Annotated in this window: 63 protein-coding genes and 1 tRNA gene (2 of these 64 only partly in view); 30 read left to right on the top strand and 34 right to left on the bottom strand. The window is 68.1% G+C overall.

All coding sequences use genetic code 11. The annotated features are described in order from the left end of the window. The 4 genes from AA0Y20_RS13480 to AA0Y20_RS13465 all read right to left on the bottom strand — a co-directional run. A protein-coding gene (locus AA0Y20_RS13480) for a 3-oxoacyl-ACP synthase III (RefSeq protein WP_412935233.1) crosses the window boundary here: on the bottom strand, nt 1-164 show its 5' portion. Its footprint begins 859 nt before the window's first position; only the first 164 of its 1023 coding nucleotides appear in the window; the start codon lies at nt 162-164; its stop codon lies off the left edge, out of view. Nucleotides 165-288: 124 nt separating this feature from the next. After that, complete coding sequence (locus tag AA0Y20_RS13475; protein WP_412935231.1) at nt 289-717, bottom strand: ImmA/IrrE family metallo-endopeptidase; 429 nt, start codon at nt 715-717, stop codon at nt 289-291. After that, a complete protein-coding gene (locus tag AA0Y20_RS13470; protein WP_412935228.1) occupies nt 707-1075 on the bottom strand; it encodes a helix-turn-helix domain-containing protein in 369 nt (122 codons plus the stop codon). The genes AA0Y20_RS13475 and AA0Y20_RS13470 overlap by 11 nt, the downstream gene beginning before the upstream one ends. A gap of 45 nt (nt 1076-1120) precedes the next feature. Beyond that, a complete protein-coding gene (locus AA0Y20_RS13465) occupies nt 1121-1489 on the bottom strand; it encodes a helix-turn-helix domain-containing protein (protein ID WP_412935225.1) in 369 nt (122 codons plus the stop codon). Between the two features lie 83 nt (nt 1490-1572). On the opposite strand from AA0Y20_RS13465, the gene AA0Y20_RS13460 reads away from it, so the two are divergent. Continuing rightward, nucleotides 1573-1815, top strand: coding sequence for a helix-turn-helix domain-containing protein (locus AA0Y20_RS13460; RefSeq protein WP_412935223.1), 243 nt, complete (start codon nt 1573-1575; stop codon nt 1813-1815). Between the two features lie 5 nt (nt 1816-1820). Here AA0Y20_RS13460 and AA0Y20_RS13455 read toward each other — a convergent pair whose 3' ends face one another. Both AA0Y20_RS13455 and msrB read right to left on the bottom strand, forming a co-directional pair. Beyond that, nucleotides 1821-2357: a nitroreductase family protein gene (locus tag AA0Y20_RS13455; RefSeq protein ID WP_412935221.1), complete on the bottom strand. Its 537-nt coding sequence runs from the start codon at nt 2355-2357 to the stop codon at nt 1821-1823. Beyond that, complete coding sequence (gene msrB, locus AA0Y20_RS13450) at nt 2354-2761, bottom strand: peptide-methionine (R)-S-oxide reductase MsrB (RefSeq protein ID WP_412935218.1); 408 nt, start codon at nt 2759-2761, stop codon at nt 2354-2356. The genes AA0Y20_RS13455 and msrB overlap by 4 nt, the downstream gene beginning before the upstream one ends. Nucleotides 2762-2827: 66 nt before the next feature. Between msrB and AA0Y20_RS13445 the strand changes: the two genes are divergently transcribed. The 5 genes from AA0Y20_RS13445 to groL all read left to right on the top strand — a co-directional run bounded on the left by AA0Y20_RS13445 (nt 2828) and on the right by groL (nt 6808). Next, entirely contained in the window at nt 2828-3823 is a 996-nt protein-coding gene (locus AA0Y20_RS13445) for a DUF2332 family protein (protein ID WP_412935216.1), read from the top strand. Between the two features lie 9 nt (nt 3824-3832). Beyond that, nucleotides 3833-4075, top strand: coding sequence for a DUF3263 domain-containing protein (locus tag AA0Y20_RS13440; protein ID WP_412935213.1), 243 nt, complete (start codon nt 3833-3835; stop codon nt 4073-4075). 29 nt (nt 4076-4104) lie between these two features. Further along, a complete protein-coding gene (locus AA0Y20_RS13435; RefSeq protein ID WP_412935210.1) occupies nt 4105-4689 on the top strand; it encodes a LytR C-terminal domain-containing protein in 585 nt (194 codons plus the stop codon). A gap of 121 nt (nt 4690-4810) precedes the next feature. Continuing rightward, the gene (locus AA0Y20_RS13430) at nt 4811-5014 is read left to right on the top strand and encodes a cold-shock protein (RefSeq protein ID WP_023954799.1); all 204 of its coding nucleotides are present in this window, start codon (nt 4811-4813) and stop codon (nt 5012-5014) included. A gap of 174 nt (nt 5015-5188) precedes the next feature. Further along, nucleotides 5189-6808 (top strand): chaperonin GroEL, encoded by a 1620-nt coding sequence (groL, locus tag AA0Y20_RS13425; RefSeq protein ID WP_412935208.1) that lies wholly within the window; start codon nt 5189-5191, stop codon nt 6806-6808. Nucleotides 6809-6880: 72 nt separating this feature from the next. Here groL and AA0Y20_RS13420 read toward each other — a convergent pair whose 3' ends face one another. The 3 genes from AA0Y20_RS13420 to AA0Y20_RS13410 all read right to left on the bottom strand — a co-directional run bounded on the left by AA0Y20_RS13420 (nt 6881) and on the right by AA0Y20_RS13410 (nt 9802). Further along, nucleotides 6881-7168, bottom strand: coding sequence for a WXG100 family type VII secretion target (locus AA0Y20_RS13420; RefSeq protein ID WP_412935206.1), 288 nt, complete (start codon nt 7166-7168; stop codon nt 6881-6883). A gap of 146 nt (nt 7169-7314) precedes the next feature. Continuing rightward, entirely contained in the window at nt 7315-8967 is a 1653-nt protein-coding gene (locus tag AA0Y20_RS13415; RefSeq protein ID WP_412939650.1) for a sensor histidine kinase, read from the bottom strand. Between the two features lie 142 nt (nt 8968-9109). Further along, nucleotides 9110-9802, bottom strand: a complete 693-nt coding sequence (locus AA0Y20_RS13410; RefSeq protein WP_023954791.1) for a response regulator transcription factor — start codon at nt 9800-9802, stop codon at nt 9110-9112. Between the two features lie 88 nt (nt 9803-9890). Here AA0Y20_RS13410 and AA0Y20_RS13405 point away from each other — a divergent pair, with 88 nt between their 5' ends. Further along, a complete protein-coding gene (locus tag AA0Y20_RS13405; protein ID WP_412935203.1) occupies nt 9891-10895 on the top strand; it encodes a CPBP family intramembrane glutamic endopeptidase in 1005 nt (334 codons plus the stop codon). 24 nt (nt 10896-10919) lie between these two features. On the opposite strand, the gene AA0Y20_RS13400 is transcribed toward AA0Y20_RS13405, so the two are convergent. The 3 genes from AA0Y20_RS13400 to AA0Y20_RS13390 all read right to left on the bottom strand — a co-directional run bounded on the left by AA0Y20_RS13400 (nt 10920) and on the right by AA0Y20_RS13390 (nt 14643). After that, nucleotides 10920-12563, bottom strand: coding sequence for a DNA repair helicase XPB (locus tag AA0Y20_RS13400; RefSeq protein ID WP_412935200.1), 1644 nt, complete (start codon nt 12561-12563; stop codon nt 10920-10922). 75 nt (nt 12564-12638) lie between these two features. After that, entirely contained in the window at nt 12639-14366 is a 1728-nt protein-coding gene (locus AA0Y20_RS13395) for a helicase-associated domain-containing protein (protein WP_412935198.1), read from the bottom strand. Nucleotide 14367: 1 nt separating this feature from the next. Continuing rightward, nucleotides 14368-14643 (bottom strand): multidrug ABC transporter ATPase, encoded by a 276-nt coding sequence (locus AA0Y20_RS13390; RefSeq protein ID WP_412935195.1) that lies wholly within the window; start codon nt 14641-14643, stop codon nt 14368-14370. Nucleotides 14644-14755: 112 nt separating this feature from the next. On the opposite strand from AA0Y20_RS13390, the gene AA0Y20_RS13385 reads away from it, so the two are divergent. Further along, the gene (locus AA0Y20_RS13385; RefSeq protein WP_023954781.1) at nt 14756-15139 is read left to right on the top strand and encodes a cold-shock protein; all 384 of its coding nucleotides are present in this window, start codon (nt 14756-14758) and stop codon (nt 15137-15139) included. After that, the gene (locus AA0Y20_RS13380; protein WP_413331643.1) at nt 15123-15893 is read left to right on the top strand and encodes a DUF3027 domain-containing protein; all 771 of its coding nucleotides are present in this window, start codon (nt 15123-15125) and stop codon (nt 15891-15893) included. The genes AA0Y20_RS13385 and AA0Y20_RS13380 overlap by 17 nt, the downstream gene beginning before the upstream one ends. Before the next feature lie 72 nt (nt 15894-15965). Here the strand turns inward: AA0Y20_RS13380 and serC are convergent, their stop codons facing one another. Continuing rightward, nucleotides 15966-17078 (bottom strand): phosphoserine transaminase, encoded by a 1113-nt coding sequence (serC, locus tag AA0Y20_RS13375; protein ID WP_412935190.1) that lies wholly within the window; start codon nt 17076-17078, stop codon nt 15966-15968. 124 nt (nt 17079-17202) lie between these two features. Between serC and AA0Y20_RS13370 the strand changes: the two genes are divergently transcribed. The 3 genes from AA0Y20_RS13370 (at nt 17203) to AA0Y20_RS13360 (ending at nt 19859) form a co-directional block, all read left to right on the top strand. Beyond that, nucleotides 17203-17901, top strand: a complete 699-nt coding sequence (locus tag AA0Y20_RS13370) for a metal-dependent transcriptional regulator (RefSeq protein ID WP_094259799.1) — start codon at nt 17203-17205, stop codon at nt 17899-17901. 240 nt (nt 17902-18141) lie between these two features. Continuing rightward, nucleotides 18142-19047 carry a M23 family metallopeptidase gene (locus AA0Y20_RS13365; RefSeq protein WP_412935186.1) on the top strand — a complete coding sequence of 302 codons (906 nt, stop codon included), beginning with the start codon at nt 18142-18144 and terminating at the stop codon, nt 19045-19047. Nucleotides 19048-19361: 314 nt separating this feature from the next. Further along, the gene (locus AA0Y20_RS13360) at nt 19362-19859 is read left to right on the top strand and encodes an HNH endonuclease (RefSeq protein ID WP_023954771.1); all 498 of its coding nucleotides are present in this window, start codon (nt 19362-19364) and stop codon (nt 19857-19859) included. A gap of 15 nt (nt 19860-19874) precedes the next feature. Here AA0Y20_RS13360 and AA0Y20_RS13355 read toward each other — a convergent pair whose 3' ends face one another. After that, nucleotides 19875-20519: a TetR/AcrR family transcriptional regulator gene (locus AA0Y20_RS13355; RefSeq protein ID WP_412935184.1), complete on the bottom strand. Its 645-nt coding sequence runs from the start codon at nt 20517-20519 to the stop codon at nt 19875-19877. A 39-nt stretch (nt 20520-20558) separates the two neighbouring features. On the opposite strand from AA0Y20_RS13355, the gene AA0Y20_RS13350 reads away from it, so the two are divergent. Continuing rightward, entirely contained in the window at nt 20559-21515 is a 957-nt protein-coding gene (locus tag AA0Y20_RS13350; RefSeq protein WP_413331639.1) for an ABC transporter ATP-binding protein, read from the top strand. Between the two features lies 1 nt (nt 21516). Next, nucleotides 21517-22272, top strand: coding sequence for a hypothetical protein (locus AA0Y20_RS13345; protein WP_412935178.1), 756 nt, complete (start codon nt 21517-21519; stop codon nt 22270-22272). Here the strand turns inward: AA0Y20_RS13345 and AA0Y20_RS13340 are convergent. Next, on the bottom strand, nt 22253-22849 hold the full coding sequence (locus tag AA0Y20_RS13340) for a CGNR zinc finger domain-containing protein (protein WP_412935175.1): 597 nt from the start codon (nt 22847-22849) through the stop codon (nt 22253-22255). The genes AA0Y20_RS13345 and AA0Y20_RS13340 overlap by 20 nt on opposite strands. Before the next feature lie 92 nt (nt 22850-22941). Here AA0Y20_RS13340 and AA0Y20_RS13335 point away from each other — a divergent pair, with 92 nt between their 5' ends. Next, nucleotides 22942-24168 (top strand): epoxide hydrolase family protein, encoded by a 1227-nt coding sequence (locus AA0Y20_RS13335; protein ID WP_412935172.1) that lies wholly within the window; start codon nt 22942-22944, stop codon nt 24166-24168. Here AA0Y20_RS13335 and AA0Y20_RS13330 read toward each other — a convergent pair. Then, nucleotides 24120-24632 (bottom strand): GNAT family N-acetyltransferase, encoded by a 513-nt coding sequence (locus AA0Y20_RS13330; protein ID WP_412935170.1) that lies wholly within the window; start codon nt 24630-24632, stop codon nt 24120-24122. The genes AA0Y20_RS13335 and AA0Y20_RS13330 overlap by 49 nt on opposite strands. 100 nt (nt 24633-24732) lie before the next feature. Between AA0Y20_RS13330 and AA0Y20_RS13325 the strand changes: the two genes are divergently transcribed. Genes AA0Y20_RS13325 through AA0Y20_RS13315 form a run of 3 tightly spaced genes read left to right on the top strand, consistent with a single transcriptional unit; the run spans nt 24733 to nt 30381 of the window. Then, nucleotides 24733-25434: a hypothetical protein gene (locus AA0Y20_RS13325; protein ID WP_412939649.1), complete on the top strand. Its 702-nt coding sequence runs from the start codon at nt 24733-24735 to the stop codon at nt 25432-25434. Nucleotides 25435-25450: 16 nt separating this feature from the next. Then, nucleotides 25451-26977, top strand: coding sequence for a DNA polymerase Y family protein (locus tag AA0Y20_RS13320; protein WP_412935168.1), 1527 nt, complete (start codon nt 25451-25453; stop codon nt 26975-26977). Beyond that, the gene (locus AA0Y20_RS13315) at nt 26977-30381 is read left to right on the top strand and encodes an error-prone DNA polymerase (protein ID WP_412935165.1); all 3405 of its coding nucleotides are present in this window, start codon (nt 26977-26979) and stop codon (nt 30379-30381) included. Before AA0Y20_RS13320 ends, AA0Y20_RS13315 begins: the two co-directional genes overlap by 1 nt. 16 nt (nt 30382-30397) lie before the next feature. On the opposite strand, the gene AA0Y20_RS13310 is transcribed toward AA0Y20_RS13315, so the two are convergent. Further along, nucleotides 30398-31762 carry an alpha-amylase family glycosyl hydrolase gene (locus tag AA0Y20_RS13310; RefSeq protein WP_412935163.1) on the bottom strand — a complete coding sequence of 455 codons (1365 nt, stop codon included), beginning with the start codon at nt 31760-31762 and terminating at the stop codon, nt 30398-30400. 149 nt (nt 31763-31911) lie between these two features. Here AA0Y20_RS13310 and AA0Y20_RS13305 point away from each other — a divergent pair, with 149 nt between their 5' ends. Next, a complete protein-coding gene (locus AA0Y20_RS13305) occupies nt 31912-32370 on the top strand; it encodes a tetratricopeptide repeat protein (RefSeq protein ID WP_412939647.1) in 459 nt (152 codons plus the stop codon). A 32-nt stretch (nt 32371-32402) separates the two neighbouring features. Here the strand turns inward: AA0Y20_RS13305 and AA0Y20_RS13300 are convergent, their stop codons facing one another. Both AA0Y20_RS13300 and AA0Y20_RS13295 read right to left on the bottom strand, forming a co-directional pair. Next, nucleotides 32403-33146 (bottom strand): SDR family oxidoreductase, encoded by a 744-nt coding sequence (locus tag AA0Y20_RS13300; protein WP_412935160.1) that lies wholly within the window; start codon nt 33144-33146, stop codon nt 32403-32405. A gap of 4 nt (nt 33147-33150) precedes the next feature. Beyond that, nucleotides 33151-34932 (bottom strand): 2-isopropylmalate synthase, encoded by a 1782-nt coding sequence (locus tag AA0Y20_RS13295; protein ID WP_412935158.1) that lies wholly within the window; start codon nt 34930-34932, stop codon nt 33151-33153. Nucleotides 34933-35114: 182 nt separating this feature from the next. Between AA0Y20_RS13295 and AA0Y20_RS13290 the strand changes: the two genes are divergently transcribed. Beyond that, nucleotides 35115-35822 carry a FadR/GntR family transcriptional regulator gene (locus tag AA0Y20_RS13290; RefSeq protein WP_412935155.1) on the top strand — a complete coding sequence of 236 codons (708 nt, stop codon included), beginning with the start codon at nt 35115-35117 and terminating at the stop codon, nt 35820-35822. A gap of 792 nt (nt 35823-36614) precedes the next feature. After that, nucleotides 36615-37094: a DUF2087 domain-containing protein gene (locus AA0Y20_RS13285; RefSeq protein ID WP_412935153.1), complete on the top strand. Its 480-nt coding sequence runs from the start codon at nt 36615-36617 to the stop codon at nt 37092-37094. Nucleotides 37095-37106: 12 nt separating this feature from the next. On the opposite strand, the gene AA0Y20_RS13280 is transcribed toward AA0Y20_RS13285, so the two are convergent. From AA0Y20_RS13280 to AA0Y20_RS13255, 6 genes are all read right to left on the bottom strand, one after another. Continuing rightward, nucleotides 37107-37574, bottom strand: a complete 468-nt coding sequence (locus AA0Y20_RS13280) for a DUF805 domain-containing protein (protein WP_412935152.1) — start codon at nt 37572-37574, stop codon at nt 37107-37109. Between the two features lie 237 nt (nt 37575-37811). Beyond that, nucleotides 37812-38363 (bottom strand): GNAT family N-acetyltransferase, encoded by a 552-nt coding sequence (locus tag AA0Y20_RS13275; RefSeq protein ID WP_412935150.1) that lies wholly within the window; start codon nt 38361-38363, stop codon nt 37812-37814. Beyond that, nucleotides 38360-38728 (bottom strand): SdpI family protein, encoded by a 369-nt coding sequence (locus AA0Y20_RS13270; protein WP_412935148.1) that lies wholly within the window; start codon nt 38726-38728, stop codon nt 38360-38362. Before AA0Y20_RS13270 ends, AA0Y20_RS13275 begins: the two co-directional genes overlap by 4 nt. Before the next feature lie 49 nt (nt 38729-38777). After that, a complete protein-coding gene (locus AA0Y20_RS13265) occupies nt 38778-38966 on the bottom strand; it encodes a hypothetical protein (RefSeq protein ID WP_412935146.1) in 189 nt (62 codons plus the stop codon). Between the two features lie 211 nt (nt 38967-39177). Further along, complete coding sequence (locus AA0Y20_RS13260; RefSeq protein WP_412935143.1) at nt 39178-39459, bottom strand: HesB/IscA family protein; 282 nt, start codon at nt 39457-39459, stop codon at nt 39178-39180. 117 nt (nt 39460-39576) lie between these two features. Then, the gene (locus AA0Y20_RS13255) at nt 39577-40215 is read right to left on the bottom strand and encodes a hypothetical protein (RefSeq protein ID WP_412935142.1); all 639 of its coding nucleotides are present in this window, start codon (nt 40213-40215) and stop codon (nt 39577-39579) included. Between the two features lie 84 nt (nt 40216-40299). On the opposite strand from AA0Y20_RS13255, the gene AA0Y20_RS13250 reads away from it, so the two are divergent. Beyond that, a tRNA-Arg gene (locus tag AA0Y20_RS13250) sits at nt 40300-40371 on the top strand. Between the two features lie 207 nt (nt 40372-40578). On the opposite strand, the gene AA0Y20_RS13245 is transcribed toward AA0Y20_RS13250, so the two are convergent. The 6 genes from AA0Y20_RS13245 to AA0Y20_RS13220 all read right to left on the bottom strand — a co-directional run bounded on the left by AA0Y20_RS13245 (nt 40579) and on the right by AA0Y20_RS13220 (nt 49224). Continuing rightward, the gene (locus tag AA0Y20_RS13245; RefSeq protein ID WP_412935140.1) at nt 40579-41145 is read right to left on the bottom strand and encodes a site-specific integrase; all 567 of its coding nucleotides are present in this window, start codon (nt 41143-41145) and stop codon (nt 40579-40581) included. Between the two features lie 228 nt (nt 41146-41373). After that, a complete protein-coding gene (locus tag AA0Y20_RS13240) occupies nt 41374-41709 on the bottom strand; it encodes a hypothetical protein (protein ID WP_412935139.1) in 336 nt (111 codons plus the stop codon). A gap of 181 nt (nt 41710-41890) precedes the next feature. Further along, the gene (locus AA0Y20_RS13235) at nt 41891-43996 is read right to left on the bottom strand and encodes a DUF262 domain-containing protein (protein ID WP_412935136.1); all 2106 of its coding nucleotides are present in this window, start codon (nt 43994-43996) and stop codon (nt 41891-41893) included. Between the two features lie 138 nt (nt 43997-44134). Next, nucleotides 44135-45169: an Eco57I restriction-modification methylase domain-containing protein gene (locus tag AA0Y20_RS13230; RefSeq protein WP_412935133.1), complete on the bottom strand. Its 1035-nt coding sequence runs from the start codon at nt 45167-45169 to the stop codon at nt 44135-44137. A 1-nt stretch (nt 45170) separates the two neighbouring features. Then, on the bottom strand, nt 45171-48503 hold the full coding sequence (locus AA0Y20_RS13225) for a DEAD/DEAH box helicase (protein WP_412935131.1): 3333 nt from the start codon (nt 48501-48503) through the stop codon (nt 45171-45173). Further along, the gene (locus AA0Y20_RS13220; RefSeq protein WP_413331632.1) at nt 48496-49224 is read right to left on the bottom strand and encodes a DNA methyltransferase; all 729 of its coding nucleotides are present in this window, start codon (nt 49222-49224) and stop codon (nt 48496-48498) included. Before AA0Y20_RS13220 ends, AA0Y20_RS13225 begins: the two co-directional genes overlap by 8 nt. A gap of 312 nt (nt 49225-49536) precedes the next feature. Between AA0Y20_RS13220 and AA0Y20_RS13215 the strand changes: the two genes are divergently transcribed. Further along, a complete protein-coding gene (locus tag AA0Y20_RS13215; RefSeq protein WP_412935127.1) occupies nt 49537-50397 on the top strand; it encodes a relaxase domain-containing protein in 861 nt (286 codons plus the stop codon). Between the two features lie 13 nt (nt 50398-50410). Next, nucleotides 50411-50728, top strand: a complete 318-nt coding sequence (locus AA0Y20_RS13210; RefSeq protein ID WP_412935125.1) for a hypothetical protein — start codon at nt 50411-50413, stop codon at nt 50726-50728. Here the strand turns inward: AA0Y20_RS13210 and AA0Y20_RS13205 are convergent. Beyond that, nucleotides 50714-50974: a histidine kinase gene (locus AA0Y20_RS13205; protein ID WP_412935123.1), complete on the bottom strand. Its 261-nt coding sequence runs from the start codon at nt 50972-50974 to the stop codon at nt 50714-50716. The two genes, AA0Y20_RS13210 and AA0Y20_RS13205, sit on opposite strands and share 15 nt — an antisense overlap. Next, nucleotides 50964-51452 carry a hypothetical protein gene (locus AA0Y20_RS13200; RefSeq protein WP_412935121.1) on the bottom strand — a complete coding sequence of 163 codons (489 nt, stop codon included), beginning with the start codon at nt 51450-51452 and terminating at the stop codon, nt 50964-50966. Before AA0Y20_RS13200 ends, AA0Y20_RS13205 begins: the two co-directional genes overlap by 11 nt. Before the next feature lie 139 nt (nt 51453-51591). Between AA0Y20_RS13200 and AA0Y20_RS13195 the strand changes: the two genes are divergently transcribed. The 3 genes from AA0Y20_RS13195 to AA0Y20_RS13185 are packed head-to-tail and all read left to right on the top strand — an operon-like array spanning nt 51592 to nt 52390. Then, a complete protein-coding gene (locus tag AA0Y20_RS13195) occupies nt 51592-51783 on the top strand; it encodes a hypothetical protein (protein WP_412935119.1) in 192 nt (63 codons plus the stop codon). Continuing rightward, nucleotides 51777-52142, top strand: coding sequence for a LysM peptidoglycan-binding domain-containing protein (locus AA0Y20_RS13190; protein ID WP_412935116.1), 366 nt, complete (start codon nt 51777-51779; stop codon nt 52140-52142). The genes AA0Y20_RS13195 and AA0Y20_RS13190 overlap by 7 nt, the downstream gene beginning before the upstream one ends. Nucleotides 52143-52162: 20 nt before the next feature. Further along, nucleotides 52163-52390: an RNA-binding S4 domain-containing protein gene (locus AA0Y20_RS13185; RefSeq protein WP_412935113.1), complete on the top strand. Its 228-nt coding sequence runs from the start codon at nt 52163-52165 to the stop codon at nt 52388-52390. A gap of 58 nt (nt 52391-52448) precedes the next feature. On the opposite strand, the gene AA0Y20_RS13180 is transcribed toward AA0Y20_RS13185, so the two are convergent. Beyond that, nucleotides 52449-52652, bottom strand: coding sequence for a hypothetical protein (locus AA0Y20_RS13180; protein WP_412935111.1), 204 nt, complete (start codon nt 52650-52652; stop codon nt 52449-52451). Between the two features lie 111 nt (nt 52653-52763). Here AA0Y20_RS13180 and AA0Y20_RS13175 point away from each other — a divergent pair, with 111 nt between their 5' ends. The 3 genes in view from AA0Y20_RS13175 to abc-f are tightly spaced (at most 32 nt apart) and all read left to right on the top strand, a layout consistent with a single transcriptional unit that may run on beyond the window. Then, complete coding sequence (locus AA0Y20_RS13175; RefSeq protein ID WP_412935109.1) at nt 52764-53498, top strand: hypothetical protein; 735 nt, start codon at nt 52764-52766, stop codon at nt 53496-53498. Continuing rightward, nucleotides 53473-53673 carry a hypothetical protein gene (locus AA0Y20_RS13170; RefSeq protein WP_412935107.1) on the top strand — a complete coding sequence of 67 codons (201 nt, stop codon included), beginning with the start codon at nt 53473-53475 and terminating at the stop codon, nt 53671-53673. Before AA0Y20_RS13175 ends, AA0Y20_RS13170 begins: the two co-directional genes overlap by 26 nt. A gap of 32 nt (nt 53674-53705) precedes the next feature. After that, nucleotides 53706-54841, top strand: partial view of a ribosomal protection-like ABC-F family protein gene (gene abc-f / locus AA0Y20_RS13165; protein ID WP_412935105.1) — the 5' portion only. Its footprint extends 508 nt past the window's final position; only the first 1136 of its 1644 coding nucleotides appear in the window; it begins with the start codon at nt 53706-53708; its stop codon lies off the right edge, out of view.

Genomic DNA, 54841 nt, shown 5'->3' with positions numbered 1-54841 from the left:
ACACCCGCGACACGACGCAGCAGCCCGGGCTTGAGCTTGAGCTGCCGCAGGACGTCCGACAATCGGTCCTCGATCGCATCGGAAGAGGTGACGCGTGAGGGGAGGACACTCGCGACCGAGAGGAGGGCGACGTCGTCGTAACGAGTGGTGGCGTTTCCGTGCAATGCAACTCCCGCGGTGTCTCCGGTGGTCAGCGGCTTCTGCCTCCGACCCGCGCTCGAGGCGCATCCGGGCATCCGTCGATTTTACGTCTCGACTCATGCGGTCGGCTGCATGCGGGCCGCTGTGCTACCGCGACGCGCCCGTCGGGATACCCGGCATGCGCAGAGCGCGAGGATGCCGGAGGGAGCGCTGGAAGGCCCGGATCAGGTCGACGGTGACGTCGAGCTCGAGGGCCATCGCGTCGACGTGTCCGTCGTGGATGCTCTCGGCGCGTGCGTAGTCGTCGATCGGCACCAGCATCCGCGCCGCCCATTCGTCGGCCCTCGCCTCCTGCCGTTCGGCGTGATGCGGATCGCGAAGCGGCACATCGCCGTAGACGGCATGAGCGCACTCGTGCGCCAGTACCGACCGGTGGAGACGGCGGGCCATTCCCGGTCGGAGTCGCACGATGCGGAGCCCGTGCTCGTATTCGCCGTCTCGGTCGGGAGGCAGGTCGGCGATCGTCAGGCCGACGCCGAGAAGATCGAGCGTCTCGAGAAGTTCGTCATCCGTCACCGGCATCCCCTCCGCGGTCGTCCTGTGGCACTTTGGCCACCGCCCGCTCAGTATCGCCGGAGGGTCCGACATCGATGCGAGGGATGTCCGACCCGTCGCGGGTTCGCCGGGACGGCTGCTGCCCCGGCACGACGACGACCTGCGCGAGGGGGATGCCGACCGCGCGGCACACGCCGTCGAGCTGGTCGATCGTGAAGACCTTCTTCGCTGCGAGAACGCGCGACAGCTGCGAGGCCGACATGCCCGCTGCTGCGGCGACGTCGGTCTGACGCAGCCCGCGGCGGGCGATCTCGGTGGCGAGCAGATTCGCGACGTGACGGCTCAGCGGGCCGGGTTCCGGTGTTCTTCCTGTGGGCACGTGCCAAGTTTGGCCGAGATGCCGCCGTCGTGCCGCCCGGCTTCGTCATCCGTTACCGTCGTCTGCTCCGCGGTCATCGTGCGGTGCCTTGGCCACGGCCTGTCCGCTGCGGCGGGAAGCCCCGGAGCCGTCGACACGCGCGATGTCGATGGCTCCGGGGCCGCGGCGCCGCCGCCCGTCGGGCATCACGACGACGTCCGCGATGGCGATGCCGACGGCGCGGCACACCGCGTCGAGCTGATCGAGCGTGAAGACCTTCTTCGCAGCGAGGGCTCGCGACAGCTGCGAAGCGGACATGCCCGCCCGCGCGGCGATGTCGATCTGGCGCCATCCGCGGCGTGCGATCTCGCTGGAGAGCAGACGGGCGACATGGCGACTGAGGGGACCGGGTTCCGGCGTCTTTCCTGTGGGCACGTGCCAAGTTTGGCGCAACTATTGCCAAGTGGCAAGAGTGTCAATACTGTTGCCATATGGCAGACGGCTTGCTAAGCGCTCGAGTGGCTCGGTCCATCCGCGCGGTTCTCGCGGATGAGCGGTTGACGCAGGAATGGTTGGCTGAGGCGAGCGGCATCCCCATGCGCACGCTCGCCCGCCGCCTGCATGTCCGGCGTCCATCGGCGATGTCGATCGAAGAGCTGGCGCGGATCTCGGCGGCGCTCGACGTCGACATGTCGGATCTGCTCGACGACAGCCGGCTGACGACGCGCCGCGTGCGAGCCGGCACGCAGTCGCCGACCTGACGCGATCAGGGCATCGGGCTGAGGAAGGCGTCGCCGTCGATCGTCTTGCGCCGACCCGAGTCGCGATCCGCCGGCTTGCCGCCCACGTAGAGCCACCCGAGCAGCTCCTCCCGCTTGCCGAGCTTGTGCGCTTTCGCGACCGCCTTCGAACGCGTGTTGCCACCCGTGCGCCAGAAGACGCCCCACCCCGCCTCGTCCAGCAGCAGGCTCAGCAGATGCGCGACACCGGATGCCACGGCCTCCTGCTCCCACCGCGGGACCTTGCTCTTCTTGCTGTAGCTCGCCACGACCGCGATGAGCAGCGGCGCGCGCAACGGCTTCGTCGAGGCTCCGCGCTTGCCCTCCGCCTTGTTCAGGGCGCGACCCAGCCGCGTGCGGCCGTCTCCGCGGATCTCGATGAGTCGCCACGGGCGCAACGACGAATGATCGGCGACGCGCCCCGCGGCCGAGACCAGACGGACGAGCTCCTCGTGCGTCGGGGCGTCGTCGGTGACCTTCGACCACGACCGGCGCCCACCGGCGGCCTCGAAGGCTCCGGTCACTTCTCCTGCTCGGGCGTGAACGACAGCGACAGCGAGTTCATGCAGTAGCGATCGCCGGTGGGGGTGCCGAAGCCGTCAGGGAAGACGTGGCCGAGGTGCGAGCCGCAGTTGGCGCAGCGCACCTCCGTGCGCACCATCCCGTGCGAGCGGTCCTCGATGAGCTCGACCGCCTCGGGGCGCACCGACTCGTAGAAGCTCGGCCAGCCGCAGTGCGAGTCGAACTTGGTGCCGCTCTTGAACAGCTCGGCGCCGCAGGCGGCGCAGGCGTACAGGCCGGCCCGGCCCTCGTCGAGCAGCTCGCCGGTCCAGGCGCGCTCGGTGCCCGCCTGCCGCAGCACGGCGTACTGCTCGGGGGTGAGCTCCTCGCGCCACTGCTCGTCGGTCTTGTTCACGGAATAGGTCATGTCTGCTCCTTCGCCTCGTCCTATTCAACTCGACGATGCGGGTCGATGTTCCCGGAGAATGTCCTCATGTCCGACGAGTTCGCCGCCGTGATCGCGCGCTACCGCCGCTTCGCCGAAGACGAGGCTCCCGGGCGTTCCGACCTGTATGCCGCGTGGGCGCAGCGTGTCGTCGACGATCCGGCTCTCCAGCAGGTGCTCACCCGGCTCCCGGCGAGCCGCCGCCAGCCGCCGCTGGTGTTCGCCGTGTGCCGGCTGCTCGGCTCGGGTGATGTGGCCGCCGAGTCGTGGGCCGCATGGGTGCTCGAGAACGCCGACGCGGTGGTCGAGGAGAGCCTCGCCCGCTCGGTGCAGACGAACGAGCCGCTGCGCTGCGCCGCGCTCCTTCCCACCCTGTCGAGGATGGACGGCCCGATCGCGTTGCTCGAGGTCGGCGCGAGCGCGGGGCTCTGCCTGTACCCCGACCGCTACTCGTATCGCTACGTCGGATCGGCCGGCGAGGTGCGGCTCGATCCGCCGACGGGGACATCGCCGGTCGAGCTCGTCAGCGAGGTGACGGGGGAGCGGATGCCGCACGTCCGGCATCCCGAGGTCGTCTGGCGTGCGGGCATCGACCTGGCGCCGCTCGACGTGCGAGACCCGCGAGACGTCGACTGGCTGGCGCGTCTGGTCTGGCCCGGCGAAGGCGGCCGTGCCGACCGGATCCGCGCGGCCGCGTCGGTTGCGGCATCCGATCCGCCGCTGCTGTTCGCGGGGGACGCCCTCGACCTGCTTCCGGAAGTCGCAGCCCTCGCGCCGGCCGAGGCGACGCTCGTGATCACGACGCCCGGCGTCCTCGTGCACATTCCGCGGGAGCGTCGCGCCCGCGTGATCGAGACGGCCCGCGGCCTCGGACGCTGGCTCACGATCGACGACCCGGCTACGCACGACGGATGGTCGAACGGCGCACCGACCGGATGGCCGCATGGCTTCGCCGTCGCCCTGGACGGCGAGATCGACGCTGCGGCCGATCCGCTCGGCCGATGGTGGGAGTGGCGTCCCGGCTCTGTGCGTCCGCAGTCGTAGCGTGGAGGGGTGGCACTCTCCGATCGCGACCGCTCGCTCCTCGACTTCGAGGCCCGCTGGGGTGCTCACAGCGGCGCGAAGGAAGAAGCGGTCCGCGCGGAGCTCGACCTGAGCCCCGCGCGGTACTACCAGCTGCTCGGACGCATCATCGATTCGCCCGACGCGGTCTCGCACGACCCGATGCTGGTGCACCGCCTGCGGCGCATGCGCGCGGCTGCGGAGCGCTCTCGCACCGACCGCGCGGCCATGTGACGCGGAGCTTCGGCAGATAGCATTCCTCCGTGCCGACAACGACATACCCGAAAGACCGCTTCGACGAGCTCCCCGCCGACACCACCCGCGTCGGCGCCCACCGGGCGGAGAACCCGCGGCTTCGTGCCGGCGTCGTTCTCGGCTGGGCTGCGGCCGCGGTCATCGTCCTGGTCGCCGCGGGCATCGTCGGCACCATGATCGTCACCGGGCGCATCGCGCTCTTCCCCGCAGAGCCGACCGCGACGGCCGTCGTGGAGGCCCCGGTCGAGGCCGATCCGGTCGTCGACACGTCGTATCCGGTGCTGATCCTCAACGCCACCTCGGAACGGGGGCTGGCGAGCTCTCTCCGAGACACCGTCGTCGGCGCGGGGTGGAACTCGGACATCGTCGACGCGGGCGAGGCGAGCACCCACGACTTCGCGACGACCACGATCTTCTACGTGGCCGCGGAGGACGAGGGCGCCGCGCGAGGTCTCGCCCAGGTCATCGGCGGGGCGGACGTGGAGATGAGCGAGGCGTACGCGGGCCCCGACGCCGCCGACGGAACCCCGAGTAAGCAGCTGACCGTGGTCGTCGGTGAAGACCGCGCGGGTGGTACGTCCGAGGGCGAATGAGCGGGCGTGTTTCACGCTCGTGAAATTCTCGATGCAGCCGTGTCAACAGTGACCGGAAGGGCCGGATCCGGCCGAACGCCCTGCATACGATGACGCTGTCGCACAGCATCAGGAGATTCGCATGACACAGGGCACCGTCAAGTGGTTCAACGCCGAGAAGGGTTTCGGCTTCATCACCGTGAACGAAGGGCAGGACGTCTTCGTCCACTACTCCAACATCGAGATGAGCGGCTTCCGCGTGCTCGAGGAAGGGCAGGCGGTCGAGTTCACCGTGGGGACGGGGCAGAAGGGTCCGCAAGCGGAATCGGTGCGTGTCGTCGCCTGAATCGCTCCATTCGCACAGAGCGCGCCGCGATCGCGGCGCGCTCTGTCGTTCCCCGGTCCGGCCGCGTGCGACGCGGCTTGCACTCCCCATGGGCGAGTGCCAGAATGGCTTTAGCACTCACGTTCATCGAGTGCTAAAGACTGTTCTCCACCGTCCGGGAGGGACGACACACACATGGCAAAGATCATCGCTTTCGACGAGGAGGCCCGCCGTGGCCTCGAGCGCGGCCTGAACACGCTGGCCGACGCCGTCAAGGTGACGCTCGGCCCGCGCGGTCGCAACGTCGTGCTCGAAAAGAAGTGGGGCGCCCCCACCATCACGAACGATGGCGTCTCGATCGCCAAGGAGATCGAGCTCGACGACCCGTACGAGAAGATCGGCGCGGAGCTCGTCAAGGAGGTCGCCAAGAAGACCGACGACGTCGCCGGTGACGGAACGACCACCGCGACGGTTCTCGCTCAGGCGCTCGTCCGCGAGGGCCTGCGCAACGTCGCAGCCGGCGCCGACCCCATCTCGCTCAAGAAGGGCATCGAGAAGGCCGTCAAGGCCATCACCGACCAGCTCCTCGCCGACGCCAAGGAGGTCGAGTCGAAGGAGCAGATCGCTGCCACCGCATCGATCTCGGCCGCTGACGCCTCGATCGGCGAGCTCATCGCCGAGGCGATCGACAAGGTCGGCAAGGAGGGTGTCGTCACCGTCGAGGAGTCGAACACCTTCGGCACCGAGCTCGAGCTCACCGAGGGCATGCGCTTCGACAAGGGCTACATCAACCCGTACTTCGTCACGGACCCGGAGCGCCAGGAGGCTGTCTTCGAGGACCCGTACATCCTCATCGCGAACCAGAAGATCTCGAACATCAAGGACCTTCTGCCCATCGTCGACAAGGTGATCCAGGAGGGCAAGGAGCTCCTCATCATCGCCGAGGACGTCGAGGGCGAAGCTCTCGCGACGCTGGTGCTCAACAAGATCCGCGGCATCTTCAAGTCGGCTGCCGTCAAGGCTCCCGGCTTCGGCGACCGTCGCAAGGCTCAGCTGCAGGACATCGCGATCCTCACCGGCGGCCAGGTCATCACCGAAGAGGTGGGCCTCAAGCTCGAGAACGCGACCGTCGACCTGCTCGGCCGTGCCCGCAAGGTCATCATCACCAAGGACGAGACCACGATCGTCGAGGGTGCCGGTGACTCGGCTCAGCTCGAGGGCCGCGTGACGCAGATCCGCCGCGAGATCGACAACACCGACAGCGACTACGACCGCGAGAAGCTCCAGGAGCGCCTCGCGAAGCTCGCCGGTGGCGTCGCCGTCATCAAGGCCGGAGCTGCGACCGAGGTCGAGCTCAAGGAGCGCAAGCACCGCATCGAGGACGCCGTCCGCAACGCCAAGGCTGCTGTGGAGGAGGGTGTCGTCGCCGGTGGTGGCGTCGCGCTCATCCAGGCCGGCAAGAACGCGTTCGCCGGACTCGAGCTCACGGGTGACGAGGCGACCGGTGCCAACATCGTTCGCGTCGCCATCGAGGCTCCGCTGAAGCAGATCGCCCTCAACGCCGGCCTCGAGCCGGGCGTCGTCGCCAACAAGGTGGCCGAGCTCGAGATCGGTCACGGCCTGAACGCCGCGACCGGTGAGTACGGCAACCTGTTCGAGCAGGGCATCATCGACCCCGCCAAGGTGACGCGCTCCGCGCTGCAGAACGCCGCGTCGATCGCCGGGCTGTTCCTCACGACCGAGGCGGTCGTGGCTGACAAGCCGGAGAAGACCCCCGCTCCCGCGGGCGACCCCACGGGTGGCATGGACTTCTGATCCATCGCAGACAGAACGGCCCCTCCTCCGGGAGGGGCCGTTCTGTCGTTCCGGGCGGGCGGACGGGTTCGGTCAGCGGAAGAGGCCTGCAGCAGCGGCCTCGGCGTGCAGGTACTGCTGCCCCGCGGCATCCAGTGCCGAGCCGATGTCGCCGAGCGCTGCCTCGACCTCGCGCTGGGCGGCGCGCCAACGTTCGACGACCGTCTGGAAGGCGAGCGCCGCGTTTCCGGTCCAGGAGCCCTGAAGCTGCGTCAGCTGCGCCATCATCGTGCCGGTGTCGCTCTCGATGCGTCCCGAGGTGGCTCGGATGGCGGCGGTGGCGCTCGCCACGGCGTCGCTGTCTACGGAGAAGATGGCCATGTCGCTCCTTGCGTCGAGGGGATGCCGACACGCTAGGTCGCCGCACGCGCGCCGAGGGGCGCACCGGAGCCGACGAGGGATACGCCGCTGCACGGCGCAGCCGGGGGAGGAGCCGGCGCCGTCGTCGAGTCGGCGCCGTCGTCGAGTCAGCGCTCGTCGCGCAGGCGCGGCAGCGGCTGGGTCTCGATCCAGAGGTGCTCGGCGGCCTCGCGACGGTCGGCCAGCGGGAAGGCGACCCGGAACGTCGCCCCGCCGCCCGGCGTGGCCTGGACATCGATCGACCCGTGCAGCGCCTCGACGATGGAGGCCACGATCGACAGCCCGAGACCGGAGCCGCCGGTCTCGCGCGTACGCGACGTGTCGGCGCGCCAGAACCGCTGGAAGATCTTCTCGCGCAGCGGCTCCGGAATGCCCTCGCCGTGGTCGATCACCGAGATCCACCCCATGCGCGCATCGCGGTCGAGGCCGACGGCGATCTCGATCGGCGTGCCCTCCGGGCTGTACCGACGAGCGTTGCCGATCAGGTTCGCGACGACCTGACGGATGCGGTTCTCATCGCCGAGCACGACGGGGACGAGGGGCGGCTCGGACGGCTGCAGCAGCGGCTTCGAATCGGCGGCGGTCGGCTTGCTCGCCGCCGCGGCATCCGCTCTTCTCGGCGTCGAGGCGGAGTCCGTCCCCGAGCGTGCCGTGCGCTCGTCCTTCGGCCGTCGCCGCAGACGCGAGAGCGTCTGGCCGGTGCGGTTCCGTGTGCCGCCGGACCGCTTGGAGGTCGCTCCGGTCCCCGTGTCGGTCGGCAGGTCCACCGTGAGCGTCTCATCGGAGTACTCGATCACCGAGACGGTGCGCTCGGGCGCCGCCGCGCGCGTGTCCAGCGCCGCGTCGCGGGCGATCGGGCGCAGGTCTACGGGCGTGATGACCAGGTCGCGGCGTTCGTCGAGGCGCGCGAGCGCGAGGAGATCCTCGACGAGACCGCTCATCCGAACGGCCTCCTTCTCGATGCGTTCCATCGACTGCGCGGTGTGCTCGGCGTCGGTGATCGCGCCCATGCGGTACAGCTCCGCATAGCCGCGGACCGTCACGAGCGGGGTGCGCAGCTCGTGGCTGGCGTCGCCGATGAAGCGCCTCATCTGCTGAACGGTGGCATCGCGCTGCGCGAGCGCCGTGTCGATGCGGTCGAGCATTGCGTTGATGGCGATCTTCAGCCGGCCGACCTCGGTGCCGGGCGAGATGTCACCCATGCGCTGGCTCAGGTCGCCCGCCGCGATCGTCATCGCGGTCTCCTCGACCTGTCCGAGGCTGCGGAAAGTCAGCGTGACGAGCCAGCGGGTGCCGAGAGCGCCGGCCACGAGGATGAGGGCGGCGATGACGGTGTAGATGCTGATGAAGTTCGCGACGGTCTGCGTCACCGACGTCAGCGGAAGGGCGACGAGCTGCGTGTAGCTCTGGCGCGACCCCTCCGGCTGGAGGACGTCGACGCTCGCGTGGAACGTGCCGTTCCCCTGCCGGGCGGGGAGCTCGAACGGCTCGGTGCCCTTGACGACGGTGCGATCGAGGGGGAACGATGCGGGCAGATCGGGACGGACCGACTCGGGTCCGCCCGCGACGGACAGCAGTTCACCCTCGGCGCTGTAGATCGCGACGACGAAGTTGGTCGGCGCCGGCGACTCCTTCGCCTCGAACAGAGCGATCCCGTCTTCGACGGTGACATCCATCACCGTGCTCGCCAGATCGGTCGGGGCCAGCGAACGGAGGCTGCCGTCGAGCGCTGCGACCTGGGCGTTCCGGAGGAAGATCATCGTGCCGACGCCCGCGGCGATCAGACCCATCGCGAGCAGCGTGACGATGACCCCGGTCACCTTCGTGCGCAGGCTGATGCCGCGCCACCATCGGGTGACGCCGTCGTTCGCGGAATCGCTCAGGCGTCTGCGCTCCCGCGGATCAGGCCGACTTGTCGGCCTTGAGCATGTATCCGAAGCCGCGCTTGGTCTGGATCAGCGGCTCGGACGAGTGCGGATCGATTTTGCGCCGCAGGTACGAGATGTAGCTCTCGACGATGCCGGCGTCGCCATTGAAGTCGTACTCCCAGACGTGATCGAGGATCTGCGCCTTGCTGAGCACCCGGTTCGGGTTGAGCATCAGGTAGCGCAGCAGCTTGAACTCGGTGGGCGACAGGTCGATCGAGACATCGCCGACCTGGACGTCGTGGGTGTCCTGGTCCATCGTCAGCTCGCCGGCCCGGATGATCGACTCCTCGTCGGCCTGCATCGTGCGACGCAGGATCGCCTGGATGCGCGCGACGATCTCGTCGAGGCTGAACGGCTTGGTGACGTAGTCGTCGCCGCCGGCGTTGAGCCCCTCGATCTTGTCCTCGGTCTCGTCCTTGGCGGTGAGGAAGAGGATGGGAGCGGTGTAGCCCGCCCCGCGGAGCCGCTTGGTGACGCTGAAGCCGTTCATGTCGGGCAGCATCACATCGAGCACGATCAGATCGGGCTCCTCCTCGAGCACCGCCGAGATCGTCTGCGCGCCGTTGCCGACGGCGCGGACCTGGTATCCGGCGAACTTCAGCCCGGTGATCAGCAGGTCACGGATGTTCGGTTCGTCGTCCACGACGAGGATGCGCGGTGCTGTCATAGGCCCATACTGGCACCGGATCCCATCGGTTTGCTGGATATCGCGCCGCAGGGCGTCGACCTGGTAGGAGCCGCGAGAGGATGGAGCCATGCCGCGTCCGATCGATTCCGACCGTCTCGCATTCCACCGGCTCGTGTTCGCGCGGCGTCGTTCGGGATGGTGGACCCCGCTCGCGGTGGGCGCTCTCGGCATCGTCCTCTTCCTCCTCATGGTGCTGGGCGCCGCGCTCGTCGCCCTGCTGGTCGCGCTGTCGAGCGACGAGGCGGCGCGGGCGCTGAATCGCGTCCTCAACGATGGCGGGGTCCTGGACATCTCGGACCCGCTCTCGTTGTTCATCGGCCTCGGCGCGATCGCGCTGCTGCTGCCCGCGTACCTGCTCGCGTCGCTCATCGTCAACGGACGTCGTGTCGGGTTCGCCTCCGCCGTGTTCGGACGGTTGCGGTGGCGGTGGCTGCTCGTCTGCGCCGGGCTGGCCGTGGCCATGGCGATCGTCGTGGCCGTCGCCACCGCGCTCCTCCCCGCCGAGCAGACCGGAGAATCGCTCACGCCCCCCGTGGGCGCCACCCTGTGGCTGAGCCTGCTCGTGGTCATCCTCGTGGTGCCGGTCCAGGCCACCGCCGAGGAGTACGTGTTCCGCGGCTACCTCATGCAGTCCATCGGCCGGTGGCTGCGGCATCCGCTGTTCGCCATCCTGCTCCCGGTTCCCGTGTTCGTCCTCGGACACGGGTACGACCCCGTCGGTCAGGCCGCGGTCGGCCTCTTCGCGATCGCCGCGGGCTGGCTCACCTGGCGGACGGGCGGGCTGGAAGCGGCCATCGCCGTGCACATCGTCAACAACCTGCTGGCCTTCGTGACCGGGATCGCGACGGGAGCCGACCCGGCGGCGGCGGATGTCGGCTGGGTGAGCTTCGCGACGTCGCTGCTGCTGCTCGGGGGCTACTGTCTCGCCGTCGAGCTCGTGCTGCGGCGGCGACCCATCGTGCGCACCTACGCTCTCCCGCGCGCGTCCCTGCCGGCTCCGATCCCGATGCCGACGCCGACGGCGACCGTTCCGCTTCCCGGCGAGCCGACGCCCGAGCTCACCAAGCCCTGACGCAGCTCGCGCGCGGCGAGACGCTCAGGCAGCCTCGAGCTTCTCGGCGTCGAGGATCGTGTAGCTGTATCCCTGCTCGGCGAGGAAGCGCTGCCGGTTCTGTGCGAAGTCCTGATCGACGGTGTCGCGCGCGATGAGCGTGTAGAAGCTCGCGGTGTGGCCGTTCGACTTCGGTCGCAGGAGGCGTCCCAGACGCTGCGCCTCTTCTTGGCGCGAGCCGAACGAGCCCGAGACCTGGATGGCCACGGAGGCGTCGGGGAGGTCGATCGAGAAGTTGGCCACCTTCGACACGATCAGCACCGGGATCTCGCCCGTACGGAAAGCGTCGTACAGCTCCTCGCGCTCGTCGACCGGGGTCGACCCCGTGATCTTCGGCGCTCCGAGCGCGTCGGAGAGCACATCGATCTGGTCGAGATACTGCCCGATCACCAGGATCTGCTCGCCGGTGTGCTTCGCCACGAGGTCGCGGACCACCCCGATCTTGGCGTGCGCGGTCGCCGCGAGGCGGTAGCGCTCGTCGTCGGCGGACGCCGCGTACTCGAGCCGGTCGGATGCCGGGAGGTCGACGCGCACCTCGTAGCAGACGGCGGGGGAGATGAAGCCCTGGGCCTCGATCTCCTTCCACGGAGCGTCGAAGCGCTTGGGGCCGATGAGGCTGAACACGTCGCCTTCGCGGCCGTCCTCGCGCACGAGCGTCGCGGTGAGACCCAGGCGGCGTCGTGCCTGCAGGTCGGCGGTCAGCTTGAACACCGGTGCCGGCAGCAGGTGCACCTCGTCGTACACGACGAGGCCCCAGTCGAGCGCATCCAGGAGCGCGAGATGGGCGTACTCGCCCTTCCGCTTCGCGGTGAGGATCTGGTAGGTCGCGATGGTGACCGGCTTGACCTCCTTCGTCTGACCGGAGTACTCGCCGATCTCCTCGGGGGTCAGGCTCGTCCGCTTGAGCAGCTCGTTGCGCCACTGCCGTGCGCTGACGGTGTTGGTCACGAGGATGAGCGTCGTCGTCTTGGTGTCGGCCATCGCTGCGGCGCCCACGAGCGTCTTGCCGGCGCCGCAGGGGAGCACCACGACGCCCGAGCCGCCCTCGGTGAAGATGTCGACGGCCTTGCGCTGATAGGGGCGCAGCGTCCAGCCGTCCTCGTGCAGCTCTATCTCGTGGGGCGTGCCGGGAGTGAAACCGGCGAGGTCCTCGGCGGGCCAGCCGATCTTCAGCAGCTCCTGCTTGATCTGGCCGCGGGCCCAGGCGTCGATGACGTAGGCGTCGGGGGTCGGGTGGCCCAGCAGCAGCGGCTGGATGCGCTTGTTCCGGGTGACCTCGGCGAGCACGGCCTCGTCGTTCGAGCGCAGCACGAGCGTGCCCTCGTCATCGCGCTCGATCACGAGACGTCCGTAGCGCGTGACCGTCTCGCGGATGTCGGTCGACACCGACGGCGGCACGGGGAAGCGCGACCACCGGTCGAGCGTCGCGAGCATGTCCTCGGCGTCGTGTCCGGCCGCGCGCGCGTTCCACAGCCCCAGCCGGGTGATGCGGTAGGTGTGGATGTGCTCGGGCGCCCGCTCGAGTTCCGCGAAGATCGCGAGCTCGTGTCGAGCGTCCTCCGCGTTCGGGTGGGCGACCTCCAGTAGCACGGTGCGGTCGCTCTGGACGATCAGGGGACCATCAGCCATAACGAGCAATCGTACCGGTGCTGAGCGCACTTCGGCCTGCACGGCGAGCGTCGACGGTGTTCAGGGGTACGGCGCTCAGACCAGACGTGCCGACACGATGCTCGACACCGGCAGGGTGCGCTCGACGTCCGAGGCGCGGTCGCGTCCGCGAAGCCGGCCGCCGCCCAGGCCCGTCGCTTCGAGGACGAAGTCGCGTGTCGTGCCGTCGGGCAGTCGCACGCTCACCTCGATCACCGCGCGCGCCTTGACCGCCTGCTCGAGCTCGCGCCCGAGCCACGCGGCATCCGCGTCGTCGGACGAGTGCGCGCGGCGCATGCGATCGATCAGCAGTCGGTACGGCGCATCGTCGTCGTTCGCGTCGCCGCGCTCGGGCGAGTCCGCCAGGCGGGCCCGGTCGAGCACCCGCACGACTCCGTCGGGGTCGACCGCCGCGACCGGATAGCGCGCGTCGCTGAGCATCCAGAAGACGGCGTCGACGGAGCTGCGGCTGATGAGCCGATCGCCGTCGCGGACGAGCCCGAGCGGACGCAGCGCCTGGTCGACGGCGAGCGTGTCGAGCGCGCTGGGGTCGGATGCCGTCACCTGTGTGCGACCGGTCGCGTCGCTGCCCACGCGCAACCGGCCCTGGCGCTGTGCGGCGCGCTCGAGCTCGTAGGCGAGCGGCTGCGGCAGGCCCGTCAGCGAGATAGCCGTGAGGAACTCGGCGAGCGACGCCGCGTCCTCGCCCGCCGCGAGGGCTGCCCCGATCGACTCGGCCGAGAAGCGGTAGGTCGATGCCTGCGCGCGCGACTCGCGCCGAGCGGCCCGGCGCAGCCGCGCGTCGATCGCGGGTTCGAGCGGACCGGGAGCGATCGCGGTGAGGTCGTTCTGCAGGAAGATGCGGTCGACCTCGCCGGGCAGGTGCTGCTGCAGGGCGGTCCGGTCGACGGCGCCGCCCGTCGCCAGAGCCGTCGCCCACGTGGCCGGTCGGCCCGACGCGTCGATGATCGCCCAGAGCCGCCACTGCGCCCGCAGGCGCTCGGAGCGCGCCGGCCACTGCGGGTCGAGAGGATAGGCCAGATGCCACTGCTCCGGCGGCTCCCAACCGCCGCCCGCCGCACGCACAGCCGCGGGCAGGGCGTCGCGAAGGTGTGACGCGGTCTCCGCCCAGCGGTCGACCGACCCGCGCAGCAACCACGCGCTGCCCTCCGTCGTGACCCGCCATTCGCGGTCGACGGCCCCCAGGAGCCCGGCGTCGAGACCGATACCGATCACGAGGTCGACCGTTGCGGCATCCGCCACGGCCCCCGCCTCGATGAGCCGGCGGCGGTCGCCGGCACCCAGGGTTCCGGCTCCGGTGCGCCCGAGAGGCGCGGGCTGCGTCAGCGACAGGACGTCGGCGAGCGATGAGAGCGCGGTGAACGCGCGTTCCGCCAGCTGCGCGTCATCCTCGGGGGGAGCCTCCGCGTCGGCCGGGGTCGGGACGCCGGGCCGCGAGATGTCGCGCCAGGCCGAGGCGGCGCCCGCGTAGGGGAGGCCGTCGGGGGAGACGAGCCCGAGGTGCATGAGATCGTCGCGTGCCGTGCCCGGCGGTACCGCGGCGTCCGATGACACGGCGTCATCCATGGCCTCGACGAGCGGGCGAGACAGCAGCGGTGCGGCCTTGGCCACCGCGGCGGGATCGAGCAGCGCCTCGGCGGCGTCGAAGAAGTCGGCCCACGTGGCATCGGTCGAGACGCGACGTCGACGGAGGAGCGTCGTCAGGACGTCGTCGTCGACCGTGGCGAGCCAGCTCGCAAGGGCACGGGCGTCGACGGGAGACACGTCACCGGCCCTTGTTGGCCCGGCTCCGTCGGATGAAGGTCATGATCAGCACCGTCAGCAACAGAGCGAACGCGATGGGCGGGGCGATCCACACGATCGCGCTGACCGTCGGCCATGCTCCCGAACCGAAGTCGGCCTGCTCGAGGCCGGTCGCGGTGCCGATGATGATGGCGAAGAAGCAGACGATGGCCAGGATCAGCAGTCCCAGCGACATGAACGCGAGGATGCGGTCTATACGGCGGACCGGGAGGTCGTCGCTCGGGCTGCGCGTGCTCATCCGCATCAGCGTAGCGCTTCGCGGCGGTGCCGTAGGCTGGTTGTCGGGGCTCACACGGCCCCGGCATTCGGTTCTGCCCGCGAAACGCGGTCCGTCACAGCGAGGTACGCACATGCCCACCGGCAAGGTCAGGTTCTACGACGACGAGAAGGGGTTCGGCTTCATCTCTTCGGATGACGGCCAGGACGTCTTCCTGCACGCCACGGCACTCCCGGCGGGCACCGAGTCGCTCAAGCCCGGCACGCGCCTGGAGTTCGGGGTCGCCGACGGCAAGCGCGGTCTGCAGGCCCTGGCCGTCCGCGTGCTCGAGGCTCCGGTCAGCCTGAGCAAGCGCAACCGCAAGCCCGCGGACGACATGGCGATCATCGTCGAGGACCTCGTGAAGCTCCTCGACGGCATCGGCGCCGACCTCCGACGCGGCCGCTACCCCAGCTCGGGACACGGCAAGAAGATCGCCGCGGTGCTGCGCAAGGTCGCCGATGACCTCGACGCCTGAGACCCCCGACGCCTCGGCGTCGGACGAGGTGACGACGGTCGAGTCCGCCGCCGACGACGCGGGGGCGCCCGAGGAGACCGCTGATGCGCTCGACACCGATGACGCCCAGGATGCCGCGCCGTCCGAGCCGGTGACCGTCGACGAGCGTCTGCTCGCCGCGCATGACCTGGCTCGCGCAGCGCTCGCCGAGATCACGCCGGTCTCGACGGTCGGCGATCCGGTCGACTACGTCGTCGAGGCCGGCGGCGTGGTCTCGCTGCGCTTCGCCAATCGTCTCTCCGGCTATCCGGGGTGGCTGTGGACCGTCAGCGTGGCCGTCGTCGACGACGCCGAGCCCACGGTGCTCGAGGTCGAACTGCTCCCGGCCGCCGGCGCGCTGCTCGCGCCCGAGTGGGTGCCGTGGGCGGTGCGCCTCGCCGATTACCAGGCCGCCCAGGCCGCCGCGGACGAAGACGACTCGGACGACGAGCTCGACGAGGACGATGCGGCAGAGGCCGATGACGACATCGACGACGAGCTCGATGATGACGACGAGGATGCCGACGACGACTTCGCGGACGGCAGCACGGCGGTCACCCACGCCGGCGACGTCGACGGGGTCGACATCGACGCGCTCGACGCCGGCGCTTCCGACGACGACGAGATCGCATCGAGCGACGACGAGGATACCGACGAGGAGGACGAGTCCAACAACGACGAGTCCGACGAGGACGACGACGAGTCCGACCACGACGAATCGCCCTGGGAGCGCTGAGCCCTCTCACGAACGACAGAAGGGATGCCGCGTGATGCGGCATCCCTTCTCTCGTCTAGCGACGCGCCGGAGTCAGAGGCGGTCGATGGTGTAGTCGATGCACTTGATCAGCTGACGCACGTCGTCGGGCTCGATCGAGACGAACGTCGCAATGCGCAGCTGGTTGCGGCCGAGCTTGCGGTACGGCTCGGTGTCGACGATGCCGTTGCCGCGCAGGCTCTTCGCGACGGCCGCAGCGTCGACGGTGTCGTCGAAGTCGATCGTGACCACGACGGGGGAGCGGTCGGCGGGGTCGGCCACGAAGGGCGTCGCGTGCTCGGACGCCTCGGCCCAGTCGTACAGTGCGGACGAGGACTCCGCCGTGCGGTCGGCCGCCCACTGGAGGCCGCCGTTGCTGTGGATCCACTCGAGCTGCTTGTCGAGCAGGTACAGCGTCGCGACGGCCGGGGTGTTGAGCGTCTGGTTGAGTCGCGAGTTGTCGAGCGCGTTCTTCAGGCTCAGGAACTCGGGGATGTAGCGGCCCGACGCGGCGACCCGCTCGATCCGCTCGATCGCTGCGGGCGAGACCGCCGCGAACCAGATGCCGCCGTCCGAGCCGAGGTTCTTCTGCGGGGCGAAGTAGTAGACGTCGCACTGCGAGACCGAGAAGTCGATGCCGCCGGCAGCGCTCGTGGCGTCGATGACGGTCAACGCGCCGTCATCGCCGGTCACGCGTCGCACCGGAGCGGCGACACCGGTGGAGGTCTCGTTGTGCGGCCAGGCGTACACATCGACGCCCTCCACGGGCTCCGCCGCGATGCTCGAGCCGGGCTCGGCCTTGCGGATGTCGGGTGCCTGCAGCCACGGGGCGGACGCCGCTGCCCCGAACTTGCCGCCGAACTCGCCGAAGACGAGGTTCTGGCTGCGGTTCTCGATGAGGCCGAAGGCGGCGGCATCCCAGAACGCGGTCGACCCGCCGTTGCCGAGGATGATCTCGTATCCGTTGGGGAGCCGCAGCAGGTCGGACAGACCCGATCGCACCTGACCGACGAGGCTCTTCACCGGCGACTGGCGGTGGGACGTGCCGAGCAGGATCGAGCCGGGGCCCGACAGGGCGGCGACCTGCTCGGGGCGGATCTTGGCGGGACCGCAGCCGAAGCGGCCGTCGCGGGGAAGGATGTCTCGGGGCAGGGTGACGTGCGCCATGAGCCGATTCTAGGGGCGGCGCCGGGGCTCGCCGTGCCAGGTGCCGGAGGTAAGGGCAGCCTCGGATGTCGTCGGCAGCGGATAGGCTGGGATCCTCTCGACCACGCGCACAACAAGGGCTGTGATGACCGATCTCATCGACACGACAGAGATGTATCTGCGTACCATCCTCGAGCTCGAGGAAGAGGCGATCGTCCCTCTGCGCGCGCGCATCTCCGAGCGCCTCGGCCACTCCGGGCCCACCGTGTCGCAGACGGTCGGCCGCATGGAGCGCGACGGCCTCGTCGTCGTCTCGGAAGACCGCTCGCTCGAGCTGACCGACAGCGGTCGCCAGAAGGCGGTCGACGTGATGCGCAAGCACCGTCTCGCCGAGCGTCTGCTCAGCGACGTGATCGGGCTCGACTGGGCCTACGTGCACGAAGAGGCGTGCCGATGGGAGCACGTGATGAGCGAGCTCGTCGAGCGTCGCCTCATCGAGCTGCTCGGTCACCCCACCGAGTCGCCGTACGGCAACCCGATCCCGGGTCTCGACCAGCTCGGTGACGTGCCCGCTCGCACGTTCGACGACGGTGTCGTCGGTCTCGTGCGCCTCCTCAATGAGACGGGCGGCCCGATCGAGGGCACCGTGCGCCGCCTCGCCGAGCCGGCTCAGGTCGATCCCGAACTCCTCCAGCAGCTCCGGGCCGCGGGTGTCGTCCCCGGTCGTGACGGCACGTTCCAGTTCTCCGAGGGCTATGTCCTCGTGCAGATGGACGGCGTCGACGAGGGACTCGAGCTCCCCGTCGAGGTCGCGTCTCACATCTTCCTCACGCGGCGCGACTGAGCGCAGTCCCATGCCCAGCCGACCCTGAGCGTCGGGTGGGCATGGGGACGACAGCGTGACTTATTCGTTACCTTCCGGTAGCCTCGAGAAGTCTTTAGGCGAGAAGCCCGCCCGAGACCGCTGCATGGATTGCCTCTTCGGCTCGTCGTCCACGCGGTGACACCCGAATGTCGCGTGGACCTACACGCGCAGTATCGACGAGCCAGCGCGGCATTCGCGCAGAGGCGCCGGAGGACTGATTTGGCTGAAAACAACGATTCGTCGGTAGACGTACCCGAGGTCGACGCGACGAATCCTGACCGCTCTGGTCGCGCCCTGCGTGGCCGCCGCCTCCCGATAGCGAAGAAGCAATCCCGGGATGTCGCGACCGTCGAGAACCGCGCCGCCCGCCGTAGCCGACGTCGGGTCCACCCCGTCCGCAGCACCTTCACGGTCGCTGCTGTGGTGGGTCTCGTCGCAACCGTCGCGATTCCGGCCTTTGCCGCCGTGCGCGGTACGTCGGCCGACGCGATGACGCTGCAGCAGGTGGCCGCCGACAACGCGCAGTCGATCGTCGTCGCGTCCGAGGTGGGCCCTGCCTCCCTCGACCGCAGCGGGTTCACGGCGACCACGCCCGAGGAGATCCAGAAGAAGAAGGACGAGGAGGCCGCTGCGAAGGCTGCCGCCGAAGCTCTCGCCAACCGGATCTCCGCGAGCAGCTCGACCGCGTCGTCCTCGACGTCGTACAACCAGTCGATCCCGCTCGTCGCGCCGGGCTCCGGTCTCGTGCGCCGACCGCTGATGTCGTTCAACAACTTCGGCACCCCGTACGCCGGTCACCGCGGCACCGACTACATGGCAGACCGCGGCACCCCGATCTACTCGGTCGCCGACGGCACCGTCGTCGCGTCGAGCGAGAGCGGCCCCGGCTGGGGTGTGTACGTCAAGGTCGCGCACAACATCAACGGCACGAACGTGACGAGCCTCTACGCCCACATGGACTGGGGCACTCGTGCGGTCCAGGTCGGCGACACCGTTTCGGCGGGTCAGCTGCTCGGCCAGGTCGGCGACACGGGCCGCGCGTTCGGAACGCACCTGCACCTCGAGATCGTGGTCGACGGCGCGTACGTGAACGCCGAGTCGTGGCTCGTCGCGAACGCGGGCTGACGACACGCATCATCCGTTCACCTTCCGTCGACCTTTGCGGGGTCGAGGGTGTATTACCCTGAACGCGACGCTCGCGCACGCCGAGGGGGAGCCGATGGGACCAGTACCGGGCATTCGAACCGTGAATGCGATCGGTCGCTACGTCCTGCGGCATCGTGTGCACCACTGCGGCCTCGGCCGTGAATCAAGGCGCTGTCTTCATGACAGCGCCTTTTTTCGTGCTCGCACCCTCGCGGGACCCGCCCGCACGGCATGCGCGACGTCGGTCATCGAACATCCGCTGAAGCCGTCAGGGCAGTTCGTGAGGACAGGAAATGCGCACTCTGGTACTGAACGCCGGGTATGAGCCACTTGCTGTGGTGTCGTTCCGTCGGGCCCTCCTCCTGGTGTTGAACGACAAGGCGACGATCGTCGAGCACGTCGTCCACGATCCCGTTCTCGGGATCGACGGGACGTACGAGCGTCCGGCGGTGATCGTCCTGACCCGGTACGTCCGTATCCCGAATGCGCGCCGAGTGCCGGTGACGCGGCGCGGGGTGCTCCGACGTGACGCCCACCGATGCGCCTATTGCGGAAAGGCGGCTTCGACGATCGACCACGTCATGCCGCGCTCTCGCGGGGGCAGCAATTCGTGGGAGAACCTCGTCGCCTGCTGCCTGCGATGCAACAACCTCAAGAGCGATCACACCCCGCAGGAGATGGGGTGGGAGCTGCGGTGGCTGCCGAAGCCGCCGCGCGGACCGCAGTGGACGGTGCGCGGCACGGAGCGATCCGACCCGCGCTGGGAGCCCTACCTGTCGCTCGCGGCCTGATCGCGCTGCGCGTTCCTACTCGCCTCGCGGGCCGTACGCGCGCAAGAACGCGGCAGCGCCGTCGGTCATGACCTCGTGGACCCTCTCGGCGTCCGATCGGCGTCGTGCGGGTTCGTTGAGAACGCGGAGGGTCGTGAGGGCGTGGAAGTGCTCGGCGGCGAGCCCTGCGTCGTCGAGGTCGAGGAGGCCCTGCGCCGCCAAGTCGGCGAATCGCTCAGCGAGCACCTCCGCATGTGCTCGGTCCAACGGGTGGTCTTCGAGCTCGGGCAGAAGCGACTCGTTCTCCGCGATCAGCGTGACGGCCGCCGCATAGTTCGTCGACGTGACGAGGAACTCTCCCAGTTCTGCGGCGAACGCCGAGACCGCCTGGTTCAGGCCGCCGGGTCGCTGAAGCGTGGTCGTGTCGCGCAGATGCTTCTCGGCCAGCTCGCGGAGAGTGCTGACAGCGACCTCGCCCGCGCTCTCGACCACTCCGAGCAGAAGCCGCCGCTTGTCGCCGTAGTAGTCGTAGACCGTGCGCTTGGACACGCCCGCGCGCGCGGAGACGGCGTCCATGCTCGATCGCTCGACTCCCACCTCGAGGAACAACTCTCGCGCGGCTGTGAGTATGGCCGAGCGCTTCAGCTCCTGGCCCTGCCTGGTCGGCTTCGCTTCGATCACGTCGTCCTTCTTCTCTCCGACCGAACTCTACACTGACCGGTGCAGTACTACACGGTACGGTGTAGTGTACCTGTCGTGCAGAAGAAGACTCAGGCATCGCTCCACGCTCACGATCTCGTCAAGCGATACGGAAACGTCACCGCCGTCGACGGTCTCTCATTCGAGGTCCGACCCGGGATGGTGACGGGCTTTCTCGGACCGAACGGCGCGGGCAAATCCACGACCCTGCGCATGTTCCTCGGATTGGACCGGCCCACGAGCGGTGCGGCGACCGTGAACGGGCGTCGGTTGCACGAGTTGCCGCATCCGATGCGGGTGATCGGCGCCATGCTCGACGCGCGAGCCGTCCACCCACGGCGTACGGCCGCGAATCATCTGTCGTCCGTCGCGCGTGCCGGAGGCGTGCCGCGGGGCCGAGTCGGCGAGGTTCTGGAGCTGGTGGGGCTGGCCGACGCAGGCCATCGTCCGGCCGGTGACTTCTCCCTCGGCATGAAGCAGCGGCTGGGGATCGCGACGGCGCTGATCGGTGACCCCGGCATCGTCATCTTCGACGAACCCCTCAATGGGCTCGACCCCGAAGGCATCCGCTGGGCCCGCTCGCTGATGCGCCAGCTCGCCGCCGAGGGGCGACTGGTGCTGTTCTCCAGCCATCTGATGGGGGAGATGCAGCTCACCGCGGATCACCTCATCGTGATCGATCGCGGACGTCTGCTCGCGGACGAGTCCGTGGACGCGTTCATCGCCTCGCACACGAACGAGTACGTTCGCGTGCGGACTCCCCATGTCGTCGTCCTGCGTGACGCGCTCCGGCGAGCCGGATCCGCAGTTCGGGCCGGCGACGACGCCGACGTCCTCATCGTCTCGGGAGCCACGACGGAGCGCGTCGGCCGCCTTGCCGCCGCCTCTGGGGTCGAGGTGTTCGAGCTCACCCTCGTTCGGGATTCGCTCGAAGATGCGTTTCTCGCCATGACCACGATCGAGCAGAAGGCCGCCTGACATGAACCTCTTCGCTTCCGAATGGATCAAAGCGCGCAGCGTCCACAGCACGTGGATCCTCGCTGCCTCGGCAGTCGTCGTGACCGTGATGGTCAGCCTCCTGGGGGTGAGCGGGCTCATGTCCGAGTGGCAGACCGCGCTCCCGTCCGATTTCGACCCCACCGGCATCAGCTTCAAGGGCATCCTCGTCGGCCAGATCCTCCTCGCGACTCTCGGGTCGCAGGCCATCACCAGCGAGTACGGGTCGGGCCAGATCATCTCGAGCCTGACCATCGTGCCTCAGCGCGGGGCTCTCCTGGCCTCGAAGCTGGGGGTCTCGGCGCTCATCGCCTCGGCCGTGGCGGTCGCGGCGGTGATGGGCAGCTTCGGAGCCACTCAGGCGGCGCTCTCTGCGGCCGGTCTGCCGCTGGCGGTGCTCGGTGAGCCCGACACGGTCCGGGCCATCGTCTGCGCGGTCGTCTACCTCGTCCTCACGGCTGTCCTCGGCCTCGGATTCGGCATCATCACGCGAAGCGCTTCCGGCGCGCTCGCGATCGTCGTGACGGTGGCGCTTCTCGTGCCCGCGCTCGCACCGGGGATGCCCGGGATCATCGGCGACGTCGCGGGTACGTATTGGCCCACGACGGCCGGTCAGGCCTCCTACGCCGTCGCGATGACGAGCGGGATGCCGCCGTTGGCGGGACTCGGGATCATGGCGATCTTCACGCTATGGACGACCCTCGCCGCTCTTCTCGTCCTCAGATCGCGTGACGTGTGACTCCTCCGTGGGCCTCGCCCGCGTGAGCTTCCTTCGCGCGCAGCCGAGCCTTCTTCGCGTGGTTGCCGCACGTGTTCATGTCGCACCATCGCCGGGTGCGGGCTCTACTGGTGTCGAAGAACGCGGCACGACATGTCGGTGACGCGCACAGTGCGAACGCGCCGGGTCGCGTGCCGGCGAGGATCTCGATCGCGTCTGCGGCGACGACTCCGAGCGCGGCGTCGACCGCGGCGGGCGATCCGAGGTGCCAGCGCCGCCGGCCGTCGTCGGTGAGGACTGCGATCGCCCCGCCGCGTGCGCTGAATTCGTTGAGCAGATCGACCGCATCGGCCGGCAACGCCGCGCCCTGCGCCCGCGCCGTCGCGGCGGCGTGGATCGCCTCTCGCAGGACGTAGGCCCGGTCGAGCTCGGATGCCGAGCACCGCGCGACCGCGAGATCGAATCTCTCGAACCACGCCTGGAGCCGCGCCGGTGTGGGGATGCGCTCGACGCGGGCGCCGTGTCGCTCGGTCAGCGTGCCCGTGAAGCTCGTCGACAGCACGGAGCCGACACGGAACTCGGGGAAGTGGTCCGACATGGCACCACCATAGCTGGTTCCATTGGCTGCTGGGTTCTGGTAGAACCGGCTATGGCGGTTCGCAACTGCGAGCCGCGACGAACGGAGTGATCATGACCGCTTCCCACCCGTCCGAGGCTGTGTCGCCCTTCGTGCGACGTGCGGCGGATGCTGAGTTGGACGACCTGCGGGTGCGCCTCCGCGCGGCGCGTCTGCCCGAACGCGAGACCACTCGGCCCGATGCCGACGGGCGGGAACGCTGGCAGCAGGGACCGCCACGGGCCGATGTCGCCGCCCTCGTCGAGTACTGGCGGACGGTCTACGACTGGCGCCCGTTCGAGCGGCGCCTCGCCGAGATCGGTCAGTTCCGCACGGTCATCGACGGCCTCGGCATCCATTTCCTTCATCGCCGGTCGTCGCGACCCGATGCGGTGCCGCTGATCATGACGCACGGGTGGCCGGGCAGTGTCGCCGAGTTCGTCGACGTGATCGACGACCTCGCCGAACCGAACGATCCGACGATGCCGGCGTTCCATGTCGTGGCGCCGTCCCTGCCGGGATACGGCTTCTCCGACAAACCCGATGAGCCCGGATGGGGCACCGAACGGATCGCCGCCGCCTGGGTGCAGCTCATGACGCGCCTGGGCTACGGGCGGTTCCTGGCGCATGGCAGTGACTGGGGTGGCCCCGTCACGATCGTGCTCGCCGGCCGCTTCCCGAGCCACGTGATCGGCATGCACACGAGTACGCCGCAGAGCCCGCCGGGTCTCAGCACCGATGGACTCGATGCGACCGAGCGGCGCTGGGTGACCGAGACGCGTGCGTTCGATGCGAACCGACTCGCCTACGCGAAGGTCATGGCGACGTCGCCGCAGACCATCGGGTACGCGCTCGTCGACTCTCCGGTGGGTCTGCTCGCGTGGATACTGGAGAAGTTCCACGAATGGACCGACACCGTCGACACTCCCTTCGAGAGCATCTCGCGCGACCGACTGCTCGACAACGTGACGCTGTACTGGCTGACGGGCACCGGCGCGTCAGCGGCGCGCATCTACTTCGAGAGCCACCAGTCGCTCGACCCCGACCTCCGGGTCGACGTGCCGGCCGCTCTCACGACGTATCCCCACGACATCGAGAAGCACCCCCGCCCGTGGGCGGCGCAACGCTTCCGCACCATCGCCCGGTGGCGGGCTGCGGAGCGCGGTGGACACTTCCCGTCGCTCGAGATGCCCGAGGCCTTCGTCGCCGACCTGCGGGAGGGGCTGGCCGCCGTGCTCGCGGAGGCCGGAGATCAGGATGCCGCGGTCGCGGACGGCGACAGGACCTTCCGCATCCGGTAGTTCGTCAGCTCGACCCCTTCTTTGACCGGGTGCTGCTCGCGGACGACGTGGAAGCCGACGCTCTCGAAGAAGGGCCGGGCGGCGATGCTGACGTCGGACGTGAGCTCGGGGGTCGCCGCCGACCGCGAACGCTGCTCGACGAAGCCGAGCAGCGTTCGTGCGATCCCGCGACGCAGGTGTCGGGGTGAGACGAAGAGCATGTCGATGTAGCCGTCGCCGTCGACATCCGAGAAGCCCACGACCTCGTCGCCGACGACCGCGACGACGCTCGCGCGGCCGCTCATGGCTTCATCCCACGAGGGGAGGTCGCGGCGTCCGGGCCGGGCCCACGCGTCGATCTGCTGCGAGGTGTAGTGCGCTGCCGCGGTCTGGGTGATCGCTTCGGTGAAGACGGCGAGCGTCGCGGCGGCGTCGGCCGACCGGTACGGACGCAGGCTGACGGTCGGGGAGTCGGAGGTGTTCACCGATCCAATCTGCCATGCGATGTCGGAAGTCGGTCGTATCTTCGATCTCGACATTGATGGTCTAGAACATATGTTCTACCCTTGCCGAGTGAGGTCGATCATGCGCAATCCTGCTGCCGCCGAGGACGTGCAGCGACTGCGCGCCCAGATGGAGCGGATGCAGGGGCGCCGGCTCGATGCTCCCGTGCTGCCGACCCATCCTGCCCTGGCCGGGCTGCTTCCCGGGCGGGGGCTGCGGCCCGGCGCCGCGTACTCGCTCGGCTCATCATCCTCGCTGCTGTTCGCCCTGCTCGCCCAGCCGTCGCAGACCGGATCGTGGTGCGGCGTGGTCGGGATGCCGGGCTTCGGGGCCGAGGCGGCAGAGCATGCCGGGGTCGACCTGTCCCGCGTCGTGCTGATCCCCGATCCGGGTGCACGCTGGCTCGCTGTCACCGCGACGATCGCCGACGTGCTTCCCGTCGTCGCGGTGCGTCCGCCCGAGCGGGCGAAAGACTCCGACATCGCCAAGCTCGCCGGCCGGCTGCGCGACCGCGGAACGGTGCTTCTCGTGCAGGGGCCGTGGCCGCAGACCGAAGCCATGCTCGACGTCACCGATCCGCGCTGGTCGGGGCTGGGCGACGGCGACGGCTACCTCAGCGACCGCGAGCTGACGGTCACCGTGTCGAGTCGGCGGTTTCCGGTGCCCCGATCGGCGCGGATGCTGCTGCCGGCACCCGATGGCGCGATCTCTGCCGCTCCGCACGAGCGGGCACTCGCGGGCGGTCCGATCGTCGAGCCGATCCCGATGCGACGGGCGGTCTGACGTGGGGGAGCAGGAGGTGACGGCACCGGTACGCAGCCTCGTGGTGTGGGTGCCCGACTGGCCGGTCGTGGCGTCCGTGCGCGAGAGCGGCGGCGACCCGAACGCGCCGATCGCGGTGTTCGAGAAGGGCGTGGTCATCGCGTGTTCGGCGGCTGCGCGGGCCGACGGTGTCGCCCGCGGCCAGCGTCGCCGTGACGCGCAGGCGCGATGCCCCGCGCTGCAGGTGGTCGACGCCGACGCGGTGCGCGACCACCGTGAGTTCGCGCCGATCGTCGCGCGCCTCGAAGAGATGGCGCCGGGCGTGCAGGTTCTCGAAGCGGGGTTGTGCGCACTGCGCGTGCGCGGACCCGCCCGTTTCTACGGCGGTGAGACCGAGGCGGCCGGTGCGCTGCTGGCGGCGGTAGCCGAGGGCGATCTCGATGTGCGGGTCGGTGTCGCCGACGGCCCTTTCACCGCGCAGCAGGCGGCCCGGATGAGCACGCGGCCCGAACGCCCCATCCGGGTGGTCGAAGCCGGGCGTTCCGCCGAGTTCCTCGCGCCGTTGACGATCGCCGTGCTCGACGACGACACGGTCGACCTGTTCGCCCGGCTCGGGGTGCAGACTCTCGGCGACCTCGCTGCGATCGACCCCGAGCGTCTTGTCGAACGGTTCGGTCCCCGAGGCGTCCGGCTGCACGGGCTCGCAGCCGGCGCCGACTCCCGCCCCGTCGTCCCGCGCACCCCGCCGCCCGAACTGCACCGCGAGGTCGCGTTCGAACCGCCCCTCGATCTCGCCGATCAGGTCGCGTTCGGCATGAGGGTCGCCGCCGAGGAGTTCATCGCCGGTCTCGGGGCGGTCGATCTCGTGTGCACCGAGCTGCGCGTGATCCTCACCGGCGACCGCGGTGAGACGAGCAATCGCGTCTGGCTCCACCCCGGCACCTTCGATCCTGCCGCCGTCGTCGACCGGGTGCGGTGGCAGCTGGCCGAGAGCGGCAAGCTCACCAGCGGTGTCGCGAGGGTCAAGATCGAGCCCGAAGCGGTGGATGCGGCATCCCATCACGCCGTCTCGCTGTTCGGCTCCGGCCCTGAGCAGCGGGTGCACCACGCCCTGTCGCGCGTCCAGGCGATGCTCGGACACACGGGCGTCGTCACGCCGGTCGTGGGCGGCGGGCGCTGGCTCGCCGAGCGGCAGGTGCTCGTACCGTGGGGCGATCGTCCGGTCACGAGCTCGCGCGAGCGGCCATGGCCCGGCAGCCTGCCCGATCCGCTGCCCGCGACGGTCTTCGAGCGGGCGCTGCCGCTGGCGGTCGTCGACCGGGAGGGCGACATGGTGGCCGTCGACGGCCGGGGCGAGCTCACGGCGATCCCGGCCGCGCTGGTGTCGTCGACCGGATCGCGGGGCATCCGCTCGTGGGCGGGACCCTGGCCGGTGATCGAACGGGAGTGGGATGCCGTGCGATCGCGACGCGCCCACCGTTTCCAGATGGTCGATGCCACCCAGACCGCATGGCTGCTGGTGTGCGACGGCGGCGAGTGGTCGGTCGAAGGGCGGTACGACTGATGGGTTTCAACAACCCCTCGGTGCCGTGGTCCGAGATGGAACGCCTGCTCAGCGGCAACCGTGCGCCGAGCGCGCCGCCGGGGGCGGACGGCGGTGACAGCCCCGCGTGGTCGCGCAAACGGGGGAAGTACTCCGCGCCGAGGATCGAGCGTCCCGACGATGCGGTGCCGTACGCCGAGCTGCACGCTCATACGTCGTACTCGTTCCTCGACGGCGCCTCGTCGCCCGAAGAGCTGGCCGAAGAGGCCGAGCGGCTGGGGCTGCACGCCCTCGCGGTCACCGATCACGACGGCTTCTACGGCATCGTCCGCTTCGCCGAGGCCGCCGAGCAGCTCGCCGTGAAGACGGTGTTCGGGGCCGAGCTGTCGCTCGATCTGCCGCAGCGCGTCGGCGCCGCGCGCAATGAGGCAGACCCGATGGGCGAGCATCTGCTGGTCCTCGCTCGCGGTGAAGAGGGGTACCACCGGCTGGCCCGCGCGCTCACGCGGGGGCAGCTTGCGGGAGCCGAGAAGGGCAAGCCCCGGTACCGGCTCGACGATCTGGCCGACATCGCCGGAGGCGAGTGGAGCATCCTCACCGGGTGCCGCAAGGGAGCAGTGCGCCGGGCGCTCATCGAGCGAGGACCGGATGCCGCCGCCGCCGAGCTCGACGCCCTGGTCGACCGGTTCGGGCGCGATGCCGTCGAGGTCGAGCTGATGGACCACGGCGAGCCGTTGGACTCGCGGCACAACGACATCCTCGCCGGCCTCGCGCGTGAGCGCGGCCTGCCGATCCTCGCGACGAACAACGTTCACTACGCCGTGCCCGAGCGCGCCCACCTCGCCGCCGCGATCGCGGCGGTCCGGGCCAATCGCGGTCTCGATGAGCTCGACGGGTGGCTGCCCTCCCATGCGGGGGCGCACCTGCGGTCGGGGGCCGAGATGACCCGTCGCTTCCGCCGGTACCCCGGAGCCGTGGCGCGCACCGTCGAGCTCGCCGACGAGCTCGCCTTCCCGCTGCGACGGGCCAAGCCCGCCCTGCCGAAGCTCCCCGTGCCCGAGGGCCACACGCCCATGTCGTGGCTGCGCCAGATCGTGTGGGAGGCGGTGCCCCGCAAATACCCGAACCTCCCGCCCGAAGACCGCGACCGCATTGAACGGGAGCTGGCCGTCATCGAGCAGAAGGACTTCCCCGGGTACTTCCTCATCGTCTACGGCATCGTGCAAGAGGCGCGGCGCCGCGGCATCCTGTGCCAGGGGCGGGGATCGGCGGCCAACAGCGCCGTCTGCTACCTGCTCGACATCACCGCGATCGACTCCATCTACTACCGGCTGCCGTTCGAGCGTTTCCTCTCGGCGCTGCGCGAGGAGGAGCCCGACATCGACGTCGACTTCGACTCCGACCGGCGCGAAGAGATCATCCAGTGGGTCTACACCACCTACGGCCGCGAGCGTGCGGCGCAGGTGGCCAACGTCATCCAGTACCGGCCGAAGAACGCCGTACGCGACATGGCGAAGGCGCTCGGACACTCACCGGGCCAGCAGGACGCCTGGTCGAAGCAGGTCGAACGTTGGGGTGCGACCCTCGACACTGGGCCCGACCACGACATCCCCGAGCGGGTGCTCAGCTACGCCGCCGAGCTGCTGAAGGCTCCCCGGCACCTGGGCATCCACTCGGGCGGCATGGTACTGACCGATCGCCCCGTCGGCGAGGTCGTGCCGATCGAGCACGCCCGGATGCAGGACCGCACCGTCATCCAGTGGGACAAGGACGACGCCGCCTGGATGGGGCTGGTGAAGTTCGACCTGCTCGGCCTCGGGATGCTCGCCGCCCTGCAGTACTGCTTCGACCTCATCGAGGGGGCGACGGGCGAGGAGTTCGAGCTGTCGACCCTGCCGAAGGAAGAGGCCGCGGTCTACGACATGCTGTGCCGGGCCGACTCCATCGGGGTGTTCCAGGTCGAGTCCCGCGCGCAGATGGGACTGCTGCCGCGCCTGCAGCCGCGCCGGTTCTACGACCTCGTGATCGAGATCGCGCTCATCCGGCCCGGGCCCATCCAGGGTGGTGCGGTGCATCCGTACGTGCGACGCAAGCTCGGCTACGAGACCACGACGTACCCGCACGAGAAGCTCAAGCCGGTGCTCGAACGCACCCTCGGGGTGCCGGTCTTCCAAGAGCAGCTCATGCAGATGGGCATGGTCATCGGCGGGCTCTCGGGCGAGGACGCCGACCTGCTGCGCCGCGCGATGGGCTCGAAGCGCGGTATCGAACGCATCGACTCGCTCAGACAGAAGCTCTACGACGGCATGGCCGAGAACGGGCTCGTCGGGGATGCCGCCGACGACATCTACGCCAAGATCCAGGCGTTCGCGAACTTCGGCTTCGCCGAAAGCCACTCGCTTTCGTTCGGGCTGCTCGTCTATGCGAGCTCGTGGATCAAGCTGCACTATCCCGCCGCGTTCCTCGCGGGGTTGCTCCGCGCCCAGCCGATGGGCTTCTACTCGCCCGCGACGCTCTCGGCCGATGCCCGTCGTCACGGGGTCGAGGTGCGGCGCCCCGACCTGCAGCTCTCGGGGGCCGAAGCCGTGCTCGAACACGTGTCCGAGGAGGGGGAGAGGGCGCCGACGGGGCTCGACAGCTGCCTGGGCGAGCAGCCGCCGGTGCCGGTGTTCGACATCAACGCCCCCGACGAGTCGGCGGCGCATCGCCGCGACGGCGGCTTCGCGGTGCGGCTCGGGCTCGCCGCGGTCACCGGCATCGGCAAGAGGTTCGCCGAGCGGATCGTCGCCGAGCGCGAGGCATCCGGTCCCTACCGTGACATGCGCGACCTCGTGCGGCGCACCGGTGCCGACACGACGCAGCTCGAAGCACTCGCGACCGCGGGGGCGCTGGAGTGCTTCGGGCACACCCGCCGCGAAGCGATCTGGCTGGCGGGGTCGGCCGCGCAGGACCGCATCGAGTACCTGCCCGATTCACTCATCGCCGTGCAGCCGCCGTTGTTCACCGATCAGTCGAGCTACGACGTGCTCGCCTCCGACCTGTGGGCCACGGGCATCTCACCCGATGACCATCCGATGACCCACTACCGCTCGCAGCTCGACGCCCGCGGAGTGCTCACCGCGAACGATCTGCGACAGCACGAGTCGGGACGCCGTGTCGAGATCGCCGGGCTCGTCACCCACCGGCAGCGCCCGGCGACGGCCTCCGGCATCACGTTCCTCAACCTCGAGGACGAGCACGGCCTGATGAACGTCATCTGCTCGACGGGCATGTGGCACCGCTACCGGCGGGTCGTGCGCGACAGCCCGGCGCTCATCGTGCGCGGCATCCTCGAGCGGTCGAACGAAGGTGTCGTGAACATCCTCGCCGACGCGTTCGAAGACCTGCGGGTGGGGGTGAGGCACCAGTCGCGAGACTTCCGGTGAGCCGCCGCGCCCCGCGTCAGGCGGAGGGAGCCGACAGCACCGCCCAGCCGTGCGGGGCGAGGGATGCTGCATCGCCGCTCAGGTCGGCAGTGCCGGCAAGCAGCTGCGTCGCGTCGGCGACCGGCACGGTCACGGGTGCATCGGAGAGGTTGAGGGCCGTGACGACGGCATCCGTTCCGGTCGCGGTGCGCAGCACCATCGCGGTGTTGTCGATGTGGATCACGTCGGTGTGGGCGCGATGGAGCCACGGATGCTGACGGCGGATCGCGATGAGCTGCTGGTGCGTGCGCAGGATATGCTGCGCGTCCGCCGACAGCGACTCCGGGGCCGGCGGCGTTTCTACGAACTCGGGGCGCACCGCATCGTCGCCGCCGAGGCGTTCCTCCTTCACCGCCTCGTAGCCGTATTCGTCGCCCGCGTATACCGACGGCACTCCCGCGACGGTGAAGAGCACCGCCAGCGCATGCGGCACCAGGTCGAGGCCGACCGCCGAGGCGATGCGTGTGACGTCGTGGTTGCCGACGAACGTCTGCGGCGCGAATGTCGAAAGCAGCTCGTTGTTCCGCTCGATGGCGTGCTTCAGCTCGAACAGGTTGCCGTCGGCGATGCCGTGCCAGATGCCCTGCCACAGCTCGTACTGCGTGAGCGAGTCGATCGTCGACTCCTCGACGATGCGGGCCGCGTCGCCGTGAATGACCTCGCCGAGGAACCATGCCTCGGGATAATCGGCGCGCACCCGCGGCAGCACCCGGGCCCAGAACGCGGGTGGCACGGCGTAGGCGGCATCCAGTCGCCACCCGTCGATGCCGCGACCCAGCCAGTGGGTCATCACGTCGACGACGAGGTCGGCGACGGCGGGGGAGTCATGATTCAGCGTCACGAGGGCGTCGTGCCCCTCGAAGACGTCGGCGTCGACCGGCGCGCCGGGCTGCCAGCCGTCCCACCGCACGCGGAAGAGGTCGGCGGTGTCGGCTCCGGGGCCATGCTCTTCGAGTTCGTGGAACGCGGGGTGCTCACGGCCCACATGGTTGAAGACGCCGTCGAACAGCACGCGGATGCCGCGGTCGTGCGCGGCGGCGATGAGGCGGTCGAGGTCGCGACCGTCACCGAGGCGCGCGTCGAGACGGAAGTAGTCAGTCGTGTCGTAGCCGTGCGTGCTCGACGCGAACACCGGCCCGAGCAGCAGCCCGTTGAGCCCGAGCTCGACGGCATGGTCGAGCCACGCCTCGATGCGGCCGAGCCGGTGCTCGACGTGCCCGCTCGGGTCACCGGCATCCGCCGATCCCTCGCCGGCGCCGCGGTCTTCCGGCCGGATCGGCGCTCCCGTGAATCCCAGCGGGTACACGTGCCACCACATGACGGTCTCGGCCCAATTGCTCATCCCGGCAGTCAACACGAGTCGGTTTCGAGTCGCAGGTGCTTGCCGCTTGTGCCGCGACGCCGTAGAGGGCCGGGCCTGCGAGGATGGCGGACGTGGATGAGCTGTACACCGAACTCGATCGGATCTTTGCGGCACGCGATCGCGGTGACATGGCACCGACGATCGCCGCCCTCGCGCCGCTGTACGAGCAGCACCCCGACGACCCGCGAGTCGTCTACGAGCTTGCCGGCGCCTACGACACCGCCGGTGACGAGGCAGCGGCCTGCGCGCTGTACGAGCGCGCGCTCGACGCAGGTCTCAGCGGAGACATCCGGCGCCGCTGCCTGCTGCAGTACGGCAGCACGCTGCGCAACCTCGGCCGCCTCGATGAGTCGCTCGCGGTGTTCGCCGACGGGCGGCGCGAGTTCCCCGAGTCGGTGTCGCTCGGCGCCTTCGAAGCGCTCACGCTCCACGCGGCCGGGCGGGTCGATCGCGCGCTCGCCGGACTGCTCGACCTTCTCGCCGACGCCGTCGACTCGGACGAGCTCGAGCGCTACAAGCCCGCGCTGCGCGGCAACGCCGCATACCTGCGTTCGCTCGAGACGACGGACGGGGAACCGGCGGCCTGACCGCGTGGTGCTCCGGTGCCGCGACCGGCACCTCAGCTCTGTGCGGCGAGCCACTCCGCGAATGTGACGGTGCCGCGTTCGGCGTTCGCGTGCCCGCGCAGTCGACCCGACGACATCGCACGGCCGAACGAGCCCGGCAGACGCATCTCGATCGTGGTCCTGCGGATGCGGCGGGCATCGAGCAGCGCTCGCACCATGTCGATGAGCAGCTCGTCCCTCGGTCCGGTCAGGTCGCGGGCGCGGCCCGCCGGCGCGCCCTCCGCGAGCGTGACGAGGTGCTCGGCGACCTCCTCGGCGGCGATGGGGCGGACGCGGGCCGCGGGCACCACCGTGATCGGGCCCACCTTCCCTCGGACGAGCGTCTGCTCGGCGAACTCGTGGAACTGCGCAGCGCGGAGCAGCGTGTGGGGGAGGGCCCCGCGTTGCACGGCACGCTCGTGCGCGAGCTTGCCGCCGTAGTAGGCGGCATCCACGCCGTCGATGCCGACGATCGACAGGGCGACGAGGTGCGCGACCCCCGCTGCCGTTCCCGCCTGCTCCAGGTTGGCCGACACCCTCTCGAAGAACCGGCGCGAGCGATGCCGCGAGAGCGTCTGGATGCCGCTGACGTCGACGATCGTGTCGACACCGTCCAGCACCGAGGACGGGAGCGAGGCATGCTCGAGGTCGTGGCCGTTGCTGCGCGTAAGCGCGACGACGTCATGACCCCGATCGGTAGCGATGCGATGGACGTGTCGGCCGACGGTGCCGGTGCTGCCGGCGATCGCGATTCTCACGAGGTCAGTATGTCGCCTCCGCCGGTCCTTGCGCGGCACGGATGATCGCGTCGAGGGTGGCGGCGAGCACCGATCGGTTCGAGCCGGCGGCCCAGCCCACCGCGTCGGCGCCGCGACGAAACTCGACGAGGGTCAGGGCGTCGGTGCCGGTGCCGCTGCCGACACTGCCCTGGTGCAGGCTCAGGACCTCGACGACGATCCCGTGCTCGGCGAGGGCGGCCGTCAGCGCCTCGACGGGGCCGACTCCGGAGTGCTCGCTCGTGTGGACGGCGTCGCCGACGGTGAGGGTGATCGCGGTGCCGGCATCCGTCGAGTCGTAGCTCGTCAGCTGGAGGCCGGCGGTCGTGTCGCCGAGATAGGTCGTCCGGAACAACTCCCAGAGCTCGCTCGCCGTAGCCTCGCCGCCGCCGGCATCCGTGTGCCGCTGCACGTGTCGCGCGAACTCGATCTGGAAGCGCCGCGGCAGCTCGATGCCGTAGGTCGTCTCGAGCAGATACGCGACGCCGCCCTTGCCCGACTGCGAGTTCACGCGGATGACGGCGTCGTAGCTGCGCCCCAGGTCGGCGGGATCGATCGGCAGATAGGGCACGCGCCAGTCGATCTCGCGCTCGTCGCGCCCGAGCGCGGCGGCACGTCGGCGGTGCTCAGCGAAGCCCTTCTTGATGGCGTCCTGGTGCGTGCCGCTGAAGGCCGTGTGCACGAGGTCGCCGACATACGGATGCCGGGGGTGGATCTCGATGCGGTTGCAGTACTCGACCGTGCGCCGGATCTCGTCGATGTCGGAGAAGTCGATCATCGGGTCGATGCCCTGCGCGTGCAGGTTGAGCGCGAGCGTGGCGATGTCGACGTTGCCGGTGCGCTCGCCGTTGCCGAAGACGCACCCCTCGACGCGCTGCGCCCCGGCGAGCACCGCTAGCTCAGCGCAGGCGATGCCGGTGCCGCGGTCGTTATGCGGGTGGACCGACAGGATCACCGAATCGCGACGGCCGAGGTTCCGATGCATGTACTCGATCTGATCGGCGTACACGTTCGGGGTCGCGATCTCGACGGTGGCGGGGAGGTTCAGGATGACGGGGCGCGCGGGCGTGGCATCCCACAGCGTCGTCATCGCGTCACAGACCTCGAGCACGTAGTCGGGCTCGGTGAGGTTGAACACCTCGGGCGAGAACTCGAAGCGGACGTTCGGCAGGTCGCCCGCGAGACGCAGCACATTTTCGCCGCCCGCGACGATCAGCTCTGCCAGCTCGTGCCGGTCGCGGCCCAGCACGACATCCCGCCACACCGGCGCAGTCGCGGTGTACATGTGGATGACGACCTCGTTGCGGATGCCGCGGATCGACGCGACCGTCCGCTCGATGAGGTCGCGCCGGGCGGGCGTGAACACGACGATCGTGACGTCATCGGGGGCGAGGTCGGTCTCAGCGATCAGGCGCACGAAGTCGTAGTCGGTCTGCGAGGCGGAGGGGTAGCCGACCTCGATCTCCTTGTAGCCCATCGTCACGAGCAGCTCGAAGAAGCGACGCTTGCGTTCGGGATCCATGGGCTCGGCGAGAGCTTGATTGCCATCGCGGAGGTCGACGGGGACCCAGAGCGGTGCGGTTGTCAGACGGTTGGCCGGCCAGCTGCGCTGGATCGCCTGATGTGCCGCGGGGATGTCGACGCGCGCGAACGCGTCGCGGTACCGATGCGAGGGCATCTGCGACCGGCGCTGCCGGTTCCAGGCGGGCGCATCGGCGGGGACGGGGCCCGCGGGAGGGGAGAGGCGGGTGGAGGCGTGGATCGTCATGGGTCTTCTCGCATTGCTCGGAGGGGAGACCGGCGCGGGGAGGCTCCACGGTGGGGAGCCGGTCTGGCTAGGCCCCGCCGTGGCGGCGAAGAAGAAGGTCGTGACGGTCGAGCATGATCGAGACGCTACCACAACTCCTCAGACAAGCTGAGGTGTTGTCTGAGTGGTGGGATGATGTGGGTATGACCACCGTCCGACGGGAACCGCTCGCTGATCAGGCTGCCGAGCTGCTGCTCGCCCGGGTGCGTGCGGGGGAGTGGGCGCTGGGTGCGAAGCTGCCGGGGGAGACGACCCTGGCGCCGCAGCTCGGCGTCGGTCGCTCGACCGTCCGCGAGGCCATCCGCCAGCTCGCCGGGCGCGGGGTGCTGACCTCACGCCAGGGCGCGGGTGTGTTCGTCGCCGCGCTCGACGTGCCCGAGGAATGGTCGCGCGTCGTCGGACGTGCCGACATCCGTGCCGTGCTCGAAGCGCGCCTCGCGATCGAGGTCGAAGCATCGGCGCTCGCCGCGGTGCGCCGGACCCCAGCCGAGCTGCGGGCGCTTCGTGCCGCGTTGGATCAGCGCGCCGCCCACCGTTCGGATATCGAGGAGCACATCGACACGGATGCCGCGTTCCACCGGGTCATCGTCGCCGCGTCGCACAATCCGCTGCTGCTCGAGATGTTCGACGGTTTCACCCCGCGCAGTCGCGAGGCCATGATCGCGATGCTGCGAGCGCGGGGCGGGCGCGGGGGTGCTGGTGCCGGTGTGGGTGATGGTGCGGGCGATGGCGGGGCGGATCACGAGGTGCACGAGCGCATCGCCGACGCGATCGCCGATCGAGATGGTGAGCGCGCGGCGGCGTTGACCCGCGCGCACCTGACGTCGCTGCTGGATCAGTTCGCAGCCTGAATGCCGCGAGCCCGACGCGATGCTCACGCGCGCGAGGTCGGTGTGTATGGGGGCTACGCGGCTCACTTGGCAGTTGTGGCCCCTTCTGGTGGCGTGAGTGGGCATGAGGTGCCAGGTGAAGCGTGGTCGCTCTGCGCTGCGCGAGCTGGCACGCGCTTGGGCTTCTGCTCTCTCGGGAGTCACTTGGCAGCTGCGGCCCCTTCTGGTGCTGTGAGTGGGCGCGAGGTGCCAGGTGAAGTGTGGTCTCTCTGCGCTGCGCGAGCTCGCACGCGTATGCGTCGGTTCACTTGGCAGCTGTGGTCCTTTCTGGCGCTGTGATGGGGCGCGAGGTGCCAGGTGAAGCGTGGTCTGCGTGGACGCCCCAGCTGTGCGAGCTCGCACACGCCCGAGTTTCTGCTTTCTCGGAGGTTCACTTGGCAGCTGTGGCCCCTTCCGGCGCTGTGAGTGGGCGCGACGTGCCAGGTGAAGCGTGGTCTGCGCGGACGCCCCTGACTGCGCGAGCTCGCACACGCCCGAGTTTCTGCTCTCTCAGAGGTTCACTTGGCAGCTGTGGCCCCTTCCGACGGCGTGAAGGGGCGCGAGGTGCCAAGTGAAGCGTGGTCTGCGTGGACGCCCCGGCTGTGTGAGCTCGCACGCGCTTGGGCTTCTGCTCTTTCCCAATTCACCTGTCACCTCAAGCCCCTTCTGGCGCTGCGAGTGGGCGCGAAGTGCCAGGTCAGACACCCGATGGCCCGCGCGGCGCGGTCAGCTCGTCGCCTTGATGCACGCTCTGCGGTCGGTGAGGATCGAGGGATGTCTGCTTCGTCGCTGCGTCCGGTCCGGTCCCTCGTCATGATGCTTCGCAGTACGCGCCTGCGCGTGGCTTTCGCTGAGCTGATCGGGCCGACGCCGACGGCATCCGCGGGGGAGCAGTCAGAGGCGTTCGTTCGCAGCGGCATCGCCGAACGGGCGGATGGCGGCGTGCGGCTGAGCGAGAGCTTTCTGGATGAGGCGCTCGCCGCGCTCGACGCTCGACTCGGCCCGCTGGCGGTGCTGCAGGGCTCGCGGATCTCAGCCGGTGATCTCGCGCTGGACGAGCTCGACCCCGCTGTGGCGGCCGTGGCGCGCCGGGTCGTCGGCGAGGGCGAACGAGTCACCGAGCCGGCGCTCAACGAGCGGTTGGGCATGTTCGTGACGGATGCCGCGTTCTTCCGCCGTCACGCCGTCGACACCGGCGTGCTCGAGCGGACGGCCGACGGAGCGTTGTACTGGCTCGCCGACCGTCCGGAGTGATCGAGGCTGCGGTCAGCGGTCGAAGCGAGCTCCCGCGGGGTTCGAGGGGAGCAGGCAGAGCACCAGCACGACCAGGCTGCCGATGCCGGCGACCAGGCTGAGGAACCAGAACGGCCCCGCGAGGTTCGCGTCGTGCAGGCGGCGCCACGAGAGGGCGATCGTGGGCACCAGCGTCGCCAGGTGCCAGACGGCGATCAGCACCGCGCCGATGGCGAACAGCGGGCCGGGCGCGACCGCGCCGGTGACCGAGTCGTAGGTGACACCGGAGAAGCCCAGGATGCCGGCGAAGATGTAGAGCACGGCGGTCACGACGGCGGCCGCGAGGTACCACCACCAGAATTCGCTGCGGCTTGCGCGACCGGTGAAGGTGGCGTACTTCTTCCAGAAGCGACCGAAGGCCTGGCCGAAGCTCGCGCCATAGAGGGGCTGCGAGAGCGGGTCGACGTTCGAGGCTGCGGGCTGCGGGGTGGCGTAAGACACGGGATCCTCCAGGGCGAGGCGACGGGTCGCGCCGGGATGGCGCGCCTCATCTTCCCGTACCGGTATTTCGGCCGTGAGTTGTGTTGCGCGTCGTGACAGCGGGCATATGCGATCGCTACAATCGCCGCCTCTCCGCTGCGGCGGCCGATGCGATTCGCTTGTCAGGTCACGCCGCTATTGATGCGGCGAGTGGGCGCGAAGTGCCAGCTGGGCCACGTTTCGCGGCCCGCCCGAACCTCAGGGCTCGAGAATCCTCTGGAACAGTCGGTGGTCCTGCCAGCGGCCGGCGATGAGCAGGTAGTCCGGCGCGAGCCCGAACTCGACGAAGCCGCACTTTCTCAAGACGGTCTGCGAAGCGATGTTGTCGACGAGGGTGCCGGCCTGGATGCGGTGCAGCTGCAGGTCGTCCGCCGCGAGACGTGAGATCTCGTTCACCGCGGCGGTCATAAGGCCGCGGCCCGCATAGCGCTGGTCGATCCAGTAGCCGAGGTTCCCGCTCTGAAAGGCTCCGCGGGTGATGCTCGAGAGCGTGACCCGTCCGACGATTCGCGAGCCATGGGCGAGGACGAGGGGCAGGGCGGTGCCGGCCTCGCGGCTCGCTATGAGCGCGGCGATCTCGGTCCGCTGCCCCGATTCGGTGCGGAAGTCGTTTGAGCGGATCGGCTCGAACGGCGCGAGGTGATCGCTATTCACGCGGTACGCCTCGGCGAGAGCCGCGGCATCCTCTTCGCGCAGCGAGCGCAAGACGACGTCGTCGTACAGGTCGATCTCGATGGGCGCTGGTGTCACCGCGCTGCCTCGGTCGCCGCCAGGGCCGCTTTGATTCCGACGCGCGTTCCCCACATCATCACGATGACCATGAGCGCGGCGCCCACGAGCACCATGACGCCGAGTGCTGCCGGAGGCATGGGCACAAGCGAGATCACCCCGATCGCGACGGACAGGTAGCCGGTGAGGAGCGTCGCGCTCTTCGAACGCACGTGGGCGGCGAGCCACGCTTCGTCGTTGGCCATCGTGGTGGGGGTGCGGATGCCGGCGAGGGAGTTCCGCTTGAGCTTTCCGGATGCCGCAGCCCGCGCCATCCAGATCAGCAGCGCTCCCGCGCCGCCCATCGTGACGAGCAGGATGATGCGGGGGATGATCTCGGCTTCCATCCTCTCGACCCTATCGATGGGGTCTTTCAGCGTGCGTCGATCGGTGTCGCTAGATCTCGATGATCGTCTGACGATCTGCGGATCGCCACGGGACGGGGAAGTGGCTTACGAGCGCACCCTTTTTCCATTGTGGGCCGACTTCCTCCGCGTAGCCTTGCGCTTCCTCCAGCGATCCGAATACGCCGAGGATATTGTCGTCCGGCCCGCTGTCGTGGTACACGATCCACACTTCGTTCACGCAAACAATCTAGCCGGGCGGAACCGGCTGCCGCTGCGCCGGAAAGGAGATTGAGCACGCATAGCGCGTGCCATCATTCTCGCGGGCTATATGGAAGGGCGTGCGCGGCGTCAAGAGGACTGCGTGGTCGCGCCTGCGCCCCGAACAGACGAAAGCCCCGGCCTCCGCGCTGAGGATGCGGATGCCGGGGCTCTCGAAGTCTGTGGGGGTGTCAGCCCCGGACGCCGAGCGCGAAGCTGATCGCGCCCTCTCCGTCGACCTGGGCGTCGAGCACGCGGTCGTCGAGCGCGAGCGCTGCGGCCGGGTCGACGAACACGCGTGCGCCGTCTGCTTCGACAACGGCGTCCTCGCTCTGGGGAGCCTCGGCGAGGGAGAGGGCGAAGCCGGTCTCGGGCGAGCCGGAGTCGCTGATACGGATACCGCCGGTCTCGGCGGGGATCTGGGCGGTGAGGTTCTTCACCGCGGTGGCGGCGTTCTCGGTGAGCGTGAGCATGAAGCTCTCCTTCCGTGGATTGCTGCGGAGCCCGCCACGATTCCGAGAATCAGAGTCGAACGCAAACGTGAGCGCCGACTCCCAGGGAATTCTGAAGGTCGGCGGGCGACTACCGCGTCAGAGGGTTTTGGCGAGAACGAAGCTCACGATCAGCCCGAGCAGCAGGCAGCAGACCCACGCGGTCGCTGCCGACACGTACCAGTTCTGGCGGAGCTCGAGGCCCAGGCGATCCGGGTGATCGCGCGGGGTGCGGCGGAGGCTCCGCTGTGTGATGAGCATCGGCGGAACCATCAGCACGAAGCACAGCAGCAGACCAATCAGCTGCAGGAGCGCACTAGATGACCGTCCGCCCGGAGCGATGATCTGCCACGCCTCGGCCAGGGCGAGAGTGATGTTGCGCGGCCCGCACAGCGCGACGAGCCCCGCCGCGCCGACGACCATGACGAGGATGCGCAGAGCGCGATCCGGTGTCGTCACGGACGCTCTCGGCGGAATGGCGCCGTGGTGCTGGTGAGCCCAGAACTCGCGATGTGCTCGCCGTCCCGCGAGTGGCCACACCGCGAGGGCGATGAGCCCCGCGAGCACCCAGCCGAGCCACTCGTCGCCCTGCATCGGGATACCGAGCGCGTGGAACGCGATGAGCCCGCCGATCCACGTGGCCATGGTGGCGAAGAAGAGCACGAACGCGGCGAGGAGTCCGAGCGCCGTCCGCAGCGGCCTGCGCGCCGGCGCAGCGGCTGGGGCGTCTCGGGTCACGTTGGTCAGCATAGGGCGGGGTGCGCTGGGGTTGCGGAGGGACGGGATGCCGCGGCCCGCGGCCGTCTAGACTTGGGGTGCCTTGCCTCTGTAGCTCAGTGGAAGAGCCACTCCGTCCTAAGGAGCGGGTCGGGGGTTCGAATCCCTCCAGGGGCACCGCCGTTTTTGTTCCTGACCGGGTTTTTCTTCCGTGGTCAGGCCTTTCAGAATCCATTCTTGACCGCTTTTTGGCCGCATTTGAGAAAGCTATGAGCCCAGAACGGGGCGCTTCAGAGGGCTTCGTTCGATGTCTCAGAACGACGAAATCGGGCAGATTCGGCGTCTCGAACCTCACCCGAAAACAGAGCAAACTGCTCTCGGCGGTCAGTGCGGATGGCGGTAGCGGGTCTGCGCACCCGTTGGCAACGCGATCAGCGGCATTGCGTCGTTGAGGCGAGATGCGACGGCATCCAGATCGTCGTCGAAGAGGTCTGCATAGGTATCGAGCGTCATCGCCGCGGATGCGTGGCCGAGCATCCGCTGCACGGCTTTCACGTTGGCGCCGGAGCTGATCGCGAGCGATGCGGTGGTGTCGCGGAGGTTGCGGGGCGTGAGTCGGAGGATCGATGGATCAATCGCCTGCGCACGCTTCACTGCGTTCGCGAACCATCCCTGCGCGCCCGAGTTGCGCATGTGGCTGACGCCGTCATCGAAGAGCAGTCCTTCCGGACCTTTGCCGGCGCAGGCCTGCTCGATCATCGGAGCAAAGCGATCGGGATAAGGTACCGAGCGCTTCTCGTGCGTCTTCGGTGTGCCGACGTGGACCTCGTAGCCGATCATCACCGCGTTCTCTTCGATGACGAACCGCTTACGCAGCCGGTTGACGCTGCGCACCCGCAGCCCCGTTGCCTCGCCCCAGCGCACGCCGGTGTACGCCAGCGTCAGGACCATCGTCGGGTGCGCTGAGCATGCCGCCAGTGTCGCCACCTGGTCGTGTGAGAGGTAGACGCGCCGCTTGCCCGGCCCTCGCCGAGGGAGGTTGCGGATGTGTCGGGCAGGGTTGTTCGCGGGGCGCCGGTCGTCGATGGCGACATCGAGGATGCCGGCGAGGACCCCCAGCGCGCGAAGCACGACGGTGCTCGACTTCTGCGTCGCGAGCTCGGACACCCAATCCTGGACTTAGGAGCGTCGGATCGAGAAGATCTCCCTGTCGGCCCAGACGGGAGCGACGTGGTTCTTCCACGACCGCTCCAGGGTCATGTAGTACGAGGGCTTCGACATCGGCGGCTGCTCGGAGCGCAGCCAGCTGTCGGCGAACATCCGGACCGGCACTCGTGACGACGGAGGATCGATGTACTCGCCCTTCGACTTCGCCACCGTGACCATCGAGAGGCAGAGCTTCGCCTCGCGGATCGTGGTGAAACCGCGCTTCTCCGCCTCGGTGTGATCCGGCTTCCGGTAGCGGACGCGGTAGCGACGGCCCTTCCCCGTCTTGTTCCGGGTTATGGTGCCCATCTCGACCTCCGCTCGTTCGGGGTTCGAGGTCAGCGTCTGACACTGCCGCGCTCGCGTCAACGCGGACGATGATCAATGTGGACAGATGGCGGAAAACGCCGTTAACTCGCGTGACTGATTGCACCCCTCGCGAAGCGAACGGGCCAGGCCTTCATGCCCGTCATGCCCTAGGCAACTCGAGCTATTCGTCGGCGGGCATCGAGTTCTGGAACTCAGTGCGGACATCACGCAGTCGCCGCCCATCCGATACCGCCCAGAAGTACCAGCCGTTCGTCGACCGTTTCCGCAACGCAATTCCGGCGGCCGACGGGGACTTGTAGAGCTTGCCGTCTAGCATGATCGCACCATCGGCGGCGACGGTTGCTTCTCGACCTTTGTAGTCGCGGTGCGTCGCCAGGAGGGTTTCTCCGGGTGTGAGCAGTCCTGCTTCGATGAGGTGCTTCAATTCGACCCAATCGCCGGCCTTGGTCTGCGGGTCGACGACCCTGCCGTGGTGGCCCTCGGGCACGGGCCATATGCGAAGCAGCGTCTCGATCAATTCATCGGTTCGCTCGTCGATGAGTGCTTCATCCCAGGCATCGTGCTCGGTGCGCTTGATGACGCGGCCCGTGAGGGTGATGGTGTTGTGATCCTGGAGAGCGGACCGCTTCGCGGGCCATGGGCCGTTCGAGACTTTCGAGTTGAGCGACCGAGTCAGGAGCGTTAGGTTCCCAAGGCGGTGGACGCGTGCCTGCCGCGCTTCGGCATCTTCGGCACTGCCGACCGGCCAAGTGTCCTTCCAGCTTCGCGGGAGGAGATGCTCGACGGGGTACCCCTTACGTTCGATCTGGGGCTGCCCGGTCTCTGCGCGGTAATGGTCCTCTGCGGCCTCGAGGATCATGCGGAGTCGTCCGCGCGGGAAGCGCGTGTAGGCGGCCTCGATCGCCAGTGTCTGGCGAAGCTCCTCGTCGCCTGGCCAGTAGGTGCTCGTGACGTTGAGCCGGGCGAGGTGGCCAGTCACTCGCTCGACGAGTTCGCTGACCGGTACTTTCGAGTTCGCCGCGATGATGTCGGCGACGATGCGGCCGATGTCGCTTCCCGAGAGTCGCAGGAGTTGCCGGCGGACCATCCAGCTCTCGGCTGCGTTGATGATCCGATCTGCGGATTCCTGCGGGATGGCGCGCCCGGGCTCGCTCACCCATATGAGAAGCGGTTTCAAGACTTCTACGCCGGCAGCCTGCATCCGGTAAACGGCCATCTCAGCGGCGGTAAGGCTCCCGCCAGGACGTCCAGCCGCTTCCGTCCAGGACTCGTACTGTTGCGCTTGAGTCTTGATGATCGGTAAGAGCTCGCCCATCGAGTGGCTCGACTCCAACTCGACGTAAGACTTGAACCTATTGAAGGTCGATTGCGGGCTGACCTCTTCCCCTGTTCTGGCAATGAGCCATTGATTGAGGAACAAGGAGCTTCGGCTGACGAGGTTGCGACCCACGCTCACTTCCTTCATCCAGAACTTCGTCTCGAACGGCCAGTCCTCGCGATAGGCCTTCGCGGTATCGCCACCTTCAGTATCCAGACGCTGGAAGACGAAGTTTCGCACCAGATCCGCAGCCGTGAGCGGGGTACCGCGCGCGTTGAGGGTCTCGAAGATCTCCTGAGAGTTGTCGGATGCTTCCAGCTCGATGGAGACCAACTGAAGACCGTCGAGCAGGACGGCGGTGAGTTCCTTCGCCTGTACTTCGTAGTGGTCGGAGTCGGGTGCTCCCAACCACTGCTCGACGACAGTGGAGAAGTAGGCGTGTGCCCTGACGATTTGGGAGTCCGAGTGAGTCATGGCGGCGTGGTCGACCGGCGGCTCGGCGATCATCACTTCGTCGAACGCGGCTCGATCCTTATTGAGGTGGCGGACCTTGAGGCGGCTGTCGCCTTCCTCGACGTAGATCTCGTCGTTGTGGGTCAGGCGCTCGAGCTGGCCGGCGAGGCGTGCGTGACCACTCCCTGCGAGAAGCGCGCAGGCAGCGTCTGCGAGGATCTGCAGGGTCGTGAGGCGCTGCTGTCCGTCTATCACGTTCCAGGTGGTCAATCGCTTGCTCTGTGCGTCGTGGGACTGGAGAACGACCGCGCCAAGGAAGTGTGTGGCGGTCGACCGCGGTTCCGCGATCCGGAGTTCGGTCACGCGGCGGATGTCGCTCCACAGCGGACCCCACTGCTCATCCTCCCTCCACACGTAAGGTCGCTGGAAGAGTGGGATCACGAAGTGCTGAGGCAGGTTGAACAGCTGCAGCGGCGTCCGCTTGAAAGTCTCCACGGCATCGATACTTCCGCATCACGCGGCTTGGCTGGCCATAGACACCCCTGGACGCATCCCGGCTCTTGCGCGAGGAGGCGATGTAACGAACTTCGGCAACCACGTGAGGGATCGCCACCATCGCCGCCGGTGCCAGCGTCACTCCATGGGTGTGACTCTGTCATCGATGAAGGCGATCTCGGCGGCGTCGAGACCGTACTTCGCGTACAGCTGCGCGTCGATATCCGGGATCGACTGCGACCAGTCGATGTCCGATGTGGAGGTGAAGTCTTGGGCAGGGACGTACTTCCAGGTGCTCCGCGGGTTGTGCTGGGTCACCTTCAAGACGTAGAGCATCGCGCGGGCGAACTTCGTCTTGACGTATGAGAAGCAGGCTCGCGCCTCGGCTTCCGTAGCAAACGCTCCGATGGTGAGGAAGGTTTGAGTAACGGCGACACCGGGCTCAACGATCTCAGGTGCTGCCATCCAACCAAGCTTTTTGCTCTCGTTCGCCGCAGGTAGTGCCACCTTGTACTTGTCGAAGCTCTCCGGACCAGTCAGGTACTCGCTGCGAATCCAGCGACGGAAGCGCTTGTTCTTGATTACGCCAAGAATCTGCACGTACTCGTTGCCGCCGGCTGGCGGGTTCTCGTGAAAGAGGAACGAGAACAACTCGAACGCGTTGGTGTTGACCAATGCGGCGTTCCCCTCGGGGCGCAGTTCGAGCGCCTCAGGGTGATCTTCGTACAACTTGTCGGTGTATCGGTAAGAGCGCGAACTCGTTATGCCCAGAGACTCGATGAACTCCGTCCCCGATTCGCGAACCTTGTGCAGGATCGAGTTGAGCTCTGGGAACGGCGTGAAGGTGCCGATCGCTTCGCCCTCGCGGTCGGCGTCGCGGTAGGTGACGGCAATGCCAGCACGGATCTTCGTGCCCGGAAACAGCTGCGAGCTGTCACGGACGTAGACCGGTACCGAAAGGTGCGGGTCCGCCAGCATCTTCTCGTTCCATGCCTTGGGCGTGAAGCCCGCGTTGAAGAGGAAGCGAGCTGGCGTGATGAGCACGACTTTGGTGCCGACTTCGTACGCAGCGTCCATGAACTGGTGGTAGATCGGAGTATCGCGAGTTCCTTCGCCTTGAGCCTCTTCCTGATAGGGAGGGTTCCCGATAACGACATCGAACTTCTTGACCACGTCAGTTGTCTCCCAACATTTCTTCAACCGCCCGTTCGCGTTCCTCGGAGGTCTTTCGGGCGAGGTCGCCGATCCGGAAGTGTCCAGAGTCTTCCAACCAAGCGCGACGCTCGGCCACGCCGCCGCTCACGGCTTCGAGGGTGATATCGTGCAGGATCTCGTTGTGGCTCATCTCGAAGACCTGACGGGTCAGGATGTGTCGTAGCCGGTCGTCCCGGTCAGGGATCGCGTCGGTCAGTCCCTTGTCGAGGCGGCGGACGATCTCCATGCAGAACAGGCCCGCGGTGGAGAACAGATCGGCGAACGTCTTGTCGGGGTCGGAGAAGATGCCCGGGTTCGCCTCTTCCAGCGTGTCGCACATAAGCTCCACGACGGGTTTCGGTGTGAACACGAGCGACGTCGTTTGCTGCGGGATGTACGCGAAAATGTCCTCAGTCAGCGCCGGGTCGAAGTAGTCGGAGAGTTCGTCCTTCTTGTTCAAGAACTCCTGAATCGCCTGGTTGAACACGGCTTCGTCGAACAGGCCCGGGATACGGGTAGTCTCCCCGGTCGTCTGGTCGGTCACGTCGCGTCCATCGCGGAGCTTGCGGAAGTCGTCTTCGGTGATACCGGTGATCTCGGCAAATACGTCGTTCGGGGTGTAGTCGTCGAAGTTGGCGAGGGTCGTACTCCGGTTGCCGTAGGCCATGAGGAACATCGGGATCGTGCGTGCGAACCCGCGCAGGTGGTCGCGGGCGGCATCCATAGTCTTGTCGGCCTGCGATTGGGCCTTCTTGGTCTCCTCGCGCGTGACAACGGTCTCAGTGACGCTGTCGAGCGTGCTGTGGAAAATCGTGAGCACGCGCGCGTCGAGCTCAGCCTTCGCTTCATCCCGTTTCGCGTCAAGCGCAATGTACTCGGCCTCCGTGGCCGCCTCCGCGGCCTCGGCGTCGATGTGGTTGAGCGCGATCTGGTGGTCGACGTAAGCGCGCTCCACTTTAGCCTTCACCTGCGCCTCGGTGGACTTCTCGTCGTTCTCTACCTGCTTTGCCGTCATCCCGTACTCGGCTGCGACTTTCGCCCGCGTGTCGCGCGCCTTCTCGGTCACGACCGCGGCGACCTGCTTAGCAGCGTCCGCCGCCTTCGTCGTAGCCGGATCAAGCTGGGGCACATCTGCATCGGCGTAGACCGGCTTGCCCAGCTCGGCGATCTTTGGGTTGATGACGGCGCCAAAGTCGATCTGCACGTTGCCGTCGGTGTCTGTGGTTGGCGGCGGGAACGGCATGTCGATGGGACCGACCTGCTTGGCCTTCTTCTCTTTGGCGACCGGCAGCTGGTTAAGGATGTCTTCGAAGTGCTCTACGGCGCGAAAGATGCCTGACACGTTCGCGAACAGCAGGTTAGACAGAAAGCCGCGCCGAACGACTTCGCGAGCCTTGAACACCTGTGGGAACGTGAGCACCTTGGCCGCGTCGAGTTCGATCATCCGACCCTCGGTGTCTTCACCGAGGACGGGGAAGAAATTCAGCAGGCGTCTGATGTTCTCCCTGCGGTCGCCGGCGTCGATGGGAGGGCTAGGCGCGAGGTTGTTGGCGAACGCGTCGAAGATCGTGAGCGTGCGTTCGGGGGCAAAGTCGAAGACGTAGGCGTTCTTCTTCTGGAACATCGTGTCGCCGCTTGTGAACGTGCACGGGTTCTGCGCGCGGAACGCTGCCTGCATGTAGAGGGCGGGAGAGGACAGATTGGACAGCATGATAACCGCCGTCCACTCCGGCACAGTGACACCTGTCGTGAGCTGACCCACTGAGAGCGTGATGGTCTTACCACCCATTGCCTCTGCTTTGGCGACGGCGGCGCGAACTTTGTCGAGCGACTTGCCGACGGTCGGCTCGTCGTCGGCATCTTCGTCGAGTCCGTCGTTGTCGTCAACGTTCGGCCTGCCGTCGCCGGCAGCCAGGATGACCGTGTACTCGCTGAAGACAGGGTGCTTCTTGAGCAGCCTTTCCAGCGCCTTGGCCGATGAGACTCGGTTGAGTAGCCAGAACGAGTGTCGGATCTCGTCCCGCAGCTCCGGGGTGGAGAACGGATACTTCTCTTGCGTCGTCAACGCATCCAGGAACCGAGTCACATCGGCTTCGTAGACAAAGAAGCCGTTGTCCTTGGTGGCGAAGAACTCCGCGAGATTGAAGGTGTAGTCGACGTTCTGTGCATCCTCGTCGAGCGCGACGCCTTCTGCCAGGCGATCGGTGATCATGCGGGAGAGCTGGTACGTCAGCAGGTTTAGTGTCGGGAGTTGTGCGTACGGGTTGTCGACTGAGTCATCCGACCACGCGGCTTTAGCGTCTTGCTCGTCTTCATAGGTCCAGTTGAAGATCTGGTCGACGCCGAACCGCCCGGACGCGAGCGCCTTGAAAGGTGTCCCCGACAGGTGGAGCGTGTGGCGGCGCGTGACCTGGTTGAACGCGACATCCGTCTTCGTCGTGTCGACGCCCTCGTGCGCTTCGTCGATAACGAGAAGATCCCAGTCGGCGTCGGCGATGTGCTTGAGCTTGTCGAAGGATCCGCCGAAGTACTTAGATCCCTTCAGGTCCTGCAGCGACACGAACTCAATTATGCGCGGGTCTGCGTCCACATGCTCCAAGGAGTAGGCACGCCACTGCTCGCGCGTCATCGGGCCGCGCTGCTCGAGCGACGGAGAGTCGGACACGAACTGAAAAGTGGTCTGGTGGCCGACGAAGCGCTGATAGTCGTCGAACCAGGAGTTGGCGATCGCCGGGCGGTTCGTGACGATGAGAACCCTCCGAGCATCCAGCTTGCGCACCAGATCGTACGTCGTCAGCGTCTTGCCGAATCGAGGCTTCGCGTTCCACAGCACCTCGTCGGCGTGCTGCTCACGAAACACTGTCAGTGCTTGGGTGACCGCCTCGTGCTGCTCGGGGCGCAGCTCATAGTCGTCTTGCGATGCCCCGACCGGCGTGGTGAACGACCTCGAGGCGAAGTCGAAGAAGTACTGCTGGCTCGACTTCGGGGCGCCGGCAAACTTGTGCCACTCCGTGCGGCTCGGAGTGTTCGTGGGATCGACTTCGCGCTCGATGCCCTGCTGCTTGAGAAACGCGTGAAAGTCGGAGTCGCGAAAGGCTCCGCCGTCTTCAGTGATGAACGCCGCGCGGTACGCCCATAGCTTGACCTTGGTGATGTTGAGCTGGCTCGCCTGCTGCGAGATGCGCTTGTCGGCCGACCCCTGCTCGGTGTACCCGATCTTTTCCCAGCCGTCATACTTCGGGATGTCGGGAGTCGTCCACGAGTAGATGTAGGGAACGACCTCGCGGAAGGTGCTGATGTTCGGGCTAGGCACCGGCTCTCACTTCTTCATGGACTCGATCGATACGGCACGCTGCGTACGTTTCGTACACGGTGAAGTCAAAGCCGTTGTCCGAGCGCAACGATGCCAGGGAGAACGGTTCGCGCTGAACCATACCGGTGGAGTGGGAGACGCGGTTCCACCACGAGAACTGGATTTCCTCGCCGCGCCAGTCGAGGCCGGTGAGAGTGTTCCCTCGGACGATGTTCGTGTCGACGAGGAAGCGTGCCGTACGGATCAAGTCGGAGTCGGGGCTGAACGAGGCGTCATGCCGCGTGTGGAAGTCGACGAACTCGGCGAGCATCGCTGCTCGAGCCTCCTCATGGTTATCCTCGAGGAGCTCGATGCCGTAGATCGACGCCAGCGCGAAGAGAGACTCATCGGACCACACTTCGGGGGAGAGGCGCTTCTGAACCGCCCGGAGCTTGCGGTGAAGAATCGCGACGAGGAAGTTTCCGTCGCCGGCGGCGGGCTCGAGGAAGGTCTTGTCGACGAAGTCCGGCCAGTCTTCGAGATCGTCGCTGACGAGATCGAGCATCTGATCGACCATGTGGCGCGGCGTGAACACCTCGCCGTATGTCCTCACACGGTCCCGAGACTTCACGATGCGCTCCTCGATGACAAGAGTCGTCACCGAACGCCTCCGCTGGTGTGCGTCACGGGCGCTATCCCTTCGATGGTCGGTGAGAACAATCATGCCGTGTGATGCAGACACGGCGCGTCATTGGCCGCTGAGGCGCCGTCTCGGATAGCGAACCGAGCGGATAACCCGCCCACGACGATGCCCGGCGATCAGCCCCAGAATGAGCTCGCCGCCGCCACCCGGCCAGACCTCACCTCCCAACGAGTCCATGCGCCAGACACAAGCCCCCGAAGCCCGCGATTCAACCACCTTCAGACAAGAGACCACCGCAATGCACGCAGGCATCTGCGATGATCGGCGCCATCTAAAGACATCGCGATCCACTTGATTGCATCCGAGAAAAATACCTGGATAAGTGGCAGATCGCGAGTCTACTCTGGCGTCATGCGAGGCGGACTTGAACGGTGGAAGCGTGGCGTCGAGTCCCGCGGCGTCCGACAGGCGATCGCCTACGCACTCGAGGGAACCTGCGACGCGCACCGCCCGGACACCAAAGGTGCCGCAGCCCTCGAGGCGCATGCTGAGGCGTCCGACGCCACCGTCACCAGGTTCATCGTCGCGAGCGGCCGGATCGGGAGCGATCAACTCACCGCCGCTGGCCTACGTATCTGGATCACCGGGCACGACCCGATCACGGGGGAGGAGCGCGGTCATCAGCGGCTGAGCCCCGACGCCGATCTGCTTCTCGACGGGACGATCAACCACCCCAAGACGTACAGCATCGCCGCGCTCCTGCATCCCGAAGTTGCTACCGAGTTCGAAGCGCTGCAGGACCGCCTTCGCGACCGCATCCTGCTCACTTGGCAGTCTGAGCTCAATGCGCGTCGTGAGCACAACGGGCTCATCCGTGAAGACATCGCCCGCATCGAGGTCATCGAGCTGCAGCACCGTCGATCGCGCGCACTCGATCCGCACATCCGCCGGCACCTCTGGCTGAAAATCAAGGTGCTCGGTGTCGGCGGCAAGTGGTCCAACCTCGACTCTCGCGTCGCGATGAAGCTGCACACCGTCATCAACGCGGATGGCGAGCTCGCCGCCAGCACCGACCCGGCGTGGATCGGAGCGCTCGCGCGCCACGGGTACACACTCGACGACGCGGGAGAGAGCGCCCAACTCGCAGGCGCGGTGCGGCCTCTCTCGGCGATCAGCGCAGATAGAGGCGAACCGTACGCGGCTGATCGCGGAGTGGTCGGCGGCGTACGGCGGTTCGGCACCGATCATCGACACTCTGAACCAGATCGATAGACGCGCCTGGGCGGTGGCGCGTCCGAACAAGCCGACCGATCTCGACGAGACCTTGTGGGGGACGACGGTCCGCGACGAGATCGCAACGATCCATCCGCGCCTGGTCCTCCCGGGCACGGCCGTCCCCGTCGAGGCTGGAGATCTGCAGGCCGTCGACCTCGAGCTGCTCGCGGCGCAAGCGGTCCTCGACGCGGATGAGCGGTCCACTTCGACCGGCGGACGCTTCAGCGTGGTCGACCTCTGCGCTGGCGCGAGCCGCGCCATTTCTCGCACCGGGCTCGTCGCCGAGCGCACCATCGGCTGCGGCACCGCGGCTCTACTGCGAGCCTAGGCCACACTCGGATACCGGGCATCCGAGTGTGAGCGCCCGCGCTGCGGCCGGATCAGCGACGCGGCTCGCGTAGTCCAGCGAGAGCCCGACTGCGGTGAAGCGATGGCCGAGGTCGTCGTGCAGTTCGCGGGCCGTGCGCTCACGCTCCTGCGCGAGGACCAGATCGCGATCGGCGGCGTACCGTCGCTGCAACTCGGCATGCGCCGCGTCGAGCCGCGCGAGGGCATCCTGCAGATCATCGTTCACACGCACGCAGTCTGTCTCGCGGCACGACCGCGACCGCCGCCGCAATTCCCGCCAGCGCTGCCGTGCCGATGGCCTCCGCGAGCATGAACTCCGCCGGGCTACCACTGGCGAGATGCAAGGCCAGCACGATGAGTACGAGCGCGGTCGCATAACCCCACAGCACCCTCGTCGCGGAGAACGTGACGCCGAGCATCAGCAGGGCCGCCCAGATGATGCCGTAGTAGAGGGCGCCTTTGCCGAACGAAATCACGACGACGGCGATGACGGCGAACAGGGCGGCCGCAACCCGCGAACGCTGGCCCGATCTACGCCACAGCACCCAGAGAGCAATGGCGATAGCCGTCAGAACCGTGACCGTTGCCGTGAGCCAGAGCGGGCGGATGTCGTAGGAGTAGAGCACCATCAGAATCGGACCAGCCAGGCCCAGGCTCACGGCGATGTCGAGCAGACCGGTACGGAGAGTCGGAATGCGCGCCATTGTTTCAGCGTAGGCAGGCGACGCGGATCATGGTGGTGACCCGAGTCACGTCTTTCACCCGGCGAGCAGTGACCGCCGGAGTGAGCGGGACTGACCCGAGGACGATGCTCTGCCAAGGGCCGGCTTCTAGCTTTGCGACATGACCTCCTCACCGGCATCCAGCGCCGCACCTTCGGGCGACCTCGTTCATTCACCGGGCCAGCTCCGACGCGGTGTTGGCCCGGTCGGCATCATCGTGAGACTAGTCGTCGCGGTCGCGATCCTGATGGCGGCGAATCTCGTGGCGGAGGTGATTCCCGCCGTTGTGGTTCTGATTCCGGGGGCGTGGTGATCTCCGCCACGGCGTCCGACGGTGGGCTCACGGACGGCGACGCTGTCGACCCGACGTTCGCGTCAGAGTCCGCGGTCAACGAATCGGCGAGTCCTGAAACGGCCGGCAACGACGCGTGGAATCCCGCGGCTCGGCTGGGCGGCACGATCACCGACCTCGGCCCGGCTCCCTACGCATCTGGCGAGGTCGGGCTGAACAATGAGGGCGAGATCTCGACCTACACGGTGGCGTCCGGCGACACGGCGTGGGGCATCAGTGATCGCCTGTGCATCGACTACGTCACTGTGATGTCGTACAACGGCAAGTCCATGCCCCCGGTGGAGATCCAGCCCGGTGACATCCTGATCCTCCGCCCGTAGCGCTCGGCTAGCATTTCGGCATGGCTGAATCTCCCCGGATCATCGACGTCTCGATCGGGAGCGACGGCATCCGCCTCGGGCAGTTCATGAAGTTCGCGGGCCTGCTCGACTCGGGCGGTGATGTGAAGGAAGCCATCATCGACGGCTTCGTCACGGTCAATGGCGAGATCGACCGCCGCCGCGGACGCCAGCTGCAGCACGACGACGTCGTCGTCTTCGACGGACGCGGGGCTCGGGTCCGGCCGTAGCGCCGAGATTCCCTGGTTCCCACGACGAAGCCGGGGCTCGTGAGCTGACGGGGCGCAGTCATTCGTCGCTGCGACCGCTCTTCTCGCGCGTCCGGCTCCGCTTCTGATGCAGCCAGTACAGCCCGCCGCTCGAGATGATGATGGTCGCGAAGGTGACGAAAGTCGTGACGGGTGAGTTGGGAGGGAGCACGTTGCCCAGAACCACGATCAGGGTCAGGAGAGCCAGGACGGATGCCGACCATATGGTCCAGTGCTTCCTCATGCGCCCTCCCGAGGATTGACCTCGATGCTATCGACTCGTGGTCATCGTTCGAATGGCGCACTTGAGCCTCACCTCGCCAGCCCCCGCCCTGAGCTGCGCCAAACTGGCCGCATGGAACAGTTCCTCGACGCTGACGTTCCCGCGGGACGCGAGGCGGTCGCCGACATCCCGCTCCCGCCGTTCGCGACGGCCGCCGACCACCGGCGGTACCTCGACATGCTGCAGCTGTATCTCGCGATGCTCGATCCCGGAGCACCCGCGACGAATACGGTCGTCCTCAACGAAGCTCTCGCCGCCGAGCGCAGGAGTGCGGATGCCGGACCTCTCAGCCCGCTCGCACTGATCGCGAGCCTCTCGTCGTTCTTCCCCGCGCCCTGGACCCCCGACGCCCTCGCCGCAGCCCTCGCAGGTCGCATCGGCGCACCGGTGCGCCACCGTGATGCGTGGCGGTGGATGGGTGACCCCGACTTCTCCGCGGTTCCGCGCGAAGGCGGCGGCTGGGAAATCGTCCGACACGAGCGCGGATCGTTCTCGAACGGGGTCCTCGCCCACGACGGCGACCTCGTGCTGCTGTGGATGGACCACTTCCGGTCGCGGTTCCCCCTGCCTTTCGGTCACTCATACGAGCGCCGCGACGCCGCTCTGCTCGCCCCCGCAGTCCGCGCCGCTCGCCGCGCCCACGACGTCAACACCGCCTACCCGTACCTGGTCACCTGGCGCGCCGCGCGCGACGCCGCGCTCGGCGAGAGCTTGACGCCCACCCGTTGCGAAGCGACACAGGGTGCTCGACAGATCCTCACCGGCCTGGAATGGTGTCCGGATGAGAAGCACGGAGAGCAGACGTAAGTGGGCGTGGGTCGGACTCTGGTTCGGTGTCATCTACGGCGTGATCGTTGCGCTTCTGCTCATCGCGGGTGTCCTGGCGCCCGGGTTGTGGTTCACCGTTTTGGCGATGGGTCTCCTGGCCGTCTCACAGGCCCTCGTGCTCAGGTCGATCAGTCGGGAGGAGCGGCGACGCTGAGCTGATCGCTCACCAGATGGAAGAATCATCCGGTGACCGCAACTCTCGTCGCTCAGGGCCTCGCCGGCGGATACGGCCACCGCACACTCTTCGACGGCGTCGATCTCACCGTCAGTCCGGGTGACGTCGTCGGGGTCGTCGGGGCCAACGGCGCCGGCAAGTCGACGCTCCTCCGTATCCTTGCCGGGCGCGACGCACCTCAGGCGGGAACCGTCAGCCTCGCGCCCGCCGACGCGTTCGTCGGCTGGCTGCCGCAGGAGCACGAGCGCGTCGAGGGCGAGACCGTCGCCGCGTACATCGCCCGTCGCACCGGATGCGCGGAGGCGACGGCAGAAATGGATGCCGCGGCATCCGACCTCGGCGATCCCTCGATCCCCGGCGCCGATGACCGGTACGCCACGGCCCTGGAGCGCTGGCTCGCGAGCGGCGCGGCCGACCTCGATGAACGCCTGCCGATCGTGCTCGCCGACCTCGGGCTCGAGCTCGACGCCGACGGCATCCACATGACATCTCTCTCGGGCGGTCAGGCGGCGCGCGTCGGACTCGCCGCGCTGCTGCTGTCGCGCTTCGACATCGTGCTGCTCGACGAGCCCACGAACGACCTCGACCTCGACGGGCTCGAGCGCCTCGAAGCGTTCGTGCGCGGCCTGCGCGGGGGAGTCGTGCTGGTCAGCCACGACCGTGAGTTCCTCGCGCGCAGCGTCACGCGCGTGCTCGAGCTCGACCTCGCGCAGAACTCCCACCGCATCTACGGCGGCGGCTACGACGCCTACCTCGAAGAGCGGGCGACCGTGCGCCGCCACGCCCGCGAGAAGTACGACGAGTTCGCGGGCAAGAAAGCCGACCTCGTCGCGCGGGCCCGCGTACAACGCGAGTGGTCGAGCCAGGGCGTGCGCAACGCGATGAAGAAGAGCCCCGACAACGACAAGATCCGGCGCAAGGCGGCGACGGAGTCGAGCGAGAAGCAGGCGCAGAAGGTGCGTCAGATGGAGAGCCGCATCGCTCGGCTCGAAGAGGTCGACGAGCCTCGCAAGGAGTGGCAGCTCGAGTTCACGATCGGCTCCGCGCCACGGTCGAGCTCCGTCGTCTCGACGCTCAACGGTGCCGTCGTCCGGCAGGGCTCGTTCACACTCGGACCGGTCTCGTTGCAGGTCAACGCCGGTGACCG

The organism is Microbacterium pratiae (assembly GCF_047302165.1).
Lineage (GTDB): Bacteria > Actinomycetota > Actinomycetes > Actinomycetales > Microbacteriaceae > Microbacterium.
The sequence above is the reverse complement of the archived record's forward strand: the minus strand, read 5'-3'. Positions and strand labels throughout refer to the sequence as shown.

Coding starts and splice junctions, on each gene's coding strand:
- AA0Y20_RS13400 (WP_412935200.1), bottom strand. CDS start 12,563: ATGGCTGATGGTCCCCTGATCGTCCAGAGCGACCGCACCGTGCTACTG.
- serC (WP_412935190.1), bottom strand. CDS start 17,078: ATGGCGCACGTCACCCTGCCCCGAGACATCCTTCCCCGCGACGGCCGC.
- AA0Y20_RS13335 (WP_412935172.1), top strand. CDS start 22,942: ATGACCGCTTCCCACCCGTCCGAGGCTGTGTCGCCCTTCGTGCGACGT.
- AA0Y20_RS13290 (WP_412935155.1), top strand. CDS start 35,115: ATGACCACCGTCCGACGGGAACCGCTCGCTGATCAGGCTGCCGAGCTG.
- AA0Y20_RS13305 (WP_412939647.1), top strand. CDS start 31,912: ATGGCACCGACGATCGCCGCCCTCGCGCCGCTGTACGAGCAGCACCCC.
- AA0Y20_RS13405 (WP_412935203.1), top strand. CDS start 9,891: ATGCCGCGTCCGATCGATTCCGACCGTCTCGCATTCCACCGGCTCGTG.
- AA0Y20_RS13390 (WP_412935195.1), bottom strand. CDS start 14,643: ATGAGCACGCGCAGCCCGAGCGACGACCTCCCGGTCCGCCGTATAGAC.
- AA0Y20_RS13170 (WP_412935107.1), top strand. CDS start 53,473: ATGAGAAGCACGGAGAGCAGACGTAAGTGGGCGTGGGTCGGACTCTGG.
- AA0Y20_RS13360 (WP_023954771.1), top strand. CDS start 19,362: ATGCGCACTCTGGTACTGAACGCCGGGTATGAGCCACTTGCTGTGGTG.
- AA0Y20_RS13420 (WP_412935206.1), bottom strand. CDS start 7,168: ATGGCCATCTTCTCCGTAGACAGCGACGCCGTGGCGAGCGCCACCGCC.
- AA0Y20_RS13370 (WP_094259799.1), top strand. CDS start 17,203: ATGACCGATCTCATCGACACGACAGAGATGTATCTGCGTACCATCCTC.
- msrB (WP_412935218.1), bottom strand. CDS start 2,761: ATGACCTATTCCGTGAACAAGACCGACGAGCAGTGGCGCGAGGAGCTC.
- AA0Y20_RS13270 (WP_412935148.1), bottom strand. CDS start 38,728: ATGGAAGCCGAGATCATCCCCCGCATCATCCTGCTCGTCACGATGGGC.
- AA0Y20_RS13445 (WP_412935216.1), top strand. CDS start 2,828: ATGTCCGACGAGTTCGCCGCCGTGATCGCGCGCTACCGCCGCTTCGCC.
- AA0Y20_RS13180 (WP_412935111.1), bottom strand. CDS start 52,652: ATGAGGAAGCACTGGACCATATGGTCGGCATCCGTCCTGGCTCTCCTG.
- AA0Y20_RS13410 (WP_023954791.1), bottom strand. CDS start 9,802: ATGACAGCACCGCGCATCCTCGTCGTGGACGACGAACCGAACATCCGT.
- AA0Y20_RS13260 (WP_412935143.1), bottom strand. CDS start 39,459: ATGCTCACGCTCACCGAGAACGCCGCCACCGCGGTGAAGAACCTCACC.
- AA0Y20_RS13285 (WP_412935153.1), top strand. CDS start 36,615: ATGTCTGCTTCGTCGCTGCGTCCGGTCCGGTCCCTCGTCATGATGCTT.
- AA0Y20_RS13195 (WP_412935119.1), top strand. CDS start 51,592: ATGACCTCCTCACCGGCATCCAGCGCCGCACCTTCGGGCGACCTCGTT.
- AA0Y20_RS13295 (WP_412935158.1), bottom strand. CDS start 34,932: ATGACGATCCACGCCTCCACCCGCCTCTCCCCTCCCGCGGGCCCCGTC.
- AA0Y20_RS13430 (WP_023954799.1), top strand. CDS start 4,811: ATGACACAGGGCACCGTCAAGTGGTTCAACGCCGAGAAGGGTTTCGGC.
- AA0Y20_RS13200 (WP_412935121.1), bottom strand. CDS start 51,452: ATGGCGCGCATTCCGACTCTCCGTACCGGTCTGCTCGACATCGCCGTG.
- AA0Y20_RS13215 (WP_412935127.1), top strand. CDS start 49,537: ATGCGAGGCGGACTTGAACGGTGGAAGCGTGGCGTCGAGTCCCGCGGC.
- AA0Y20_RS13175 (WP_412935109.1), top strand. CDS start 52,764: ATGGAACAGTTCCTCGACGCTGACGTTCCCGCGGGACGCGAGGCGGTC.
- AA0Y20_RS13185 (WP_412935113.1), top strand. CDS start 52,163: ATGGCTGAATCTCCCCGGATCATCGACGTCTCGATCGGGAGCGACGGC.
- AA0Y20_RS13345 (WP_412935178.1), top strand. CDS start 21,517: ATGAACCTCTTCGCTTCCGAATGGATCAAAGCGCGCAGCGTCCACAGC.
- AA0Y20_RS13310 (WP_412935163.1), bottom strand. CDS start 31,762: ATGAGCAATTGGGCCGAGACCGTCATGTGGTGGCACGTGTACCCGCTG.
- AA0Y20_RS13340 (WP_412935175.1), bottom strand. CDS start 22,849: ATGTCGGACCACTTCCCCGAGTTCCGTGTCGGCTCCGTGCTGTCGACG.
- AA0Y20_RS13240 (WP_412935139.1), bottom strand. CDS start 41,709: ATGGGCACCATAACCCGGAACAAGACGGGGAAGGGCCGTCGCTACCGC.
- AA0Y20_RS13385 (WP_023954781.1), top strand. CDS start 14,756: ATGCCCACCGGCAAGGTCAGGTTCTACGACGACGAGAAGGGGTTCGGC.
- AA0Y20_RS13325 (WP_412939649.1), top strand. CDS start 24,733: ATGCGCAATCCTGCTGCCGCCGAGGACGTGCAGCGACTGCGCGCCCAG.
- groL (WP_412935208.1), top strand. CDS start 5,189: ATGGCAAAGATCATCGCTTTCGACGAGGAGGCCCGCCGTGGCCTCGAG.
- AA0Y20_RS13415 (WP_412939650.1), bottom strand. CDS start 8,967: ATGATCTTCCTCCGGAACGCCCAGGTCGCAGCGCTCGACGGCAGCCTC.
- AA0Y20_RS13315 (WP_412935165.1), top strand. CDS start 26,977: ATGGGTTTCAACAACCCCTCGGTGCCGTGGTCCGAGATGGAACGCCTG.
- AA0Y20_RS13245 (WP_412935140.1), bottom strand. CDS start 41,145: ATGGTCCTGACGCTGGCGTACACCGGCGTGCGCTGGGGCGAGGCAACG.
- AA0Y20_RS13380 (WP_413331643.1), top strand. CDS start 15,123: ATGACCTCGACGCCTGAGACCCCCGACGCCTCGGCGTCGGACGAGGTG.